Here is a 54,837-nt window from a genome sequence, read left to right on the forward strand (position 1 = left end):
TAAAACGATAAAATGGGATTATTTCAAGTCGGCAATATCACACTTGCCATTGATGTTGCTAACAAAGCGCATTGACGCATCTATGGCAAGTCGATGTAATAATAACAGCAGAAAAGAAGAGCGGTTTGATAATCGTTATGATTCTAAACTGAGGTTAAATATATAAAGCCCAAAGTAATCACTTACTTTGGGCTTTATATTTGCAGCTAAACAACGGTCAAGCTAACGATTTACTTTCCAACCAGCTTCTGCCACCAAGATAATGACTCACCACAATTGGCTAGCGGATGATAGCTAGAGTCTAATGCAGGTAAACCAATAATATTATTACAATTTCCTTGCTTAGCCGCGCCTGTTGTGCGGTCAAAATAACCATGGATCACCCCATTAACCGGCAACATACGTAAACTGAGTGGAGGACGTTCACGTAAAAAAGCTTGATACACTGCCATTGCGCCGCTGCTGCCGTACAAACCGGTTTTACTGTTATCGTCTTGACCGACCCAAATTGCCGCTACGTTACGCTCATCAAACCCAGCAAACCATGAGTCACGACTATCATTACTGGTGCCCGTTTTTCCTGCTAAACGCACGCCAGGAAACGCACGGCCTAAGCGTTTAGCCGTACCACTAAGCACCACTTGATTCATCACATATTGGACTAAGTAATCGGTCGCAGGATCAATCGCCATTGACGATGGCACACGACTGACATCTAATGCTTGGTTTTGACTGTCTAACACCGCGGTAATCGATGATAACTTACGGTAACGACCTTCATCAGCAAGGGTTTGATAAACTTGAGCCACCATTAATGGTGAACCATTTACGGCGCCTAACAACATGGATGGATAAGGTGAAATATCATCAGTCCAACCCGACTTTTGCAATGTGTTAGCAACGTTATCCACTCCAACAGCCAAACCGACATTGACTGTCGGAACGTTCATTGAATCTTTAAACGCACTTAATAAAGGTACTTGACCAGTGAACTTTTTATCTACGTTTTTAGGCGACCAGGTTTTACCTTGCTCATTTGTTAGCGTGATCGGTTTGTCATCAATTGGGGTCGCTAAAGTGAATCGATCACCTTGGCGTAATGCACTTGCATACACGAATGGTTTAATTAACGAACCGATTGGACGTCTAATTTCTACCGCACGATTAAAGCCATCATAACTGGGTTGTCTGTCACCCACCATGGCTGCAATACCGCCGGTATATTTGTCCGTTACCACCATGCCAACTTGAATATTTTTAGCCCGTTTATCCAATGACGCCATCGTCGACAATACCGCTTTTTCTGCGGCTTCTTGAGCCATAGGATCTAACGTGGTGTATACCTTCACCCCTGACTGCTGTAATAACGTATCGCCGTAGCGCTCACGAAGTTCTTGCTTTACGACCGCAAAGAAAGCTGGCAATTTTTGGTGTATTGACTTTTTCTCACTGCGTAGTCCTATAGGCGACTCTGCTGCGGCCTTATATTGTGCAACAGTCAATTGGTCATTTTCCATTAATATACGTAGCACCAGATCTCGACGCTCTTGAGCACGATCAGGATTACGCCAAGGATTGTAATAAGAAGGCCCTTTGATCACTGCCACCAAAAAGGCTTGTTGCGACACCGTCAGCTCACCGATTGGGCGACCAAAATAAAATTGTGACGCTAACCCCATACCGTGTACGCCACGCGCCTTATCTTGGCCCATGTAAACTTCATTCAGATAAGCTTCTAGGATTTCATCTTTGCTATAACGAAAATCAATAATCAATGCCATTATGGCTTCACGCACTTTACGAACAATTGAGCGTTCACTGCTTAAAAAGAAATTTTTGGCTAACTGTTGGGTTAAGGTTGATCCACCTTGCACAGTGCGACCGGCAGAAATGTTAACCATAGCAGCACGAGCAATGGCCAGTGGGTTCACGCCGTAATGATCGTAAAAGCTGCGGTCTTCAACCAAAATAAGCGCATCGATGATCATTGCAGGCATCTCTGACGCCGGCACAAATAAGCGGTCTTCACCATTGCCAGCAATAATCCGATCGAGTAATACCGGTTCTAAATGAAATACAGCTAATTCACGTTTATCAGACATGCGGTTAACCGAGCTAACCCCGTCAGAGTCAAAACTGATCATCACTCGCTGTTCAGCTTGATTACCTTCGGGATGTAAAAACGGTCGACGCCATAATTCAATACGAGTGCTAGAGGCTGAAAACTCACCAACTTGACGTGGGTTTGACACTTTACGATAACCCAGTAACTTAAGTTCGGCCATTAACTGAGGATGGTTGATCGCAGCACCTGGATATAATGCCATTGAGCGACTAAAAACTTGGGCAGGCAAATGCCACTTTTGGCCTTCAAACTTTTGCCCAATAATTTGATCTAAATAAATAGCATAAAAGCTCACAACTGCAATACCAACGATTGATAATTTCCATGTGAGAGACCAGAGTTTTTGCCTCCAAGATGGGCCACTGTTTTTTTTGGTTGCCGAAGACTTTTTGGTTTTTTTAGTCATAAATAATGGTTTCGTTTTCCATATAACACTGAATTAATTACATGTTGTTAATAAGCGACATGGCTTATTTACACGCCTGGAGTTTTCTTTTTAGTAAATTTTGTCGCCACAGTATTGACCGGATCATCTGGCCATAAATGCCTTGGGTATCGGCCGCGCATTTCTTTTTTAACGTCTACGTAAGGGCCTTGCCAAAAACTGGCTAAATCCGCCGTCACGGCTAATGGTCGTTGTGCTGGCGACAACAGCTCCATCGTCACGGTCATTTTGCCGTGTAATATTAATGGGCTTTGCGCTAAGCCCAACGCTTCTTGTAACCGTACACTTAATAATGCTCGGCCTTGTTGCTCATGGTTATGATAAAAATGTCCGTCAGCGTCAAGGGGCATCTGGTAACGGATCGGCGCACGAGTCCCCGTAGCCATAGGCCAATGCGTCGGAACCAATTGTTCTAATAATTGTTGCTGTTGCCAGTTGAGTAAGTTTTTCACCAATCCATAAGCACCAACCTTAGCTAACGCAGTCAATGAACGGACGTTGTCTAAATAGGGCCCAAGCCAATCTTCGAGTGTAGCCAACAAGTACTCATCGCTTAAACAAGGCCACTCATGCTCTGGTGCATAGTGTCGAGCTAATTCAACCCGATATTGTAACTGGATTAATACTTCGTCACGATTAAGGATTGTTAACCCTTTTATGCGGATTTGTGCTAATAATGCGGCGGTAATTTGTGCCCGAGCAGGTATAATACCAGTGTCGGTTTTAATAATAACCTCACCGATTTTGGTGTGTTTTTCAGCAAAGAACCGCCCTTTTGCATCATCCCATCCACCTTGAATGTGAGTGGTGACTAACGATGCAAGCTCTGCAGTAAACAAACGTTCATCCAGCCTTGCGGCGAGATAAACTTGCCCAGCATTACGACCTTGAGTCTCTTGGAAGTCAGCAACCACTAACCAAGGTTCATGAGCCAAACTATCATCTGCACTGATCACCACGCCGGTACCATTACTTAATAAAAAGCCCTCATGACCGCGAGCCTTAGCAATACGATCCGGGTAAGCAAGTGCTAACAAATAGCTAATATCACGTGTGGATGCATTACGTATTACGTCACTCACCTGACCTGATATCGATAAGGATTGTTGCCATTGCCTGACTTGCTGTTTAATCTGCCCCTGCAGGGCCTCTGTCAAATAATGATGAATATCAGCGCCTTTTTTAGGCAAGCCACGGGCTTCAATAATGCCAGCCAATACGCATGCCAGTAAACAAAGTTGAGGCTGATCATTATGCCGCGCTAGTTGTTTGGCTTTTAGGAGCATATGCGCTAAGCGCGGATGGCAACCTAATGCATAGGCATCACGGCCCAAAGAGGTTAATTTACGTTGCGGGTCAATCAATTCAAGTTGCTGAAGTAATCGCCAGGCAACTTGCTCGTGGATCGGTGGTGGTGGCGTTAATAATGATAACTCAGCAAATGATGTCACCCCCCAACTGGCACAATCAAGCGCCATTGAAGTCAACTCGGCTTGAGAGATTTCGGGCTCATCGACTTTGCGCATTCGCCCTTGTTCTTCTTGGCTCCATAAACGCACACAATACCCCACAGCTAAACGCCCTGCACGCCCACTACGCTGAATAGCAGAGGCTTGGCTAATGCGCCTGAGCCCTAAGCGTGTCACGCCGGTTTTAGGGTTAAAACTGGCTTCACGTCGATAGCCACTGTCAATAACAAGGGTGATCCCTTCGATAGTTAAGCTCGACTCAGCCACATTGGTGGCGAGGACGATTTTACGTTTACCGGGTTCTGCTGCACGAATGGCTTGATCTTGCTCGGCAGAAGACAAATCGCCGTACATAGGACAGATAAGCCATGACCCATTTAAGCGTTGGCGCAATAACCCTGCAAGTTTGCGGATTTCACCTTTACCGGGCAAAAAGGCTAATATACTGCCTTGTTGATAGGCCGCTAACTGAGTCGACTCAATAGTATTGATAATGACCCGTGACATATGTGTAAGCCACAATTGTTGGCTCGGGCAAGGTTGATACGCTATCTCAACCGCAAAACTGCGACCATCGCTGTGGATCTGCGCGGCGTTGGGCATTAACGTGTCTAAAGGTAAACCGGACAAGGTGGCTGACATGGCGATAATGTGTAAATCGTCACGTAATGATTGCTGCACTTCTAATGCTAACGCCAAGCCTAAATCAGTAGCAAGATGTCGTTCATGAATTTCGTCGAAAATAATCACATCAATCCCGCTAAGCTCAGGATCGTGTTGGATCATTCGGGTCAGAATACCTTCAGTGACTATTTCTAATCGAGTATGTGAACTGACTTTTGATTCACCGCGGACACGATACCCCACCGCTTGTCCAACGGCTTGCCCCAATTGTTGAGCAATAAATTTGGCAACATTTCGGGCCGCTACTCGGCGTGGTTCTAACATGAGAATTTTGCCGCTAATTTCAGGCCAAGCTAACATAGCTAATGGTAATGCGGTTGACTTGCCTGCTCCCGTAGGTGCCTCGAGAATAATTTGTGAGTGGCTAGCAAACCGGGCGCGCAACGGCTCAAGGACGGCTTGAATAGGCAGTGTTATGGCAGCCGATGGTTTGGGGTGCAGTAATGCTTGTTTTGAGGTCAAGAGGGTTAACTTTTACGGCGATTCTCTGGCAGGCATTTTACCCACATTTGAACTAATCTGTCATTAATTGACGATTTCACCTGCAAATTAATTAACGTCACTCAGCGGATCACGGCAAGCCACAACACTTATATTAACCAGGGAGTCCGTAAACCGTGTTGTAATTGGGCTAGTCGAGTCGGTTTATTAATGGCGTAACCTTGAGCATAATCGACGCCAATATTTTTGAGGTATAGCCCTATTTCTGTGTTTTCAACAAATTCGGCAATAACTTCAAAATCCATATCTTTGCCAAGCTGACAAATAGCTGAAACGATCGCTTTGTCACTGCGGTTTTCGCATAAATTCACCACGAATTGGCCATCAATTTTAACATAATCCACATCAAGACATTTCAAATAAGCAAAGCTCGAAAAACCTGAACCAAAATCATCTAAGGCGATCTTGCAACCAAAAGGTCGTAATAAATCAATTAATCCTGTGGCTTGATCTAACTGGCTTACCGCGGCGGTTTCAGTAATTTCAAAACATAATTTACTGACCAGCTCAGGTTCAACCATTAAGCGCATTTCGAGCCAATTCATGAATTTTTTATCCGCCAGCGACATCGCCGACAAATTCACCGACACCATAGAAAGCTGATCCCATGTGGCTAAATTATTTCCGCCCCAGTTCAATAAATTATCGATAACCCAACGGTCGACTCGAGGCGCTAGGTTATAACGCTCAGCAGCAGGCAAAAACACCCCTGGTGATATATATTGGCCATCGCTGCGAACCATCCGCAGCAAGATTTCCATGTGTATACCCGCCTCTGATTTAACTAACGGTTCAATTAATTGATAAAACAACTCAAACTGATCCAATGCTAGCGCGCCAGTAATATCAACAGATGCAAGCATTTGGTTATACATAATGTGCATTTGCGGATCGTCAGGATTATAAAAATGCCAACGGTTACGGCCTTCTTCTTTGGCTAATCGACAGGCGGCATCAGCCTTACTCATCACACCATATATATCTGGATCAACATAATTGACTTTGGCCATACCAATGCTGGCACTGATATTGTGTTTAACACCTTTCCAAATAAATTCATGATCAAACAATTGCTGACAAATCCGCTTGGCAACTTGTTGTGCTGATGACATATCTGAGTGGAGCATCAATAAGCCAAACTCATCACCGCCTAAACGTGCGACGATATCTCCTTTACGCAATAATTGTTTTAACCGCGTAGCCACTTGTTGCAATAACAAATCGCCCGCTTGATGGCCACTAAGATCATTCACCACCTGAAACTGATCGAGATCGAGAAAGGCAATACATGCCGGTGGATGATCTTCGTCGTTTAATAACTCTTCGAGCATATTTTCAAACTGTAGCCGATTAGGGAGTCCGGTCAGTACATCATGATTTGAATGGAACGATAATTCATCGGCAAGTCGATAGCGCTCGGTAACATCTTCAATCATTAACAATAACTGTTGCTGTTTATTAAGCGCATGGCAAAAGCTAAACTTATACCAGTGGATTTGAACGCCATTTCGCAGCGGCACTTCACACCAGGCTTGGCGTAAAATACCTTCTCGGACAATATGCAATGTATCTAGGAGCAGAGGATGATCATCTTCAAGTAACAAATCAAATAAACTCTGCCCTATGGTAATGGGCAAATTATGTTTACTCACATCATTTTGCAATACCACATTATTGTGTAAATCAATCAGCGCACAGGCCATCGGCAATAATTGAAACAGTTCTTGATACTGTTTATCTTTATTATCAAGAACTACGGCTAAACGACGTAACTCAAGTGAAGAGGCCAATTCATATGCGGTATCATCGAGTAACTTTTGTACAAAGGCACAAGGATTTTCATGCTGACAAACATCATGATTAGCATCTGATACACACAGAGTCCCTAAAACAACTTTGACATTGCCAACGTGTAAAACCGGGCTTAGAGCAAGGTGCTTACAATCAATATCCAGGGCCGTCAGTGTGTCTAGAAACGGAATTAATATTGGGTTTTCGTCGGCAGTAAAACATTGTTCAGGGGAACAGGTATAGACAATGGGTTGATGATTATAAAATAAGGAGCTGCACAGTGATCGATTATCTTGTAAATGTTGGCTAAACAGGGCCTCAGATGCAGGTGAAGCACCGAAATGACTGACACATTGTTGCTCTAACGTATCGATAATATCAGTATCAACCGCAAATAATTTATCGTATTGACTCGTCAGCACAAATGCTGCACTGCATTCTAACCTTTCACAGACTAATTGTAGTGCCTGATTAAGCAGTGATAACACCGAAGTATTATTGCCTTCAATAGGTCCATTTGTAAAAACACTTTTCAATAGTTGCTGGGTACTATTGGCCATACATCAACTCAGTCAAGGTTAGCAATTCAATTTGCTCGGGAATAAAAAACATGCGCTATATTATCGTTAACATTAGCCTAAGTGTAGTTTAGTCACTCACAAATAACGATATATGTTTATATCATGCTGTATTGGTAATCTATTCGGGTTAAAGTTACAACTTATTACTAATTAAGGATAACCGAATGCAAACCACCTCTTCGCGAAGATTGTTTGTCGGTTTTAGCTTAAAAAAATCACAAATAGAACAAATATCTACGCTACAGCATAGGCTTAAGCCATTTTTGAACAATGATGCGAAGACCATAAACAACACCAATTTACACATGACTCTTGGATTTTTAGGTCCGGTAGATCCTACCCGTTACGCCAGTGTCATCGATGCGATTGGGTTGATGCCTAAATCTATTTTTAATCAACAGTTCGATACCCTAGCTTTATGGCAATCAGCACAGTTAATCTGTTTACAAGGACAAGCAAGCGAACCGCTATTAGCCATGGCACAATCGCTTACATCGATTGCCAAACACCACAACTTATTCATCAGCCAGCACCAATACACGCCACACATTAGCTTATTTCGGCATGTTAGCATGACGGATTTACCCATATTGGGATGCATGACAAACTTACAGTTAACGCCGACACATTTACATTTGTACCAATCCATAAATTGCTCGCAGCAAATTAACTATTCAGTCCTCAAAAGTTGGCCGTTACTGCACGAAAAATAAAAAACCGTCGCCACAATACGTGAACGACGGTTTTTATTACGTTTAAAACAAAATAACTAGTCTTTTAATAATTCAGCTATGGTCAATACACCATGGGTGGTCGCGCCTGCTGCCCATAATGCAGAGGCAGATGATTCAAATGCGGCAGCTAAGTCTACGTGTAACCAATTAGCTTGTGGTGACACAAAGCGCCATAAAAAACCGGCCGCATTTGATGCCCCACCCGCGCCACCACCTTTGACTGGTCGGCTATTGGCGGTATCAGCATAAGCTGATGGACACATATCTTTATGCCATTCATCTAACGGCAATGGCCATACATTTTCTGATACTGCTGCCGCGCGCTGCTGTGCTAATTGTAATGTTGCCGTTTGTGGTGAAAAAATCGCATTATAATTTGAACCCACGGCCATCACTGCTGCACCGGTTAAGGTTGCCGCATCGATAATTAAGCCGGCACCCGTTTCTGATGCTGCTTGTAAACCATCAGCCAAGACTAAGCGCCCTTCTGCATCGGTATTGACGATTTCAACCGTGGTGCCATTCTTATAAGTTAAGATATCACCTAATTTAAAGGCACGACCACTGATTAAGTTTTCCGCACAGCATAGAAATAGCTTAACGCGTTTATTCAAACCCGCCTTCATCGCTAATCCCAATGCCGCAGTGACGGTGGCGGCGCCACCCATGTCACATTTCATCGCTAACATACCTTCTGATGACTTAAGGCTATAACCCCCTGAGTCAAAAGTAATACCTTTGCCTACTAGGGCAACAGATACCGGTGCATCAGCTCCCAATGGATTAAAATCGAGTTCTAATAATGCAGGAGGACGTTCACTACCACGACCCACAGCATGAATACCGACCCATTTTTTCGCTAATAATTCTTGGCCTTCAACAATACTGAAGCTGACATGATCGCCACCAATATGTTTTAACCAAGCAGCAGCTTGTGTCGCTAAACCGACTGGCGATAAATCTTCAGGTGTATCATTAATCAACTTACGGGCAAACAGGGCTGCTTCAGCACGTTGTTTCAACGTTGCTTTATCAGCATCACTCCCACACCAGTTCACTTCGTATCCCGCTTTAGCCGTCGCAAAACCTTGCGCAAATGCCCACTGTGAATGTAAATTCCACAAGTCACCGTCTAATTGCACATAATTAATACCTTGATTACGCACTTTCCTTGCAGCCATTTGCACTTGGCGCAGTTCATCGTTGCCAGATAAATGGATCGCCGCTTGAGCGCCTTGGTAGGTCACATCAGCCTTACCCCAATGAGCAGCAGGGGCTTGGGTGGTGAGAGTAACTGTCATAATGTCCATAATAATCCCTTGTTGTAAGTCTAATAACACCAATACTCGCGCTTAACCACGAGTTAATGGCAGTAGTGTAGACAAAACATAATCGATAAACCACGCTAAAGTTTGTTAGCATTGTTGTAAATCAACTCATTAAATGAGTAATCGATGAAATTTACCCCCGAATTAGAATCAGGTGTATTAATTAAACGTTATAAACGTTTTCTCGCCGATATCATGCTACCAAATGGCCAAGCGATCACGATTCATTGCCCTAATACGGGGTCAATGAAAAATTGTTTATTTCCAGGTGAAAAGGTGTGGTTTTCCACCTCAGACAATCCAAAACGTAAATATGCCCACACCTGGGAAATTATGCAGACAGATCAGCAACAGCTGATTGGTATTAATACCAATCGTGCCAATGCGTTAGCAGAAGAAGCAATCCATCAGCAAGTTATCACTGAACTGCAAGGTTATGACAAATTAAAACGTGAAGTAAAATATGGTAATGAAAATAGCCGTATTGATATTTTGCTCACTAGCCAAAACCGACCTGAGTGCTATATTGAAGTGAAGAGTTGTACTTTGCTAGAAGGCCAAGAGGGTTATTTCCCTGATGCCGTGACCACGCGAGGACAAAAGCATCTGCGGGAGCTGAGCCACATGGTGGCATTAGGACATCGTGCGATATTATTGTTTGTGGTACAACACAGTGGCATAACAAGTGTTAGACCCGCACGACATATTGACCCTCAGTACGCAGACTTACTTCAACAAGCAGTATCAAATGGCGTTGAAGTGCTAGCATATAAGACACAATGTTCATCTCAGGGAAGCCTTATCACCACCCCTTGTAAAGTGATGGTGTAGATAAAAAAACTCAAATACTGAGTAAAAAATTTGCCTAGCCATAGAGTTTCTGCTATAGATAGCGGCGATAAATTTTAGACGCCCTTAAAACGCAAATGATTACAGGAGATGCGTTATGCCTGAAGGCACGAAAAAACTTGGCGTACTCGCTATCGCCGGAGTAGATCCTTACCAGGAATCCGCTGGTGAAGAGTATATGAATATCAAGCAACGTGGTCACTTTACATTGATCCTCGATGCATGGCGTAACCAATTGCGTGAAGAAGTCGACCGTACGTTAACTCACATGCAAGATGAAGCTGCAAACTTTCCTGATCCTGTAGACCGTGCAGCACAAGAAGAAGAATTCAGCTTAGAATTACGAGCTCGTGACAGAGAACGTAAACTGATCAAAAAGATTGAGAAAACTTTACGGTTAATCAAAGAAGACGATTTTGGCTTCTGTTACTCATGTGGTGTCGAAATAGGTATCCGCCGTCTCGAAGCTCGCCCAACAGCCGATCAATGTATCGACTGTAAAACACTTGCAGAAATAAGAGAAAAACAAATGGCGGGTTAACCCGTTACCAATAGGGCGAGATTATCTCGCCCTTTTTGTTTTGTAATTTAGTCACATCAGATGTAAGTGACGGTAATGACAGTGCGATATTAATGAATAAAAAATACTCCACAAAATAACATGAGTATCACTTCCTACGTTGGACGTTTTGCACCATCACCTTCAGGTCCACTGCATTTCGGTTCACTCACGGCTGCATTAGGCAGTTATCTTCGCGCCCACAGTCTGCAAGGCCAATGGCTGGTCCGCATAGAAGATATCGATCCCCCACGAGAAGTCCAAGGTGCAAGCGATAATATCCTCCGCACACTTGATGCCTACGGTTTGCATTGGCATGGCACTGCACTATTTCAACATCAACGTCATCAGGCTTATCAAGATAAAATAGACCAACTCATTGCCAGCGATGATGCTTATTATTGCCAATGCACACGTAAGATGATCCAAGCCCATGGTGGTGTATACGATGGCCATTGTGGCCGACTGCAGCCTAAGTTGACACAAGGTGCGATCCGGATTAGAAATTACGCTAAAATCGATCGTTTTATTGACCAGCTTCAAGGCTATGTGGTGGTCGATAACACCTTCGCCGAAGAAGATTTTATGATTAAACGCAGCGATGGTTTATTTGCATACCAGCTCGCCGTTGTACTCGACGATGCTTATCAAGGTATCACTGAAGTCGTCAGAGGTTGTGATTTACTTGAAGCCAGTTGCAGGCAAATAAGTTTATTTACTCAATTAAATGTTACCCCACCTGATTGGCTTCATTTACCGCTAGTCTGTGCACAAAAAGGTGTTAAATTATCAAAGCAGAATCACGCGCCCGCCATCGATATCATTCGCCCACAAGCCAGTATTAATGCTGCTCTTGCCTTTTTAGGCCAGCAAATGGTTGATGTAGATTCGGTACAAGTCATGCTTAAACAGGCAATAGAACAATTTGACCTAAGTACCATTCCAGCACAAAAAGAAATTGTCTTAACGACAACAAACAACTAAGTATCGTCATCGTTCGGCGTACATGATTGCATTAAGCCCATTTTAGCGCCGCGACATGTATACTCATTTGGTCACATTTAATGTATTATACCCGCCAGATTTTTAATCAAATTATTATAGCATTTCGAGGTGTATTATTTTTCGCCGTATTAGCCAATTCTGTAAACAGCTATTTGAAGACAACAAAGTAGCTCCAGTACTTGAAGACCCCATTCAAGAAGATGGCTTACGTCTGGATATCATCTCCAGAGATGGCCATTCGATTTCACGTCGCCAAATTAGTGAGAACGCACTCAAAGTGCTCTATCGTCTTAATAGATCAGGCTATAAAGCTTATTTAGTCGGTGGGGGTGTGCGTGATATTTTATTAGGCCTTCAACCGAAAGATTACGACGTTGTGACTAACGCCACGCCAGACGACATTAAAAAACTATTCCGTAACTGCCGTTTAGTTGGTCGTCGCTTTAGACTGGCACATATCGTTTTTGGGCGTGACGTCATTGAAGTGGCCACTTTTCGCGGCCACCACAGTGAAACAAACGACAACGTATCGAAATCAAATGCCGAAGGGCGTTTACTGCGTGACAATGTCTACGGCGAAATTGATGAAGATGCTGAACGTCGTGACTTCACTATTAACGCGCTGTACTACGACATCAGCGACTATTCTATTCGCAGCTATGGCGGTGGAATAGACGATCTCAAGGCTCGGACGATTAAGCTTATTGGCGACCCCGACACCCGTTATCGCGAAGACCCTGTCCGCATGCTGCGCGCCGTTCGTTTTGCCACTAAACTTGATATGCAAATCGACGCCGTTACCGCGGCCCCAATTAAAGCACTCGCACCATTATTAAAAGATATCCCTGCAGCACGCATGTATGAAGAAGTGTTAAAACTGTTTTTTGCCGGCAAAGCTGAAGCCAATTATAACATGATGCAACGCTTTGGTTTATTCGCACCCTTGTTTGCACAGGTCAGCGCACTCATTGAAGAGTCGCCTAAAGGACATGCCGCCAAAATGCTGCAAGCCGTTATGCGTAATACCGATATCCGTGTTAATGAGGATAAAACGGTTACCCCAGCATTTTTCTTTGCTGCCATATTGTGGTATCCGGTAAAATACCGAGCCGATGATATTGCCATTGAAAGCGGGTTAACCCACTACGATGCACATGTTGCCGCTATGGGTGATGTGCTTGAACAACAATGCCTAACGATTAGCTTACCACGACGCTTTAGTACCCCTGCCCGCGACATTTGGCAGCTGCAACTGCGCTTAGAACGGAGTCAAGGCACGCGGGCATTTAAACTGCTAGAACATCCTAAATTTAGAGCCGCTTACGATTTGCTACTACTGCGTGGTGAAGCTGAAGCGGGCAATACCGCCAAGATAGCTCAGTGGTGGACAACGTTTGTAGAAGCAGATGAAACTGACCGTAGCGACATAGCTAAAAGTGTCAAAAGCAGTAATAGTCGCAACAGAAATGCACCACAGCGTAAGCGTCGTCGTAAACCAGCAGCCAAGCCTGCGGAAGAATAACCACCATGGCGGTTCAAGTTTATGTCGCCTTAGGCGCTAATTTAGCCGAGCCAATACAACAACTCAATGTTGCAGTAACGGCGCTAAAAGCATTGGCGGTAAACGACACGTTTGTGGTCTCAGCTTATTATCGTTCCAAGCCTATGGGTGATGTTGTTCAGCCAGATTATGTCAATGCTGTCGCTGGGTTTCATACCACCCTATTGCCGATTGAATTACTTGATGCCTTGCAAGATATCGAGCAACACCAAGGGCGTGTTCGGCTTAAGCGCTGGGGACCTCGCACCCTAGATTTAGATTTGTTACTGTATGGTAATCAACACATAAGCAAACCTCGACTCTGTGTGCCTCATTACGGCATGAAGCAACGCAGTTTTGTGTTAGTACCATTGGCAGACATCGCGCCATCGCTAACATTGCCTTGCAATACAAGCCTTGAAAGTCTTATTAGTGTGAAAATGCGTGATGAATTGCAAAAACTTATCGATTTAAGTTGATCTTAACGGCCAGAACATTAAGCTCGGCTTTTAGTATTTCAATATTGTTTTAAGAGTCTATTATGTCAAAAGTCACCAGTTCGACCCTAATCAAGTTCAAACAAGAAGGTAAAAAGTTCACCGCATTAACGGCCTATGACGCCAGTTTTGCCGGCGCCTTTGACAGCGAAGGTGTGGATGTACTTTTAGTAGGTGATTCACTTGGTATGGTGCTTCAAGGCCATAATGATACCTTACCGGTAACGATTGCCGATATTGCTTACCATACAGCTTGTGTCAAACGAGGCGTTTCGCGTGCATTGCTCATCGCGGACATGCCGTTTATGAGTTATAGCACCCCAGAACAAACCATGACTAATGCTACAACGCTAATGCAGGCGGGTGCCAGTATGGTTAAATTAGAAGGCGGACATTGGCTACTTGAAAGCGTAAAAATGTTAACCGAACGTGGCATTCCAGTATGTGCTCACCTAGGATTAACCCCGCAGTCGGTGCACGTGTTTGGCGGATTTAAAGTGCAAGGTCGCGATGTTGATAGTGCTCAACGTATTCTAGATGAAGCCAAAGCAATACAAGCTGCAGGCGCGCAATTATTAGTGGTTGAATGTATTCCGGCTTCGCTGGCTAAAGCCATTACTGAAGCGCTAACCATTCCCGTTATCGGTATTGGCGCAGGTGCAGACACTGATGGCCAAATTCTTGTTATGCATGATGTGTTAGGCATTTCCAGTGGCTATATTCCTCGTTTTTCAAAAAACTACCTTAAACAAACAGGTGAAATTCGTACCGCTATTAAAGCGTATATTGATGAAGTAGCAAACGGCACTTTTCCAGCTGAAGAGCACACATTTAATTCATAATGCGCATTAAATAACGGCATTGTTTTTCCATTAAGGTTTGAACAGAAAATGATTACCACCTCCGCTATTTCAACCATTCGTGAACACGTTAATGCTTGGCGCCGCAAGGGCGAAACGGTTGCTTTTGTGCCAACAATGGGCAATTTGCATCGAGGTCACATCGCCTTAGTAGATGAAGCCAAAAAGCGTGCAGACCATGTGGTGGTATCTATTTTTGTTAATCCTATGCAGTTTAGTGCCAACGAAGATTTAGACAATTATCCTCGCACACTCGCACAAGACAGCGAGCAGCTTATGGTTGCCGGAACAGAAATACTCTTCACTCCAACACCTGAGATCATGTATCCCAAAGGGTTAGCACAACAAACATTTGTTGAAGTACCCGACATTGGCGATCAATTATGTGGTGCAAGCCGCCCAGGGCATTTTCGTGGTGTGGCAACCATAGTCACCAAACTGTTCAATATTGTGCAACCTGACATTGCCTTGTTCGGCCGTAAAGATTTTCAACAATTGATGATCATCAAAACCATGGTTGAAGATTTATCGATGCCAATTGACGTAATTGGTGTCGAGACTATCCGAGAAAAATCGGGTCTAGCCATGAGTTCTCGTAACGGCTATTTAACCGCCGATGAAAAATACTTGGCAGCAAGATTAAAACAAGTATTAGATAATATTATTCACGCTATTCAACACGGTGAAGCAGCACAACAAGCTATCACGAAAGCTGAACGAGACTTGATTAGTGCTGGTTTTACGCCCGATTATCTCCAAGTGAGAAATGCAAACACCTTACACCAAGCGACGGCAGCAGACACTAAGCTAATTGTTATTGCGGCCGCGTATCTCGGTAAAACGCGCTTAATCGACAACGTGCTATTTTCTCGTCATTCGAATTAGCCACCACCTATGAAATTATCCAGTTTCAGCTTAAGCCCATTAAATAACAAAACAAATATTATTTTTTATTGAAATTTCTGTTGTCAAAAAACTGGTTTTATCGATAAAATTACATCATATTGAATGATATTGAATCAATATCATTATTTTTTCGACGCTATTGTTGCTATATTGTTATTTAAGCATGATGGCTGTGTATCAACTTTCCGCTAACGAGCAAGGGTTATGTCTTAGTTACGTAGCTAAAAAACATGCTAATCTGCTTAAGTCAATAAGTTCACCAAACCACGAGCTAATTAAGTTAGTTAGTTAGTAAGTTAGTTAGTTAGTTAGTCGGAAGCTAAACACTGTGGTCCGCTGTTAGGCTGAATACATAACCGAAACAGTCTACCGTAAACCACTAATATCAAAATCGTAATAGTGATGACAAAAGGATGTGTGGCCGCATGGCAAAAAAACTGTTATTCATCGTACTCGCCATGAGCGCTTTTACTGCTCAGGCCAATACTATCTACAAGTGCATGAAGGATGAAAAAGTCATTTTCAGCCAAACAGTTTGCCCGCAAGAATATAGCCAGCATAAAATTGAATATCAATTAGGTATTACCACCGAAATCGACTCTGACAAGCGCGAGTTGAAAGACGATCCATTAAAAGCCTTGCTTAATAAACAAACTATTTCTAAAGAAAAATTACTCCAATTACTCGATGGCGAAATTTATCGACTTAAACAAGAAAATAGCTATTTTGAAATATTACGTGCGAGCGAAATCCAAAAACTGGATCGTAAACGTTATTGGCAGACCACACCTAAAGACGATCCAAGTTACGGCCTAGAATTACAAAACATCTCTGAACGTTTCAATGATCTCACTAAAAACAACATCAATGTTATCCGTGTATTAAATCAACATAAGATGAAGGTCTCTGCTGAAACACCCCCTGATGAATATATGAGTAATTAACCTCAACTCAATGCCAATGTTGAGGTTATCCCCCTAAGCAGACTGTTCTAGTCTGGTTTAAACACCCCGATCATACTGCCGCTAGCCTTTTGAGGTGCTTTTACATCAGTTTGTTGCTCACGGTAATCACACTCTGTGCACTCAATGGTTTCAATGCCATTTTCTTTAAACAATAGAATACTGTCTTTCGCGCTGCATTTAGGACATTTAGCCCCTGCAACAAAACGCTTTTTAATTTTAGTCATGATTTACTCGACTTAGTGTTTACACAATGAGGTTTATACCCGCTTTATACGCCTATTTTGCCATGATTAGCCCACATGAGTCCCGTGATTGTGGGAAATAAATCCTATATGCGATATTATCTGCACCATTATTCTATTCTTAAGAATCAAGTTGTAATTAATGATCAAGATAAGCCAAGCACAGTTAATTCGCGGCAGTAAAATCTTACTCGATGAAACCTCACTGACGATTAACCCCGGACACAAGGTTGGCCTTGTCGGCGCCAATGGTACAGGTAAATCAACATTGCTTGCCTTAATTTTGGGTCATTTACAGCTGGATAAAGGTGAGTTCAGTTTCCCCGCAGGCTGGCAGGTTGCCTCTGTTGCTCAGGAAACACCCGCATTAAATGTGTCGGCACTAGAGTATGTACTGGACGGCGACACCGAATACCGTCAACTAGAAGCCCAATTAGAACAAGCTGAACATGATAATAACGGCAATGCAATAGCGCTTATCCATGGCAAAATTGATGCTATTGGCGGTTATGCTATTAAAGCTCGAGCGGGCTCACTATTAGCCGGTTTAGGCTTTAAAGATACAGATCAGAGTCACCCGGTCAAAAGTTTCTCTGGTGGTTGGCGTATGCGCCTCAACTTAGCCCAAGCACTGTTATGCCGTTCTGACTTATTGTTACTCGATGAGCCAACCAACCACTTAGACTTAGATACCATGTATTGGTTAGAAGGTTGGATAAAAACGTATCAAGGAACGTTAATTTTGATCAGTCACGATCGTGACTTCATCGATGGCATTATCGGTGAAATTGTTCATATCGAAAATCAAAAATTAAATTATTACAAAGGCAATTACTCATCTTTTGAACGCGTGCGCGCAGAACGCATGGCACAACAACAAGTGGCCTTCGAGCGTCAACAAAAAGAACGCTCACATATGCAGTCATTTGTTGATCGTTTTCGCTATAAAGCCAGTAAAGCTAAACAAGCACAAAGTCGCTTAAAAGCACTCGAACGTATGGCAGAGTTATTGCCATCCCAAGTAGACAATCCATTTCAAATGGCCTTTAGAACACCAGAAGCATTGCCAAATCCATTAGTGGTGATGGAAAATGTCTCTATTGGTTATGAAGATAAAACCATCCTTAAACAGGTTGAGTTAAACCTTGTTCCAGGCGCTCGTATCGGTTTATTGGGGAGAAACGGTGCAGGTAAATCGACGCTAATTAAACTGTTATCTGGCCAATTAAAAGCTAAAACCGGTAAATATCAACCTAATCCAGGATTGAATATTGGTTATTTTGCTCAGCATCAAGTTGAATTTTTAAGCCTTGATGATACCCCAATGCAACACTTGATCAGGCTGGCGCCATCCAATGCGCGCGAACAAGAATTACGGAGCTTTTTAGGCGGATTTGGCTTTAATGGTGATATGGCTTTATCGCCAGTACGGCCGTTTTCTGGCGGCGAAAAAGCGCGTCTGGTATTAGCATTAGTCGTTTGGCAACGCCCTAATCTATTATTACTCGATGAACCCACCAACCATTTAGATTTAGAGATGCGCCATGCGCTAACCATGGCATTACAAACCTTTGAAGGTGCAATGGTAATTGTGTCACATGACCGTCACCTATTACGATTAAGTTGTAGTGACTATTACTTAGTGGATCAAGGTGTTGTAACACCTTTTGACGGTGACTTGGATGATTACCATCAATGGTTACTCGATGCGGCTAAATTGGCCCAAGCCAGCAACAAAACGGATGCTGCCATTAGCAGTGATTCGGTGGATAAAAAGCAGCAAAAAAGGATGGACGCTGAATTACGTCAACGAGTATCGCCATTGAAAAAGCAACAAATAAAATTAGAAACCCAACAGCAAAAAATCAACAAAAGATTAGCCGAACTAGAAATTGAATTAGCCGATGGCGACTTATACGAAGCTGAGAACAAAGCTAAAATGACCAAGGTTCTCAACGAGCGTACGACGCTGACTCAAACCATGGATGAAAGTGAAATGGATTGGTTAGAGATTCAAGAACAGATTGAGCTTATCGAACAAGATTTTCAATAAGCGATTGGTTTTCATTATTTTATTGGCATTTGTGCTGTTAATTAACCGCACAAATGCAGCAAGGGATTCTGTATGTCGCAACCTTTTCATCGCCAAACATTTAGTCATACAATTTGGCGTCATTGCGAGCAAAGCTATTCAATTAACCCTCAGTTTTACGTACACCTACAAGACAGTTACCACGTAAACGTTAATATTCTATTATTAGCGCAATACCTTGATCAACAGCATTATGTTTTGACGCAGCAACAATGGGAAATATTAACCCTTGTGGTTGATCAATGGGAAACCAATGTCTTACAACCTTATCGACGCTTACGTCGGATCGCTAAGGCGCATTTAGACAACGACGAATATCAAAAAATGCTCGATGTTGAGTTGGTGATGGAACGTAAATCTCAATACATGTTATTGCACAAATTGAATTTACTGCAGGGACAACCACTAAGCACTGATACTACAGACAATACTGAACCAGGAAATATACAACACTATCTAAGTTTATTTGGCTTAGATGAAAGCATTATGGCTGGGTTAACCACGCAAACAGGTCTTATTAACTCGTAATACATCGTCATCTCATTTGAGCCAGTTGTACGCAAACCGATGGGTTAACAATAAGATTCACCCATAACAGCATTGTTTAGACAATAAAGATTGTCTAAACAATGCTAAATAGGCTGGCTGTTGTGACAGTAAGAAGAGTCTTAGTCACACTCAATATCTGGTATGTTCAACACATTGGATAAGGACGCGGCTTCGCGCGGCCTATCTTTATTGACTTCGCGACCACTTAGAATGTTAGCTTTCATTGCATAAAATTAAGATTTAGACATTATTTATTTTTCGAGTCGGTCATTGATTTTAATTCACCTTCAATAAGTATTTAACTTTTCTTTCGACGCGGTAGATTTGATATTAACGCTTACATTCTGACCTACTAGATAATCAGCTCGATTTTTTTGAGAAGTTCTAACCGCTTCTTCGTCTTCTTTATATTTATAACGCTAACGTGATATTCAAACGATGCCCCTTGTCCTGGTCCTGGGCCATCGCCTAATGGCGTATATGTAGATGGAAAGCTAAACCATCCATTTTCAAATTCGTAACATGGATGGTTTCAATAATCATTACCATGGTCTTTGGTTTTTGCAGCAACAATCTTGGTGGCATGATTAATGGTCATGATTAATGGTATTGAGTAATACCATCAGGTAATACTCAATACATACATTTACACATTATTGCACTGGGATCAGAGCTTCGATTAGCTTTGGTCGCCATTGGCCCTTATTAGCATCGTATGCGCCAAATCCTGATGCGTATTCCCAATATGCCCAGCTCATATTACGTTTTTCAGCCTCGCGCGCAATAAAAGCGGTCCAGGCTTTTTGCTGATCGGGATCAACGCTACGCGAATAAACGCCGAATTCACCTATAAATATTTCAAAACCGCGATTAGCGTGCGCATTCCAACGGGTGACTCGATCAAACATAGCGATTAAGGGGGCCTGATCGCTTTGTGTGCCTAACCAGCGAGTGCCAATCCAATCGTCTGCTCCATTAACCCATTTAGCCCCTTGATGAGTAAAATGAAAGGGCTTGTAATAGTGAATGGTAATTATGGTATTACGCGCATTTACCGAGGATGGTAGTCTCAATTTCGCTAAGTCATCGGGCTGACTCCAATTGGCCGAACCAATCATTACGGTCCGCTGCGTGGTACCATCATTTTGCTGTGCTGCCATATCACCCCAAATTACCGTCAATAATCGTGCAATGATATTATTCCAATCACTGTGATCTATGCTGCTATTAGGCTCGTTCAATAATTCAAAGATAAGATTATCATGGCCATATTCAGAGAGAGGAAATTGCTCACTCATTTGTTGCCAAATACCCTGTAAACGAAGAATGTGTCCCGCTTGCTGACTTTCTGGATCATGCATCATCTTTGTATAGTGATGCACATTTAAGATAACTTTTAGATGCGCATTGTTGGCCCAGCCAACCACTTCTTTAACGCGGGCCATAAATGTATCATTAATGGCATAGGGGAAGGTTAAATCGGCGTGAGCGGACCAGCGAACCGGGATGCGCACGGTTTTAAAACCGGCAGCGGCAATCCTTTGTAAATCATCTTCAATCAGCACGCGACCACCAGACCACTCGCCCTCGACAGGAGCCTCTAGGTAATTGCCAAGGTTGATTCCTCGGCCGAGTTGCGTCTGTTCCAGGCCACCTTGATCATTCCATGCGTAAAGGTCGCTGTAATAGCTGTCTAATAGCACCACGGGATTATCTGTTGCGTTAGCAATAGCGTTGGGACTTCCACAGCCGAGTAAGTTATAAATGACTGTGGCGAATAGTAAAGGCGTTACACTCTTGCGTATTAACAAGCGTGCACAAGCATAGATATCAATAGCAAAGATAGTCGCTAGTTTAACGATCCGCGAATCAACCCACTCTCGTCGATGCTCAACGTGTTCATCAGTCACATCATCAAGGCCACACGAGAACGCTTTACGAACAACACATGAGCAGCAATGATAATTAGGTGTCTCTTCTAAGCTCACGATTGTTTGTCTTGGTCTAGCCATCATTCATTACCTGCAAAATAAAGGTAACTAAAGACTAGACCAGTGGTTGAGTATTCGCCAACGATCTTGGCTAGCCATAATAGGGTCACCTTTGGGCAGTATAAAGCGAGCACTATCTTTTCGGGTGATCCACAATAAAAGCACTTAATTATGTTATTCGAAACAATATCAAGCAAAATCGAAGCAGCATAAATATCGGAGTAACGCGGCCGTCGATGACATGGCCAAGTTTACTGGGAAGGACTTGCCAAGTGTCACCGAAGTGCTTGCACTATAGGCTGCTCTTTCACATCCATGTGATCGCGACATTCGCGACATCCTGTAGGTAACCGGCTTATAGCAATTGATAAAATTGAATTGACGATCTAAAAAACCTTAAAATATGAAATTGTTAAGGCGTTACTCGAACTGAAGTCCAAATATTAATAACCGTTGGAATAAAAGTGAGTTATCTCGACTCTAATATCGACTCTAATATCGACAAACTACGACAATATCAAAGTAATATACCGCCCAATAGCGGTATACAACATAAATTGAGCTAGCTAGTTTGAGTCAGTTTTTGGGCCAACGCCGTCGCATTTCGAGCCACAAGCCCATAAATAGACAACTGAGGGTTAGCGCCTAAACTGGTTGGAAATACCGAACCGTCCATCACCGATAAATTTTCAAGATAGTGTGAATAACCAAAACCATCGACCATTGCAAGGGCTTTATCTTCACCCATTGCACAACCGCCCATCACATGGGCCGATGCGACTATGGTTTTTAATAAGCCTAAATCGACATTATTGATAACCTGCTTTGCTTCACTCCACGAATTGAGAAATGACAAACCATCATGCATCGGTAACACCTTTTTGGCACCTGCAGCAAATTGTAACTCAGCCATCGACAAAAATGCCCGACGAGCACCATCCCAAAATCCTTGGTTTAAAGGATAATCTAATGCAAAACTGGTATCCGTTAACCTCACCTGTCCACCAGGACATTGCTGATTGAAACCATCACGAATAAGCGCAATGGTGACCTGCATTTGATTAAAATTAGCCATTAACTGTGCATGGCTAACGCCATAACCAATGGTTTTTGACGCGATCAATACTGGGTGTACAGGCGCAACTTCCAATTTATAACCAACGTCACCCACGGCGCCATCACGCCAAACAAATTCATCGGAATAGATAGATTGCGGTGCACCACTGTGACCATTAATTTGTTCCGCAAAAATCCCTCCCGATAACAATGAAGGATGTAAGAAAGTTTTGCCTAACTGTTTATGGGGATCGGGCGTATTAGAGCGCATTAAAATAGTCGGAGTATGAATAGCCCCCGCACTTAAAATATAATGTTTCGCACTAAAGGTGATTTGCACTGACGTTGGCTTTAGGCCTTCTGTTAACGCTTGTGCCGTTAACCCAACAACTTGATCGCCTTTATGCTCAAGCTTAATCACCCTAGCGCGTGAAATTAGCGTAGCGCCTTTATCCAGCGCCGCGGGGATAGTAGTGACCAACATAGATTGTTTCGCGTTGACAGGGCAACCCATGCCACAGTAGCCCGTATTCCAGCAACCTTTGACATTACGTTTGATAACCGTGTAATCCCAGCCCAGTTTTTCACAACCTTCAAGTAATGCACCATTGTTACGATTGGGCTCATACTGCCATTGCTCAATATTAAGTCGCTGTTCCATCATTTCAAACCAAGGGAGTAAGTCTTGCGAAGATAGTCCTTTAACCGACTTCTCTTGTTCCCAATAAGCTAATGTTTGCTCAGGTGTTCTTATTGATGTGGTCCAATTCACTGTGGTCGACCCGCCCACCGTACGACCTTGAAATATACCAATGCCTTTATCGGCAGTTTTCATCGCGGCCGCTTGTTGGTACAAATTGGGGTAGGCGTGACGTTCTTCCATATCAAAGTGAGTCGATGACTTAAGCGCTCCGCCTTCAATCATGATCACTTTTAAACCCGCTTCCGTTAAGATTTCTGCCGCCGTACCGCCACCAGCACCAGTACCAACAATAACAACATCGGCTTCAAAATGGCGATCGACCTCTAAGCGACTGGCATCGATATGATGCCAACCGTCGTTTAATCCAGTGATAATCGGATCAATAATAGCCAAGGGGATGCTCCTTACACGAGAGAGTTATTGTAGGTTATTAACTAAAAAAGTAGGTTTTTCATAACGTAAGTTGCCCCAATGTTCTGGACAGGCGTAATAACTGGCCATAATCAATTCACGTAAACCGCCGTAAGCGGTTTTTAACATATCCAAATAATTGTAACGCCAAAACTCAAGCATTTCGACCAATTGCTGGGGGTCACGCATTAAAAGCGGTGTCATACTGCCACTGAGTAACAACAAGCCCAAACGTCCTTCAAGCAATTCCAATAACTCCATCAACTCTTGTTGTTGGTCTGGCGCTAAATGGGTAATTGATTGTGAAATTGCATCCAAAGTCCGATTCATCGCGATTTCTCGATGGCTGGGTACCTCGGGTAATGCGCCATCTAAGAAAGCTGGGATCAACACACTGAACAATACTCGGTGATGGATATCATCCGAAGAAGTAGTGATATTTGGCAAATATAAATTAACGCCTAGGGCCAATGCTGCAGTTCCAGCAAACGCTCCAGTGAGAAAGGTACGCCGCTTCATTTACTTCCCCTTGAGTTTATTGTTGTCTCTATTTTTTATGTGGTAGAGTGGCATGAGTAACATTTAAACACATGTTTAAATTTTAACAAACTATTATAGAAATATTCCCTTTATGAAAACGTTATTCACACCGCCTTGGTGGGCTGCTAGCCCGCATGTTCAAACGATTCTACCATTGCTTTTTAAAGTAGCCAGACCTGCAACCTTTAGGCAACGACAAGAATTACCCGATGGCGATTTTATCGATTTAGATTGGCTTGGCCAAGCCCAAAATGGCGAGCCTATATTAGTGATTATTCATGGTCTTGAAGGTAATACAGAATCACATTATGCACGCAGAATGCTCATCGAAGCAAAAAAAGCCAAACTGTCTGCATTGGTTCACCATCATCGGGGCTGTTCAGGTGAGCCTAATCGCTTAGCCCGCAGCTATCATAGTGGCGATGTTAACGACTTAGCCTACACTCTTGAGCAACTAAAACACTATTATCCAGACTCGCCACTGTATGCTGTCGGCTACAGCCTGGGCGGTAATGTATTAGCCAAATACCAAGGTAGCAAACAACAACATAGCTTACTGGAACGTGCCGTGGTTGTGTCGGCCCCTCTCACGTTAAGTGCCTGTGCAAAACGCCTAGAAAGTGGCTTTTCAACCCTTTATCAGCGTTTTTTGATTAAACGCTTACAAGATAAAATGCTCGACAAAATTAACTCTGCAGATTTGACCGAGCAAATGCCGATCACTAAAAAGCAGCTCAAAATGCTGAATACCTTTTATTTGTTTGACGATAAAGTCACCGCACCATTACACGGTTTCACTGACGTCAATGATTACTATCAGCAATCCAGCGGCCTTGCTTATTTACAACATATCACTAAGCCCACATTAGTGATCCACGCTAAAGATGACCCCTTTATGACCGATGAAGTGATCCCAAACCAAGACCAATTGTCGCCGATGGTTGAATACGAGTTGCATGAGTTTGGTGGGCATGTGGGATTTGTTGAAGGGGGATGGCCTTGGAAACCACGTTTTTATCTCGAGCATCGTATCATCGAGTTTATTCTATCTGCAGGTGACACAATAACCGAGCACGATGTCCCCTCTTCCTCGCTAAGTCATTTATAGGAAATACGCCATGCTTGTGCCTTATGAAGCCCTACTGACACTACCTCAAGAAATACTTCAACGTATGATAAAAGAATATCTGTTTTCGCAACTTGAAGATGGCAGCTTTAGTGATGCTAGCGAGCAGCAATTAATAAGTGCGATGGAACAATGTAAACTAGCGCTGAAAAAAGGCGAATTAGTTGTCGAGTTTAGTGAAGACGACGAGTCTATCGCCATCAGACAACGCGAACATATTTCACGGTCATCTACCCATGAATCGTGATAACTAAATGATAGAACTACGACAAATTGATCATATGCCACCGGTGAATAATTGACCCAAAGGTGATAATTACCGTATAACTAGTGACTTGATTTTCATTCGTCCACAACTTTACGTAGGCAAATAACATGTCAGCAAAACACCCTATTATTGCTGTAACCGGTTCATCTGGTGCTGGCACAACCACAACAACTACCGCTTTTATTCATATTTTTAGACAGCTAGGCATCAATGCTGCATTTGTTGAGGGTGACAGTTTTCATAATTTTACCCGTGCAGAAATGGAAGTGTTAATTCGAAAATCCCAGGCTGAAAATCGTAATCTAAGTTATTTTGGCCCCGAAGCAAACAACTTTAAAAAACTCGAAGAATGCTTTACCAGTTACGGTAACACCGGTAATGGCCAAACACGCAGTTACTTGCATACATTTGACGAAGCGGTTCCGTTCAACCAAATGCCTGGCACATTCACCCAATGGCGTGAGTTACCAGAAAATACCGATATGCTGTATTACGAAGGACTGCATGGTGGTGTGGTGACTGAAGATGCCGATGTGGCTAAACATATTGATCTATTGATTGGTATGGTGCCCATTGTCAATTTAGAGTGGATCCAGAAGATTATCCGCGACACAAATGATAGGGGCCATAGCCGTGAAAAAGTGATGGGCTCGATTGTCCGCAGCATGGATGATTACATCAAACATATGACCCCGCAATTTTCGCGAACCCACATTAATTTTCAACGAGTGCCAACGGTTGATACCTCTAACCCTTTTAGCGCCAAAGACATTCCGAGTCTCGACGAAAGCTTTCTGGTGATCCGTTTCCGTGGCATAAATAATGTTGATTTTCCTTATTATCTTAATATGATCCAAGGCTCATTTATGTCCCGCATTAATACTTTAGTCGTCCCCGGTGGAAAAATGTCATTGGCCATGGAGCTTATTTTGACACCATTGGTTAAAGACTTAATGGATAAACGCATAGAGTTACAAAATCTAAATGATATCAAGCCCGATTAAGCTTGATTTAAGTCATGGTGGCTAGAATAGTTACATCGTGATTTCAAGCGAAATAGCGGCAGTTGATGTGCTTAAAGTGCTAATCCCCCTTTTTGTTCTGTTAGTGCATTAAGCACATTAACGAAACCAAACAACGTCGCGGCTCAAGCACCCACATCAACTATTATCCCTTCAGATAAACAAGTGAATACACTGATTGGTTGATAATAGTAAATGACTCACATTGCTCACTCTGAGCATTACATAAGCGGGATAATTTCTCGATAAGCTTGATTATTTTGGTACTGTTTCAAGCGCAAAATAAACTCATCGCTGCGCGCAATCTCCGGGTAATCCTTCAAGGCATCAATGGCTTTTTTCTGCGTATCAATCGCTGCAGTAAAATCACCGAGTTCTGCATATGCAGCCGCAAGGTTATCCAATACAGTCGGATCATTCTGATCATGCTCAAGTAATTTTAACGACATCGACACCGCACGCGAGCCATCTCGATATTCAGCTTCAGGGCACGTTGCTAATATCCAAGCAATATTGCCCATTGATACAGCATCACCCGCAACACTAAACTGCTCCATTGCTTTACCGCAATTACGCACCACGCCATCGCCACCAGCAGAATAAATAAACCCTAAACGAAAATGAGCCCATTTATCACCTTGCTCAACCATTTGCAGATACCATTTTTCAGCAAGCGCTAAATCACGCGGAAATAATTTACCTTCAAAGGCTAAATCCGCTAATGTTTGTTGTGCTTTTATGTGTTGCTGCAGAGCAGCAAGATTAATCCAATTCAAACCTTGTTGAGTATCTTGAGTAGCAAATCGTCCTGAAAGGTTCATTAAGCCCAATAAAAATTGTGCATCAGCATTGCCCTGTTTAGCTTTAATCTGAATATGAACCAGTTTAGTCGCCGCCTGAGACTGAATGGAGGGCGGGATCACAAACGCTTTTACAGACAAACTTAACCCACTTAATAAAACGACACAGATAACAACCCCGATTTGACTCAGTTTTTTCACGCATACCTCGACAACTATTAATGATGCTGATTAAATAACATTAGCTAAGACATAGTTCTAATACAATAGATAAATGCCATTGGCTGTAACCCAATCGTAGTGATGATGAAGACTAATTCACAAAAAAAGTGGACAGTCATCACAAACGAGATAAATTTAATCTAAAATTTAACAAGTTAATATACACTACCCACACTTCTAAATACGATCTCTATCAAAGTTTTCACCGTTTCAATAGCGTAGAATGCTTAATTAGACATTACTTACTTTCATTTTTAATCAATCGAGGAATATCATATGGCTCTGATTGGTAAGCCAAAACCTGACCCAACATTAGAATGGTTTCTTTCACATTGTCACATTCATAAGTACCCAGCAAAGAGTACTTTAATTCACGCAGGTGAAGAGTCTGACACTTTATATTACATCGTCAAAGGTTCGGTCGCAGTATTGATCAAAGATGACGAAGGTAAAGAAATGATCCTGTCTTATCTTAATCAAGGCGACTTTATCGGTGAGCTTGGGTTGTTTGAAGAACAATCTGAACGTACTGCTTGGGTTCGTGCTAAGCAAGCATGTGAAATTGCAGAAATTTCTTATAAGAAGTTTAAGCAACTCATTCAGGTTAATCCTGAAATTCTCATGAAGCTTTCTGCGCAAATGGCATATCGTTTACACAGCACTAGTCAAAAAGTGGGCGACTTAGCCTTCCTTGATGTGGCTGGCCGTATTGCACAAACATTATTACATCTTGCTAAGCAACCTGATGCAATGACACATCCTGACGGCATGCAGATTAAGATCACCCGCCAAGAGATTGGTCAAATTGTCGGTTGTTCACGCGAAACCGTTGGTCGAATTTTAAAAATGCTTGAAGAACAAAATTTGATTCAAGCACACGGTAAAACAATCGTGGTTTATGGCACTCGCTAAAAACGACGACTAAGGCTAAATGTTTAAGCCTTAATCATTTAGGCTTCAGCTTGATTTAAGCCAAGATACTTAAAGTGGTGTTCATACTCTGAACGCCACTTTTTTTTATTTTGGAGCGACCATGAATAGCTTGTTCTCCACAGTAATGAGCAGCTTAATGGCCATCACCATTAACCAACAAGATATTCCCGCAAAAGAACTCCCTCTGGATCACGACAATGTCCAAAAATTGGTTTCTTCTGGTAATATACGTTCATTAGATGATTACTTAGCCTGGGTATCGCAGTATTGTGATGGCCACTTAATCGACGCGCAGCTTTATCAACACCAAGATAAATTGCGCTATAATCTACAATTTAAGCTAAAACAAGGGCATGTTGTTAATCTGCAGTTAGATGCAGCTAATGGCATGCAAGATTCATTGACTCAATTACCGAGCGAATGTACTAAACATGAAACTGTTACTCGTTGAAGATAACCCATTACTCGTTGCCGAGCTTGAAAAACAACTCAAGCAAGCAGGTTATATTACCGATGTCACAGACAAAGCTATTGAAGCCGATTATTTGATGAAAGAAACCAATTATGACTGTGTCATTTTAGACATAGGCTTACCTGATGGAAATGGTTTGTCATTAGTGACTCAATGGCGTGAACGTGGCATCAATACCCCCGTAATTATGTTGACAGCGCGCAGTCAGTGGCACGAAAAGGTTGAAGGTTTTAATGCGGGTGCTGATGATTACTTAGGTAAGCCCTTTCATACCCAAGAACTGCTCGCTCGCATTCAAGCGTTAATTCATCGCGCTCATGGGCGGATAAACTCATCATCCAAACAATTATGTTATGCCGGCGTCAACCTCGACGAAAATGAACAAAAAGTTACTGTCGATGATCAAGAATATGAACTGACATCTATGGAGTTTAGGTTACTCAAAATCTTTTTGATGTCGCCAAAAAAACTTCTTTCTAAGCAGCAGCTTACAGACAAGCTTTATCAGTTTGATGATGAAAAAGAAAGTAACGTCGTTGAAGTTTACGTGACACATTTACGTAAAAAACTGGGTAAAACAGCTATCGAAACCCGCCGTGGCCAGGGTTATATTTTTCATGGCATTATTGAATGATCTCAATTCGTTTTAAATTAAGTCTATGGCTCAGTGGATTAATCATCATTGCCACCCTCATAGGCTTATTTTTGTTTGAGTCGATGCTGCGAGATGCGTTTCATGACTCAATTATTAACCGCCTAGAAGAAGATTTAGAACATATTATTATCGCCACTCAACTCAATGAAGATGAGTTAGTTATCGACCAAAGCCAATTATCCAGCTTCTATCGACCCGCCTATTCAGGACGTTACTTCCAATTAAATTTGCCCGACCGAACTATTCGCTCTCGGTCCTTGTGGGATGCAGAGTTACACATTGAACCCTTACAAGCGCAACAAAAACGCGTTTGGCAGGCTAAAGGGCCCAAAAATAATGATATGCAGCTCTTATCTATCGGCATAGGCGCGCCAAACAGCCCCAACACCGCAACACTGACTGTCGCCCAAGACCTCAGTATCGGCCGTAGTGTCTTCAGTGAAGTGTTTGGCGCTAAATTGGCAATCAATATTGGCATGTTACTCGCGATGATCGCCGGTATTTTTATTATTTTACGCCAGTCTTTTAAGCCGGTGAATCAAATCCAAGGTGCTCTGGCTAAGCTTCGCGAAGGTGAGATTGCCTCGCTATCCATTTCACAAATTCCAGCGGAGATCCGCCCACTCGCCGAAACCTATAATGAATTATTAGACTACACGGCTAAACAGATTGAACGTAGTCGCAATAACTTAGGTAATTTAAGTCACGGCTTAAAAACCCCACTCGCGGTGATGCAGCAACAAGTTGAAGCTCTCGGACTCAGCCATCCCGATGCCGCGATGGCAATGCAGCAGCAATTGGATTTAGTCCATAAAATGATTGAACGTAAATTGGCTGCGGCACGCATAACAGGGGACATGTTACCCGCGGCACAATTAGCCATTCCAAAAGATTTCGATAGCTTAATCCAAACGCTACATAGAGTGCATCACCAACAATATATACAATGCACCATAGTCAATCCGCAGCAGATAAGTCGTATTCCAATTCATCGCGAAGATGGCATGGAATTATTTGGCAACTTGCTCGACAATGCCTTTAAATGGGCAAACACCCAAGTTAACATCAGTATTGGCTACACAGATTCAGAGGCAATATTACTGCAAGTAGAAGATGATGGTATTGGCGTAGAACCAGCCCAAATGGCCTCACTAACCACCAGAGGATCTCGATTAGATGAAGCCACCATGGGTCATGGATTAGGCTTATCTATCGTTAAAGAGATTTGTGACCAATACGGTTTTGTATTGCAATTTAGTCGCAGTGAAACGTTAAAAGGCCTGAGCGTCAGTATTTTGATTAATCAATAACAATACCCATAAAAAAACCTAATTGATGACTCAATTAGGTTCTTTGTCGATAGATGAACATTACATCGCATTGGTACTTTCAAAAATTTTGTCGGCTGATGCCGCTACAAAACCAGTATAAATCTGACCATTATCCATCGGATAACGGCGAGCGAATTCATAGAAACAACTTGGAATTTCAACATCGCCATCGGTAAACTTCACCACCACTTTATCGGCCATGGTCGAAGACTGTTCTAGCAGCACTTCTGGCGACCCTTTAATTTCACCGCCTGAGCTATTTAATAAAAAGCCAGCCTGTTTTAAGGCTTGGTTTACATCTTCAATACGCTCAAACTCAGGTAAATCATTAATTGAAACCGTAAAATGATTGGCACGATAACCTAATGCCGCAACCCACGCCGCATATTCACTTTCAACGAGTAATGCTTGGTATGTCGCTTTATCTAGATCCCAATGACAGCCAGAATAAATAAAATTATCTGCAGTAGTAGCTGCGACATCCACTTGGCCAACTAAGTCATGAATGGTCTTTTGCAACTCAGGGCTAAACTCTTCAACTAACAGCTCAGAAATAAACACCTTTGGCTGTTTAGGATCCGGATGTTCAAAATGCTTGGCAATCAGCTTTTTCTGCACAAACTGATAATCACCACTGTCGACATAACCAAGAGAAGTGAAATGCTTGGCCAGTACGTTTAAATTCACCTTGGCGATATTAAAGGTCCGCAACGCAATATGGTCATTGATGATGGGAGCACCGTGGCCTAATAGCTGATGAATTTTCGCCGCTGACGGCGTCATCTGAATATAGTCTTGCCATAAGGCAGCAAATAAAGCATTAACGTCAGTATGCATGGTTAAATCCTTCTAAATAAGGCTGGCGATTAACATCGCCAGCACTGATCATGCGATGAATTTATCAGTTAAATTGATAAACCAGGGCTTAAAGTTGCAGGTAAGCTCACCGCGTCAGCTTCCATTGAAGCGACTGGGTAAGCACAGTAATCAGCAGCATAAAATGCACTTGCACGATGGTTACCCGATGCGCCAACACCACCAAACGGTGCTGCACCTGATGCGCCAGTGATCTGCTTATTCCAATTAACAATACCTGCACGAATGCGCGCTAAAAAGTAATCATAATCTTCACGGCTATCCGCTAATAGACCTGCAGATAAACCATAGCGAGTCGCATTGGCTAAATGAATCGCTTGGTCAAAATCGCGATAACGAACGAGTTGCAATAATGGACCAAAATATTCTTCATCAGGTAATTCAGCAATCTGAGTCACATCAATTAAACCTGGAGTGACTAAACCGGTTCCGGCTTCAACTTGCACTAACTCAACTAATGAAACGCCACCTAGTGACTGCAAGGTAGCTTGTGCACCAACCATGCCAAGCGCTGCGGTTTCAGAAATCATCGCCCCCATAAACGGCTGTGGTTGTGCGTTCCAAGGACCGACTTTAATTTGCTTAACCGCTTTGACTAGCGCTGCGATTAACGCATCGCCTTGCGCGCCTTCTTCAACGTATAAACGACGGGCACAAGTACAACGCTGGCCAGACGAAATATAAGCAGACTGAATGATGTCATGAACTGCAGCTTTGGTATCCGTTACGCCTTTAACGATAAGCGGATTATTACCGCCCATCTCCAAGGCTAAGATTTTACCTGGGAGGCCAGCATATTGTTCATGTAAAATATGCCCAGTACGAGAACTGCCGGTAAAGAATAATCCGTCAATTTGTGGATGCGACGCTAACGCTTTACCGGTTTCAACTTCACCTTGCACTAGGTTAATCACACCTTGTGGCAAACCGGCTTTATCCCAACATTTCAGCATTAACTCAGCCACTTTAGGCGTCAATTCAGACGGCTTAAATACCACTGTGTTACCCGCCAATAATGCTGGCACTATGTGACCATTTGGCAAATGCCCGGGGAAGTTATACGGACCAAATACGGCCACAACACCATGAGGCTTGTGGCGTAATACGGCGCGTCCTGCAGGTAAATCATTGGTTTCAGTACCGGTACGTTTGTCGTGAGCTTTCGCTGACAAGGCAATTTTACCAATCATGGCACCCACTTCAGTTGCGGTTTCCCACTGTGGCTTACCCGTTTCTTGGGCTATGGTTTCAGCGATTTCGGCTTTATTAGCTTCTAGTTCTGCGCGGTACGCTTCTACAATGGTCAAGCGGGTTTCATAGCCCAACATAAACCAATCAAACTGCGCCGCGCGAGCGGCATCGACAGCTGCATTCACTTGTGTGGCAGTCGCAGTGTTACCTTGCCAAATGACGTCACCGTTGGCAGGGTTTTTTGAGTTAATATCATGACCTTCGCCAGCTAACCACTGACCTTTAATATATTGTGTCATTTCTTGCTCCTACATTGCTAAAACACGAATTTGCTCGCCTTCGCTAACCATAAGACCGGCGGCGATTTCAGGACTAAGCAGTACATTGTCGTGTTCATCAGAGACCAATAATTTTATCGCTGATGCACGATAATCAGCGAGTGAAGTGTTGGATATAATAAAATGGTGATCGGCATGTAACATTTTGCCGATGTTAACCGTGAGTAAGCGACTTTTCTTTACTGAGCGAATATCACTAATTGAACATTCAACCGTTGGGCCGCCATCAAAAATATCGACGTAATTGCGGAACCTAAATCCTTCAGCTTGCAGTAAACGCAGTGCTGGCTTAGTATTTTTATGGACTTCACCGATCACTTTTTGGGCTTTTTTAGGCAACATACACACGTAAACAGGGTTTCGCGGCATCATTTCGGCCATAAACGCTTTTTTGCCTAAGCCAGATAAATAATCGGCTTCAATAAAGTCGATGCCTAAAAAATGATGCTGTAGCCATTCGTAAAAAGGTGAGTCGCCATGGTCATCACTAACACCGCGCATTTCAGCTATCACAGTTTCACCAAAGCGATGCTGATGTTGGGCTAATAATAAAAAACGTGATCGCGACAACATTCGACCATTGTTACCTTTACGATAACCGTCTTTTAAAAACAAGGTACACAGTTCCGCGGCGCCCGTGTAGTCATGGCATAATGTCAGGGTTTCAACTTCATTACGGACCGATATTTGTTGAGAGTGGTATACCTCAGTACCTAAACGGTAATGATAAAAAGCATCTTCCATGCCGACAGCCGCTTCAATACCACAGGTACCAACAACTTCATTGGTTTTCATGTCTTCAAGCACCATCAAATAACCTTCGTCAAAAGGTTTATCAACATGCTTGATAAAAGATGCCTCTGCCCTAGCAATCTTTGAACGCAGTAACTCTTCGTTAACTGGTAAAGATGTAAAACCGTGGCCTGACTCGACTGCGATACTGTAGAGTGCATCGTAATCACTTGCACGGATAGGACGTATGATTAACATCTTAATCTCCTCATTGCGCCACAAGCAAACAGCGCTGAAATACATTTCGGCGCATATTTACGTTGTCAGCGTACCCAAACAAAAAAGTGCACGCTGGGGGTGCACTTTTTGCTAATTAACCTGCAACCACTTTTGCTACAGCGCGTTCAAAACGCAATAAGCCTTCTGCGATATCAGCTTCTGGGATCACTAATGAAGGAGCAAAACGCACAACGTTTGCACCGGCCATCAAACTCATTAAGCCTTCAGCAACTGAGGCTAACAAAAACTCGCGACTACGACCTTCATATTGCTGATTTAATACCGCACCAATTAACAAGCCTTTACCACGCACTTCACTAAATACGTTGTATTTGGCATTAATTGCCGCTAAACCATCACGAAATAGCTGTTCGCGATGTTTAACTCCGTCCAGTACTTCTTTGGTATTAACCACATTCATTACCGCATTTCCTACAGCACAAGCCAGTGGGTTGCCGCCATAAGTAGAACCATGAGTACCGATTTTTAAGTGAGCGGCAATTTTTGCTGTTGTTAGCATTGCGGCGATAGGGAAGCCACCGCCCAGCGCTTTGGCACTGGTTAAAATATCAGGCACGATATCAGTACCCATGTAAGCAAATAGCTCACCGGTTCGGCCTACGCCCGTTTGTACTTCATCAAAAATCACTAATGCGTCGTGCTTATCGGCTAAACGACGTACCGCTTTTAAGAACTCAGGCTCACCGTCGATAATCCCGCCTTCACCTTGAAGAGGTTCAAGCATGATGGCACAAGTCTTATCAGAAATAACCGCTTCAAGTGCAGCGATATCATTAAAAGGCACGTGAGTAATACTTTGTGGCTTAGGGCCAAAACCGTCAGAATAAGCAGCTTGTCCGCCTACGGTTACCGTAAAGAATGTACGGCCATGGAACGCTTTATCAAATGCGATGATTTGATCTTTATCAGCACTATGGTTGTCTAGTGCATAACGACGAGCCAATTTTAAGGCGGCTTCATTCGCTTCAGCACCTGAGTTAGCAAAATATACCCGCTCAGCAAAAGTGGCATTAACTAACTTTGTGGCTAATTCAAGCGCTGGCTCGTTAGTCATTACGTTTGATAAATGCCATAACTTTTCGCTCTGCTCTTTTAATGCAGACACTAAAGCAGGGTGACAATGACCTAAACAATTTACTGCAATACCACCAGCGAAATCGATGAATTCTTTGCCTTCTTGATCCCACACTCGGCTACCTTTACCGCGTACAGGAATAACCGCGGCAGGCGCATAATTAGGCACCATAACTTCATCAAATTGGGCACGGGTTAGATTCATTTCTACACTCATTGCATTTTATCCTTCAGGTTGTAAACGGCTTCAAAGCCGCTGTTTCCGCTGTTTGCTTTATATTCTGTTAGTTCATTAGCGGAAGTTTGTATTATTTATGCGACATTATTAGCGAAAATGTGATCAAAATACCAGTTCAGTACAATTAACTTGTGCAGGCTTGCTTGGCATTGTGCATAAAGATTTAAAAAACATGCCTAAACAATGCGCTTATTCAGGGGTATGGAGCATAACTAGTCATAAAAAAACTTATTTGACTCGATTTTGTGTGGCTATTCATCAAAAGTGAATAATTACACAGATTTAACATTTCCAACTCTGACAGAGATAGTCGGTTTAAAGTAAATCAAGCTTACGAAAATTTTGCCCTTTAAGCCGAATTAATTCTTGATCTGAAAATTGATAATAATCAAACATAATTCGCTTTTCTTGTGGATCGATTTGTTGTTGCTCTTCTAACAAAAGCACTTTGGCATAACAACTGGCCTTAGCCACTATCGCGGCATCAGCTGACAACTCGGTGAAATGGTAATCGTGATCTAACTCTTTTAATACTAAGGTTATCGGAGAGTCTTCAAATTTAAGTAATGTCAGCAATTGCCAATTTAAACGATGGCTATGTTGTATCACTTGATCTAACACCGCTTGCGCAGGAAAATCAGTTGCCATAATGGCATCGTAAACTTGTTTTTCGCCACTGTGACTGGCCTCTCTGAGCCATGTCCCCCAAGTGTTATCAAACATATGCCCACTTTGGCTGAGTATGATGGAGGTAGAAAATTGATACATTAAGGCACAGCTATAGGCCAAACTCGGCGCTTCATTATGTAACTCAGCTAACGTTTGCGCCGCAATGGCACTTACCATGCTATATCGCCTTAGCTTTCTGGTTATCCACAATAAGTTAGCATTACCTGAAGGTAACCAATGACGTAAGCAAAAATAAGGGATCAGTAAGCGTAAATTCTCAATCCCGATATAGTTAAGCACCAGCTTAATGTCAGTCACTTGCACATCGGTATGTTTGGGCCGTCGGTGACCTGATGCCGGACTGTTAATTAAATTGATTAAATCACGAGATAACCAGCTAATACTTTCAATAATGGGTCGAAGTCGATTAATGTTAAGGTCTGAATGTAATAATAAATCGAGCAGTAAAATTTGGCTTTCGCTAATTCCCGATGCCTCTAATACCATTTGTGGATGCGCTAATTGATGCTCTATCGCATGATTAACCGTATGGGTTAACTGTGCAGACACCTCAAGAAATACATTTTTTTCTTTAGCTTGTTTTTCGAGGCGCACTTTTAATGCTTGACGCTCAATATCAAGCTTATTGGCACTCTGTTCTAACTCAACGCTCAACTCATCAGGCATAGCATTGGCTTTGTGCTTACCCACAATAAGTTGTTTATAGAGCCGGCGCTCAATCTCGATGACTTTTCCGGGCCGAACTCCACCTGCTATTGATATTGCCACTTACATTGCCTTTTACTGTTTTTATCGCTTAATCATAAAAATTATGGCTTCTCAAAGGAAGCCATAATCGATATTTATTTGTTTTTTTGAATCCAGAGCCAATTAGTTAAGTTCTTGATCAAACAATTTATAAATACGACGATACTGGTCTAACCAACTTGAAGCTTGCTTAAATCCATGCGGCTCAACCGGATAGATTGCCATTTCAAACATCGGTTTTTCTAATTCAATCAGACGTTGAACCATGCGCACACTATCTTGAAAAAATACGTTGTCATCTACTACACCACTCATGATCAGTAATGGTTTCTGTAAACCTTGAGCATATTCTATCGGTGAGCTACGCTCATAGGCGATAGGATCAACGTCAGGCGTATTTAAAATATTTGACGTGTATGGCGCATTATAATGGGCCCAGTCTGTTACAGGGCGTAATGCGGCCCCTGCTTGGAATAACTCAGGTTCATTAAACAGCGCCATAAAGGTGAGAAATCCACCGTATGAACCACCATAAGTACCAACACGTTTGCTATCAACGTTAGCATTTTTCGCCAGCCAAGCCACACCGTCTATCAAATCTTCAACTTCAGGATGACCCATATTACGATAAATTGACGTACGCCAGTCACGTCCATAACCTTTTGAACCGCGATAATCCATGTCCATCACCACATAGCCTTGTTGGGTAAGTAAGTTATTGAACATAAATTCACGGAAGTAGCCTGAAAAACCATAATGGGCATTTTGTAAATAACCGGCTCCATGGTTAAACACCACGGCTGGATATTTATCAGCTTGCTGAGGATCATAATCTTGTGGCAAATAAACCCGAGCGTAAATTTGCCCCGCGCCATGGCTTGAAGGTACTGTGACTATTTGCGGTGCTTGCCAAGGATATTGTGTAAACGCTGTGCTGGTATAATGGGTTAATTGGCTAATTTCGCCACCAATAGATTGAATGTATAGCTCATCAGGGTGCACAGCAGAAGAAGCCGTTAATAACAGTGATTGCCCATCAGGGCTTAAGCTGTAATCCAATGTGCCTAACCACTGAGTCAGTTGTTCTGTTTTGCCGCTGGCAATCTCTACACGGTAAACATTATAGCTGCCTGGGTGGTCTTTATTGGCACGATAATAAAGATGTTTTGCATCGGGTGATAAAGTCACATTATCAACCACAAATTGGCCATTAGTTAAGGCTGTTACTTCATTAGAGGCTGTTTTGATATATAGCTGAGAAAAACCAGACTCTTCAGATAAGTAGTACATGCTATCGGTACCGGTTATCCAACCAAATTGATTAAAATTATAATTTACCCAAGCATCATCATGTAATCGGTGTTCGGTTATCAGCTTGCCTTTTTGAAGATCAACACTGGCGATCCAGCGATCTTTGTTGTCAACGGCTTCCAGCATCACTAATAATTTATCGTCAGACTCATGCCACTGAATTGCACTCTGACTCCATTCCCAATCTTGCATTAACTGGACTAAACGTGGTGCTTTTTCGCTTTTATAGCTTTTGCCTTGGGCCTTAGCATTTTCAGTTTTGACACTTGCCAGTACGTCTTGATCAAAACCTGTTAGACCTTCGATGCTAATGTCTTTTTTATTGTGTTCAACAAGATCAAGTAGCACTAAACGTTGTCCAGGAAAGACATCTTCAGCCACTCGAGCACGAGAAGGCACGGGAACGACATAACCCTCTTGGCCCAAATAATTGGGCATAATGTCGTGTTCTGCACGCCAATCATAATTTTTATCAGTCAATGCCAATATCACGTAACGTCCATCAGGTGACAAGCTCATTTCTGAAACCACTTCGGCATCACCTAAATACCAAGGTTTAGCTGAAAAAGTAGGATCGGCTTTAGCCAATGAGTCACGGTATTCATCACGTGTGACACTGTTATCATGTTCCCTGGCAACATAGTTAATTAATCTGTGCTGTTGCTTAGCGATAAAGCTACTGGGTGCTTGCGTCGCTTTAGGTTCGTTTTCCATTTGGATGGCGGCAATTTGTTCCACTAGCCCGCTAGACTGGTGCACCCGAAAAATATTATTACCTTGCCAGAATGCAAGGTCGCCACCCGTTAAAAAACGCACCCCATTAATGGCATCATTTTGACGGGTAATTTGCTTTATTTCACCATTTGATAAGTCTTTTACAAATACGTTACCTTGATAAATATAGGCTTTTTGAGTCTTTGCCTGATCGAATACGCCATTACGTTGATCGGCAAGATGTAGCTGATTGAGTGCAAGTTTGTTTGCCTCAGACTGTCCAATAGCTTGTTGATAAAAATCACGGACCGGAGATTGATGTGCTTGGCGACTGAAATATACCGATTGACTGTCATCGCTCCAATAAGCTCCTTGAGCAAAGATTCCCATCCAATCTGGATTGGCCATAATTTGATTAAGTGTCAACGGCTGCTGGGCTTTTGGAGGCGGTGCTAATGGTACGGTCAATGCGCTTGCGCTGGGGGTTACGATAGCAGAGGTATTGTTAATATCGGTGGCGGCACAGCCACTCATTATGGCCAAAGAAAGTGCACTCAGCGCAATGTTTCGCATAAAGCTTGTCATGATCATCCCTTTTATTATTTTTAAGCGCTATTTATAGCATAATTGCCGCGTGACTTTAGCCAGATTGGTTGCAGAAGTTGTAACAGAATAAGTGATTATCAACCTAAAAATAGACTGTGAATAACACTTTATAGATGTAAAAAGTTATCCAATAGTTCATGACCTTGCTGAGTCAATATAGACTCAGGATGAAACTGAACACTGTAAATACCTAAATCAGCATGGCTCATTGCCATAATTTCACGACCATAAATTGGGTCATCAAACCACGCATCCAGCCTAAAGCCATTGGGAACATGATTAATCAACAATGAATGATAGCGAGTCACCTGCAGCGGAAGTGCTAACTGAAAAAATAATCCCTGTTGATTATGTTCAATCAAGCTGGTTTTACCGTGCATAACACGTTTTGCACGTATAACGTCAACGCCAAACGCTTGGGCGATAGCTTGATGTCCTAAACAGACACCCAGAATGGGAATTTTACCCGCAAAGTGTTTAATCGCCGCAAGTGAAATACCCGCTTCATTTGGAGTACACGGACCGGGAGAAATGATTAAATGAGTCGGTGCTAATGCTTCAATTTGTTCAATGGTGATGTCATCATTTCGCTTAACCAGTATCTGTTGCCCAAGCGCTTGGAAGTACTGTACTAAGTTAAACGTAAAAGAATCATAATTATCAATCATCAACAACATTATGGGTTCCACTTCGTTATAAATTTTTTGTGGCACAACAATTTTAGCTTAAAAAAAACCAGCCTTGCGACTGGTTTTATGTGCTGATAACTAATCGTTACTTCACCACAGTTAAATGGTTTTTACGCTTAGCTTTATCATCTGGATCCGTCGATTTAGGCGATGGTGGCAATGTCGAAGTATCATCAACAGATTTCATTGATGGTGGCACAGATGATAAATCATCATCTTCACCTTCGATCATGTACGCATCTTCCATATCAAACACCGTGCCAGCGCCGTTTTCACGAGCATAAATGGCGACGATAGATGCCATAGGTAAATAGACATTTTGTGGTACACCACCAAAACGTGCATGAAACTCAACAGCATCATTGGACATGTGAAGATTAGACACCGCTCCGGTGGCAATATTCAGGACGATTTGACCGTCTTTGACAAATTGCTGCGGAACTTGCGTACCGTTAACAAATGCATCCACAACTACGTGTGGCGTCAAATGGTTATCCATCAACCACTCATAGTAAGCACGCAACAAATATGGACGATTAGCTGTTATTGGTTTCATTACATGCCCATGCGCATTTCGCGCTCAGCCTCAGTTAACGATGCCTTAAATGATTCACGTTCAAAAATACGGGTCATATAAGCACTGATATCTTTCGATGTACGAGGATCTAAGTGAATACCTAATACTGGTAGACGCCATAATAATGGGCCTAAGTAACAATCAGATAAACCAAACTCTTCGCTCATGAAGTATGGCATTTCAGCAAATACTGGCGCTAGAGCAATCAAGCTTTCAGTTAACTCTTTACGCGCAGCATCAGCTTTTTCACCTTTACGGATACGCTCTACAAGCGCATACCAGTCAGTGTCGATTCTGTGCATCATTAAACGGCTTTGGCCGCGAGATACTGGGTATACAGGCATTAATGGAGGATGTGGAAAACGCTCATCCAAATATTCCATAATAATGCGTGATTCGTACAACACTAGCTCACGATCAACTAAGGTCGGTACTGAGTTGTATGGATTTACTTCAAGTAAATCTTCAGGCATCTCACTTGGGTCTACCTGTAAAACATCAACGGTAACCCCTTTTTCAGCCAATACGATACGTACTTGGTGACTATATAAATCATCGGCACCAGAAAAAAGTGTCATGATAGAGCGCTTGTTGGCAGCAACAGCCATTGATACCCTCCAGAAACTAAAAAAAACAAAACAAACGAGGGGGCTAAGCCCCCCGTTTACAATATGCGGATGGTGTATATTAACCGTTATTGATGGCTAGTGTACATCTTTCCAGTATTCTTTCTTCAACAAATAAGCAATGATGAAGAAAATAAACAGGAATCCAAGTACCCACCAGCCTAAAGCTTCACGCTCTAACTGAACAGGTTCAGCAGAATAGACTAAGAAACCGGTGATATCACGCACCGCTTGGTCGTATTCTTCTGCACTCATTTTGCCACCAGTAGCAGGGTTTAGACCTACTAATTCAACCGTTTCAACACCGTCAATTACTTTCTTTTCATAATGAGGAGTTGCAAGACCTTGCAGGTCTTGTAAAACATGTGGCATACCCACTAATGGGAACACGGTATTGTTGGCACCAAATGGACGAGTCTCATCTGCATAGAAACCTTTTAGGTAAGAATATACCCAATCAGCTCCACGTACACGAGCAACTAACGTTAAATCTGGAGGCGCAGCACCAAACCATTTAGCCGCATCTGCAGTAGGAATTGCGTTTTCCATTAGATCACCGATTTTAGCATTGGTGAACATGTACTTATTACGCATATCATCGTTAGAGATACCTAAGTCAGTGGCAACACGCTCATAGCGTTGGTATTGCGTGCTGTGACATCCAGAGCAGTAATGTTGGAATAAATCCACACCACGCTCTAATGACGCTTTATCATGTAAATCAACGTTAGCGCTTTCTAAATGAACACCATGTCCACTTGCTGCCATTGCGAGAGATGGCAGTAATGTAACTAATGCAATTAATAACTTTTTCATTAGTGTGTCACCCTCGTTGGCACTTCTTTTGTTTTCTCATTTTTACTGTAGAACCATAAGGCTACAAAGAAACCAAAATAAGTGAAAGTGAATACACGTGCCGCTATAGTTAACTCAGGCGTTGCAGGAACGACACCTAAATAACCAAGAATGATGAACGACACAGTAAATTGTGCAATGTTGATTTTGTGAGCCAAACTACGGTAGCGGATAGACTTCACTTTACAACGATCAAGCCAAGGCAGAATAAACAGCACAGCAATCGACAGACCCATAGCAACAACACCGATTAACTTATCAGGAATTGCACGCAAAATGGCATAGAAGGGTGTGAAGTACCAAACAGGCGCTATGTGATCAGGGGTCTTCATTGGATTAGCCGCTTCAAAGTTTGGCTTTTCAAGGAAATAACCACCGCCTTCAGGCATAAAGAACAGCACATAACAGAACACGATCAAGAAACCAGCTACACCCATAATATCTTTTACAGTGTAATAAGGGTGGAATGGAATACCATCAATGGGCCATCCGTTCTCATCTTTGTTCTTTTTAATCTCGACGCCGTCTGGGTTATTCGAACCCACTTCATGTAATGCAATTAGGTGTAAGAACACCAACACAACCAATACAAGTGGTAACGCAATAACATGCAGTGCGAAGAAGCGGTTTAATGTTGCGCCAGAAATAACGTAGTCACCACGGATCCACAATGTTAGGTCATCACCAATAATAGGAATGGCACCAAACAAAGAGATAATGACCTGCGCGCCCCAGTAAGACATTTGTCCCCAAGGCAGTAAGTAACCCATGAATGCTTCAGCCATCAGCACAAGGAAAATCAACATACCAAATAGCCATAAGAGCTCTCTTGGTTTTTGATAAGAACCGTAAATTACCCCACGGAACATGTGCATATAGATCACAAAGAAAAACGCCGATGCACCGGTAGAGTGCATATAACGAAGTAACCAGCCGTAATCAACATCACGCATTATGTATTCAACAGAAGCAAACGCACCTTCTGCTGTAGGTACGTAATTCATGGTTAACCAAATACCTGTCAGTAACTGGTTAACTAATACTAATAATGCTAATGAACCAAAGAAATACCAAAAGTTAAAGTTCTTTGGTGTCGCATACTGACCCACATGACGGTTATAAGTTGCCGTCATTGGGATGCGTGCATCAATCCAATCAATTAAATTCTTAACCATTACGCCGCTCCTGTGTCTACACCGATGATAACGTTAGCATCACCGATATATTTGTGCGGTGGGACCACTAGGTTTAATGGTGCAGGAACACCCTGGAATACCCGACCAGCCATGTCAAATTTAGAACCATGACAAGGACAGAAGAAACCAGATGTCACGCCTTCAACCTGCTCACCGAATGAATCAGGCAGATAAGTTGGCGAACAACCTAAGTGAGTACAAATACCGACTGCAATAAAGAATTCAGGCTTAATAGAACGAGCAGGGTTAGTTGCATATTCTGGTTGCTGTAATTCTAAAGAAGCAGGATCGCGTAATTGACTGTCTAATGTTTTAAGATTATTTAGCACAGCTTCTGTACGACGAACGACCCAAACCGGTTTTCCACGCCATTCGACACGAATTAACTGACCTGGTTCTACTTTACTAATATTTACTTCGACCGGCGCACCTGCAGCTTTCGCCTTGGCACTCGGATTCCATGACTTGATGAAAGGAACCGCTACAGCGACAGCACCAGCACCACCTACTACGGCGGTTGCGGCTGTCAGGAATCTGCGACGTCCGGTATCGACTGGCGCATTGCTCATCCACTTATCTCCCAGAGGGTGTTGGAATTTTTATATTTCAATACTTTAGCGACCAAAAAGGTAAAACGCTAAAATCATAGTTTGAGGCGGTGCTCATTATAGCGAAAAATTAGAACCAGATCATAGTGAAAACATACATCTATGTTGAGGATATTAACATTTTTTTCAAAAGCGCATATAAATCAACCGTCCCGCAACAATTAGCAGCAACTTAATTAGTAAAAAAAACCGCGTTAACACTTAGTTAAATCAGCAATTTATCGACATTAGACAGTAAAAAACGTCTCAAAGCTTCACTATTGTCATTTACCAAAGTTTTTTGCAAAACTAAATTCAAATTACAGACATAAAAAAGCTCGGTAAAAACCGAGCTTTTTTTTAGGCTAAAAAAATATCAACGCTATTTTCCGCTAGATGATTTCATGTATTTGAAGAAATCGCCTTCAGGTTCTAACACCATAATGTCATTTTTGCCGGAAAAACTTTCTTTGTAGGCTTCTAAGCTACGTAAAAAGCTATAAAACTCAGGATCTTTACCGTAAGTATCAGCATAGATTTTTGCCGATAATGCATCACCTTCACCACGAACGGTCAAGGCGTTACGCTCAGCTTCAGCAATCTTAACCGTGACATTCGCATCAACAGTCGCGCGAATAATCTCAGCTTGCTCTTTACCTTCTGCACGGTGCTCTTTCGCCACAGCTTGGCGTTCGGCGCGCATACGTTGATAAATACTGATACTGACATTAGCAGGTAAATTAATTTGCTTAACACGTACATCAACCACTTCAATGCCAAGACTCTGAGCACTTTCAGAAGCATTTTCTAATGCATCGTTTTGCAATTCATCGCGTTTACCTGACACAATTTCCTTGATCGTCCGGCGACCAAATTCAGTGCGCAAATCGTTACTGATTTTGGCTTGTAATAAGCTTTCTGCATTGGCTTTAACACCACCATTGGTAGAAAGATAATACGTTTTAAAATCACGAATACGCCACTTAACATAGGAGTCGACCATTAAGTCTTTCTTTTCAGAAGTAACAAAACGATCCGCTGCACCGTCCAATGTCTGGATACGAGCATCCATATAGCGCACTTTATCCACTACGGGTAATTTAAAGTGAAGGCCTGGAGCAAATACCTTTGTGACGTCTTCATCTTTAAGGACTTTACCAAAGCGGGCTACAATTGCGCGTTCGCCTTCGTTTACCACCATCATAGATGAAAAACCAACCCCTAAAATGACCACAAGAATGATCAGAGCTAATCTACCCATTGTTAGTTCCTCCCTTGGCGAAGACGATCTTCGCGGCTGAGACGACCATCAGACGACATGCTCGTAATAGGCGTATTGACACCATCACCTGATCCCGAATTAATGTGACGCTCCGTCTCAGGTTGTACTTGATTGCGCGGATTCTTAGAAGAATCCATCAGTTTATCCAAAGGTAAATACATTAAATTACCGCTATTCTTCGTGTCAATGAGTACTTTATTAGTATCAGCCAGCACGGATTGCATCGCATTAATGTATAAACGATTACGGGTCACATCAGGCGCAGCTTTATACTCAGGTAATAACTTCTCAAATCGAGCGACTTTACCTTGAGCTTCAAGAACTTCACGCTGTTTATAAGCACTAGCTTGCTGTGTCATTCGTTCTACTTGGCCACGCGCTTTAGGTTCAATTTCACGCGCATAGGCTTCAGCTTCGCGAATAAAGCGTTGTTGATCTTCCTGAGCTGAAATAGCATCATCAAATGCATCTTTCACTTCTTCTGGAGGACGAGCGGGTAAAAAGTTAACGTCACGAACTTTTAAGCCTAGTTTATACGGCTCAATAATACGCTCTAACTCTGTCCAAGTATCACGACGAATACCATCACGTCCAGTGGTTAAAATGTCATCCATACGATTATGGCCAATGACATAACGCAACGCACTATCGGTCGCTTCACTTAAACTCGAATTGGCATCAACAGCACTGAATAAATATGAATAAGCATCTGATACGCTATATTGAATCACGAGTTCAACATTCACGACGTTTTCATCAGATGTCAGCATTCTGCCAGATGCTGGAATCGAACGGACCGTTTCCACGTCGACGGTAATCACTTCATCAATAAAAGTGGCTTTCCAATGTAAACCGGAACTCACTTCACCGATGTGATCACCAAAACGAAGTAACACACCACGCTCAGCTTCTTTAACCGTGTATAAACCCGACAATGCCCAAATAATTAAGGCAATAACGACAAATACAATCAATAAAGATGAATTAAATGGTAGACCTGAGGCGCTATTGCCCCCCTTGCCACCAAAACGTTTTGATAGGTTACGAAAGACTTCGTCAAGATCCGGTGGCCCTTTATCGTTACCACCTTTATTTCCCCAAGGGTCTTTGTTCCCCTTGTTACCGGGCTCATTCCAAGCCATTTAGCACTCCATAATTGGATGAAATAAATGAGATTAACAAGAGGTGTCTACTTCTGAAGATTCAAAAATAAATGCCTCTAATTCCCCCTGACTCTGTTTAGCTAATCGGCGCCAATCGGCCTCCGATAAACGAACAGACAAAATACAGTTCCCCAGATCGTCATACTCTTTCTGCTGTATTGCATCTAGCCGATAAAACTGGCCAAGATAATGTCCTGCTGATGCAGGTATTTTCAATGTAAGCTCGCAAATAACTTGACCGATTAATTCGGTTATAGCTTTAAGCAGCAAATCAAATCCAATGCGTTTTTGCGCAGAGACCCAAACCCTCTCAGGTTTACCGTCTTCACCGTAATCGATACGGGGCGCGAAATTTTCAAGTAAATCAATCTTGTTACATACTACTAATTGAGGAATCTCATCTGCATCAATTTCTTCCAATACATTTTGTACTTGGTCAAAATTTTCAGCCATATTTTCATCTGCACAATCAACGACATGTAAAAGAATTTCTGCTTGTCGAGTTTCTTGTAATGTGGCCTTAAATGCCGCAACAAGGTCATGAGGTAAATGACGAATAAACCCAACAGTATCCGCTAAAATTACCGCACCATCAGGTAATGATAACTTACGTAGCGTCGGATCCAATGTTGCAAATAACTGATCGGCAGCATAAACGTCCGATGACGTTAACGCATTAAATAATGTCGATTTACCCGCGTTGGTATAGCCCACTAAAGAAACGGTCGCTAAGTCACTGCGCTTACGAGCTCGGCGGCTTTGCTCACGTTGTTTATCCACTTTATCAAGGCGACGATTGATATTCTTGATCCGGCCTCGTAATAAACGTCGGTCTGTTTCAAGCTGAGTTTCACCCGGCCCTCGCATCCCGATACCACCTTTTTGTCGCTCTAAATGAGTCCAACCTCGAATTAAGCGTGTCGACATGTGGCGCAATTGCGCTAGCTCCACTTGCAACTTACCTTCATGAGTTCTTGCTCGTTGAGCAAAAATATCAAGAATAAGTGTCGTTCGGTCTAATACTCGACACTGACATACCAATTCAAGATTACGTTCTTGAGCAGGGCTCAATGCATGATTAAAAATAACTACATTGGCCTCAGTAGCAGCGACCATAGCAGCCAGTTCTTCAGCTTTACCGGTACCAATAAAAAACTTACGATCCGGCGAACGTCTGCTGCCAGTAATCACCCCAATAGAGCGAGCACCAGCAGATTCAACTAACAACTGTAACTCAATAAGATCTTCTCGACGCTCTTCATCAGAAAAGTCTATATGAACCAATACAGCTGTTTCACCCGCTTCATAACGATCAAACAAAAATTATATTCCTTTTCAATTATTCAACATCACTTTCTTCACCATTGGCAGTACCTTGGTGAGCAGAAACGTTAAATGGGCGTGCTGGTACGACTGTTGAAATAGCGTGTTTGTAAACCATTTGGCTTACCGTATTTTTCAACAAGATAACAAATTGATCAAACGACTCAACTTGGCCTTGTAATTTGATACCATTCACTAAATAGATAGAGACGGGTACACGCTCTCGACGCAATGCGTTCAAAAATGGGTCTTGTAAAGATTGCCCCTTAGCCATTTCAATTTCCTTTTTTTATTTTATAAATATGTTGAATTAAGTTTTATTGTTTAGTTTTAGTATTATACAGCAACGCCAAATTAGCTAGTTGCTTTGTTGCATAAGCGTAACTAAATTTCCTTCTGCACCACTTTCAAGCCACTGTAAATCGGGCCAACTCCTCAACCATGTTAATTGACGTTTGGCCAATTGCCTAGTGGCTGCAGTAGCTTTTTCGACCATTGTCGTATGATCAAATTCATTATCTAGGTACTGCCAGCACTGTCTGTAACCAACACAACGCATAGACGGTAGCTCTAAATGCAAATCGTTACGCGCTTTTAAACGCGCAACTTCTTCGATAAAACCTTGTTCTAACATCATATTAAAGCGTTTAGCGATTAATTGATGTAAAATTTTTCTGTCGGTTGGTGCAATAGCAAATTGCACTACATTATACGGCAAAGCGGCTGACTTCGTTTGAGTCAATTCAGTCATTGTTTTACCACTGATCCGATATACCTCTAGTGCTCGCGACAATCGTTGTGGATCGTTAGGATGAATTCTTTCTCCCGCGACGGGATCAATGTCACACAACTCTTGATGCAGCGCGTCCCAACCTTGGGTTTGAGCTTGAGCTAATATTTGCTGCCTAATGCCGTTATCAGCAGCGGGTAAAGGTGACAAACCTTCTAACAATGCCTTAAAGTACATCATGGTACCACCCACGAGTAAAGGCGTCTTACCTCGGCTAACAATGTCTTCTATAGCCAATAAAGCATCACGGCGAAAATCTGCCGCTGAATAACTTTCGCTTGGATCAAGAATATCAATTAATTTATGCGGCGCTAATTGCAGTTCTTGCAAACTCGGTTTAGCAGACCCTATATCCATGTCACGATAAATCAATGCTGAATCGACTGAGATAATCTCACAATTATGTTGCGTCGCCATTTCAATGGCTAGTGCCGTTTTGCCTGAGGCGGTAGGCCCCATTAAAAAAATCACTTTTGGCTTATCGACACTGTTCACGTTAATAATCTTTCATCCAATTGTGCCAAGGCAATATGTGTTCTTGGTCATAACAAATTTGTTTAGTTTCTTCGTCAAGTGAACAAAATCGCTGCCATAAGGCTGGCGCGGGCTCAAATTGCGATAAACTTTGTTGTGCAAGCCAACTCACAATAGCACTGTCTTTCGGTTGTTCTAATTGTATCCATTGTAGTAACTCAGGGATCACAATAGCAAGTTGGCTTTCCCTCAAATATGGGGGCACTTTTTTAATTATCAACTGCTGGAAGCGAATTGTTAATTCAATACCCATTTGGCGCAGTAACAGATCACGTATCACTAATGTTTCTGTCCAATCCAAATCTGCTGCAATAGACACTGGCATTAATAATGGCTGAGACACTAAACCATTAACAAACTTGGCTGCAACCTCTTCCTTTCTCACTGTCAACAACACCTGTTTTATTGGCAGTAATGACAGCTTATCATCTTTACAAATAACCCAATGCTCACCCGCTAATATGGGCGGCATTGCAACTTGAGTCGTCACTTCATTAACATATGATACTGGGGTATTCATCGGGGTATGCAGCAAATGTCCATAATTGGCAATGGCCGTCTTATTGACCCCTGAGGAAGATGCAATGGTGGGCTTTTTATCATAACTAGGCTTAATTGCAGCTGAATAGCCACCAGATAAGTCATTATTCTTTCCCGGAACATGCATCGAACCGAATGGGCTAACACTGTTAATCGCCTTGTCAGGCTCATGATTAAGTGTAAAGGCGTCTTCAGTGGTGTCGACGATATTGGCATTATGCAACAAGGTTGACTCTGTGTGCATCGGTGCGACATTATCATGGTGATGTAATTCAACATCAGGCAAAGACAATACAGGCATTTGCACTAACGCTGACTGTACCGTTTGTAGAATAAAGTCATGTACATAACGAGATTGATGAAAACGCACTTCGTGCTTGGCTGGGTGTACATTCACATCAACTTGGTGTGGATCAAGCGATAACATCAGCACATATCCCGGCTGATGCTCAATGCCATATTCAGCAAAAGCTTGTTTTACGGCATGATTAACCAGACGATCTCTGATTAATCGTCCATTGACATAAAAAAAGCTGGTATCTGTGATGACACTGTCATGTGGTGATTGTAAATAACCACTTAATAATAAACCATCATGTTCACACTCAATGCTCAACGCCTGTTCTGCAAAGGCTTTCCCACAAATTTGAGCTAATCGTTGCTGGGTCTGGATCTCGGTATTGGCAGGTCGATACTGGCGAACTAATTTACCATTATGTGTCAAGGTAAAGTGAATATCGTTGCGAACAATCGCAATCCGTTTTAACCACTCATCAATATGGGTAAATTCCGTTTTGTCGCTTTTTAAAAAACGACGTCTTGCGGGAGTATTAAAAAATAAATCCACCACTTCAATCGTTGAGCCTTGCGGATGTGCGGCAGGCGTGACCTTAACGTCCATTTGCGAGCCTTCAGCAAAGGCCTGCCAAGCTTCAGATTGTTGAGCGGTTTTTGAGGTTAAAGTTAACCGAGACACTGAGCTAATGCTGGCCAAAGCTTCACCACGAAAACCAAAGCTTAAAATAGCTTCTAGGTCATCTAGTGTATGTACTTTTGAGGTAGCATGACGCGATAGAGCCAAGGCTAACTCATCTTTAGGGATGCCCGCACCGTTGTCGCGAATACGAATAAGCTTGCTTCCCCCTTTGTCGATATCTATATCAACTCTAGTGGCACCAGCATCAAGACTATTTTCAACCAGTTCTTTGACCACCGAAGCCGGACGTTCAACTACTTCACCGGCTGCGATTTGGTTTGCAAGTTGAGGAGGTAGCAGTTGAATGACCATATTATGTCCTAGGGATCACAAGTGTTTGTCCAATACGAACAACGTCTGATTTAAGATTATTCACACTTTTTAGACTACTGATCGACACACTGTAACGCTGGGCGATAATGGATAGAGACTCACCACGTTTAACACTGTGTTTCATATTTAATGTTTTAGCCAATAAAGTATCGGCTGGCGGATTACTCTGAAAATAACGTAACACGCCTTTGTAAATAGCATTTGCAAGCTTTTGTTGATGATTTCCATTAGACAATAACCGCTCTTCACCTGGGTTAGAGATAAAGCCGGTTTCAACTAAAAGAGATGGAATATCAGGAGACTTAAGCACTGCAAAGCTTGCTGATTCAGGCTTTCTTTTGTGTAAGTGGGTAATAGAACCTAAATCGCTAAGAATATCACCCGCGATAGAATGACTTATCGCCATCGAACTGTTCATCGACATATCAAGTAAAGTCATGGCTAAATATTGTTCACTATCGGTGTTTTGAATGATTTCACCAGCACCGCCTAACAACTCTGAGTGTTTCTCTTTTTGCTCTAACCATCGACCAATTTCACTATTGGCTCGGCGCATTGACAAGATCCAAACGGAAGCACCGTTAGGTTGTGGTGAAGTAAAGGCATCGGCGTGGATAGATATCAGTAAATCCGCTTTATTATTGCGCGCTATTTCAGAGCGTTTATTCAAATTAACAAAATAATCGCCACTGCGTGTCATTACAGCGCGCATACCTGACGTTGAATCCACTTTACGCGCTAGGCGCTTAGCAATTTCAAGTACCACACGCTTTTCATGCATACCAGAAGGCCCAATTGAGCCAGGGTCTTCCCCTCCGTGACCAGCATCAATGGCAACAATAATGTCTCGAGCTGACTGATTAGAAGATCGACTAACCGTTTGCACTGCTGACGACCCACCATCGGAGTCCTCTAAGTCTACCACTAGACGGTTTCCGTAAGGTGCTGTTGGCGGCAAAGTAAATAAACTTGATTTTACCGGTTTCGATAAGTCCATAACAAGACGCAATATGCCTTTTTTAGGCGGAGAACTAAAACGGATTTTTTTAATAATTTTACTGTTGTTGGCTATTTTATCTAAATTAATTTTAGCGCCAGTATCTTGAATATCGACCACCAAACGATGAGGGCCGGTTAAGGTAAAACTGTCATATTTGGGCGCTTGAGTTAAATCAAACACCACTCGCGTCGATTCTGGAGCAGCCCAAATACGCACGCTATCAAGTTGATTGGCCGCCCAAACCACGTTAGGCACCAAAAACAACAGCATGTAAAGTACAATGGTAAAAAACGTATTTTTTAAAGTCATTATTATTTGATTTTATTTGATTTTATTTAAAATTGCCTGTCCTGCTGGGGATAAGGCTTGTAATTCAATTTGTCTTTGAGATTCTTTATAACGCAAATGCACTTGGATGTCAGCCCCAGGGAGTAATCCATGACCATTATCAGGCCATTCAACTAGACAGACGCTTCGATCGGTAAAATAATCACGGATACCCATATATTCAAGTTCCTCTGGGTCGGCTAATCGATATAGGTCAAAATGAAACACATCCATATCGTTAAATTCATAGGGTTCTACCAGAGTATAAGTCGGACTTTTTACCGCGCCTTGATGACCCAAACTTTGGATAATGCCTCGACTAAACGTCGTTTTACCAGCGCCTAAGTCCCCAGTGAGATAAATCGTTAAAGGAGGTACAATCCACTGAGCAATTTGTTGCCCAAGCATAACTGTAGCTTGTTCATTTTCAAGGATTTTAACCAGAGATGCCATGTTTTAGGTCTATATCTATTAAAAAGAGTTATAAGAATGCTAAATATACCAGAAGTTACCGGGGAACTCCCATTGTTATGCGGTTATTTTTTGTTAATAAAAAAAGCCAGCTACTGGGAATAGCTGGCAAATTAACACTTCAGGAAGTTATATCAAAGTTTCAATGCGTCGTTTAAATGTCATCCATACGAATTGTGCTGTGAACTAAACGTTTTTGTTGAGTTTGTGCCACTCGCACTAAGTCCATTAATGTATTTCTAATTTCATCGGTTGGGCTACTAATAGCTGTTTTTTCAAGTAACGCGATTAAGCGATTTTCCAAATCCAGATGTAACTCAAGCACTTGACTCTCATCCATATTGGCGGGGAATGATGTTTCAATGCAACGTTTACTAAAGTCCTCAAAGGTAATGTCTTTATACCAAGTATTTAATATTCTTGAGGGTGCATCGTCAATATAACGCTCTAAAGTCTCGTATATGTGCCTCTGGTGTTGCTGGAAATACGTCAGCATCATTTTAACGCGAGTAGAATCCGCATTACGATCTAAACGCTTATACAGTTTCTCCATGTCGAGATGGCAATTAGCAACATAATCAAGTAGCTCACTTAGCTGTTGGATCCGCATAACACTCACCTCGTTTAACGCCCTAGCATCTTAGGAAATTTATCTTAAGTTGATTATCAAAGATAATCACTGTAAATGATTTGAACAATGTCATGTTTTACTTCACAAGTAGACCATTACTTTAGAGATCCATAAAGAAGTGAGTGCTAGATCACTTGTTTGGTTGATTAGAAATCAATTTGCCTTAACAACGCTTGAAAATGAACCGAGTTAAGCAGGTATTGTTAAAAATGAATTGACTGTCAATGCATAACGAGTGAAGTGGTGAAGACGATAAGGTTGTTTTATGAAGGAGTGATAAACGACCTTCCCGTCATAAACAATGGTTCGAACTGATGACGCTGTTATGACTTCTCGCTTGGCAAACCAAGAGGTATTGCATTTTCTAAACGCACAACTGAGCTAATTTAGATAAAATTTAGGGAATGTTTACAAGGATTTTTAACAGAGGAAGTGATTTGGAGCGACGTTTCTTTATAAATAAAAAGTGGTTCGAACTGATGACCGCTTTATGACGTCTAGCTTGGCAAACAAAAAGGTATCGCATTTTCTAAAAGCGCAACTGAGATAATGTTGCATTTCAAACTAGGGATTTCAAACTAGGGAAGTGATTTGGAGCGACGTTTCTTTATAAATAAAGAGTGGTTCGAACTGATGACGCTGTTATGACCTATACCTTGGCAAAAAAAAAGGTATCGCATTTTCTAAAAGCGCAACTGAGATAATGTTGCATTTCAAACTAGAGAAGTGATTTGGAGCGACATATCAGGTTCGAACTGATGACCTATACCTTGGCATTACAAAATCATGTTGAAATTTGGAGCGACATATCAGGTTCGAACTGATGACCTATACCTTGGCAAGGTATCGCTCTACCAACTGAGCTAAT

48 protein-coding genes are annotated in these 54,837 nt (G+C 42.4%); 18 read left to right on the forward strand and 30 right to left on the reverse strand.

All coding sequences use genetic code 11. The features are described 5' to 3' along the window. Nucleotides 1-230: 230 nt before the first annotated feature. The 3 genes from mrcB to AAEZ00_RS08520 form a co-directional block, all read right to left on the reverse strand. Nucleotides 231-2,531 carry a penicillin-binding protein 1B gene (gene mrcB, locus AAEZ00_RS08510; protein WP_101034199.1) on the reverse strand — a complete coding sequence of 767 codons (2,301 nt, stop codon included), beginning with the start codon at nt 2,529-2,531 and terminating at the stop codon, nt 231-233. 68 nt (nt 2,532-2,599) lie between these two features. Further along, the gene (hrpB, locus tag AAEZ00_RS08515) at nt 2,600-5,185 is read right to left on the reverse strand and encodes an ATP-dependent helicase HrpB (protein WP_351076335.1); all 2,586 of its coding nucleotides are present in this window, start codon (nt 5,183-5,185) and stop codon (nt 2,600-2,602) included. Nucleotides 5,186-5,313: 128 nt separating this feature from the next. Then, a complete protein-coding gene (locus AAEZ00_RS08520) occupies nt 5,314-7,575 on the reverse strand; it encodes a putative bifunctional diguanylate cyclase/phosphodiesterase (RefSeq protein ID WP_351076332.1) in 2,262 nt (753 codons plus the stop codon). A gap of 185 nt (nt 7,576-7,760) precedes the next feature. Between AAEZ00_RS08520 and thpR the strand changes: the two genes are divergently transcribed. Then, a complete protein-coding gene (thpR, locus tag AAEZ00_RS08525) occupies nt 7,761-8,309 on the forward strand; it encodes an RNA 2',3'-cyclic phosphodiesterase (RefSeq protein WP_351076329.1) in 549 nt (182 codons plus the stop codon). A gap of 56 nt (nt 8,310-8,365) precedes the next feature. Here the strand turns inward: thpR and pepB are convergent, their stop codons facing one another. Next, nucleotides 8,366-9,640: an aminopeptidase PepB gene (gene pepB, locus AAEZ00_RS08530; RefSeq protein ID WP_351076326.1), complete on the reverse strand. Its 1,275-nt coding sequence runs from the start codon at nt 9,638-9,640 to the stop codon at nt 8,366-8,368. Nucleotides 9,641-9,784: 144 nt separating this feature from the next. Between pepB and sfsA the strand changes: the two genes are divergently transcribed. The 8 genes from sfsA to AAEZ00_RS08570 all read left to right on the forward strand — a co-directional run bounded on the left by sfsA (nt 9,785) and on the right by AAEZ00_RS08570 (nt 16,818). After that, nucleotides 9,785-10,489 carry a DNA/RNA nuclease SfsA gene (sfsA, locus tag AAEZ00_RS08535; RefSeq protein ID WP_335686814.1) on the forward strand — a complete coding sequence of 235 codons (705 nt, stop codon included), beginning with the start codon at nt 9,785-9,787 and terminating at the stop codon, nt 10,487-10,489. 115 nt (nt 10,490-10,604) lie between these two features. Further along, nucleotides 10,605-11,048, forward strand: coding sequence for an RNA polymerase-binding protein DksA (dksA, locus tag AAEZ00_RS08540; protein ID WP_101034195.1), 444 nt, complete (start codon nt 10,605-10,607; stop codon nt 11,046-11,048). Between the two features lie 120 nt (nt 11,049-11,168). Continuing rightward, nucleotides 11,169-12,050 carry a tRNA glutamyl-Q(34) synthetase GluQRS gene (gene gluQRS / locus AAEZ00_RS08545; protein ID WP_351076322.1) on the forward strand — a complete coding sequence of 294 codons (882 nt, stop codon included), beginning with the start codon at nt 11,169-11,171 and terminating at the stop codon, nt 12,048-12,050. Between the two features lie 241 nt (nt 12,051-12,291). Continuing rightward, nucleotides 12,292-13,593 (forward strand): polynucleotide adenylyltransferase PcnB, encoded by a 1,302-nt coding sequence (gene pcnB, locus AAEZ00_RS08550; RefSeq protein WP_164839545.1) that lies wholly within the window; start codon nt 12,292-12,294, stop codon nt 13,591-13,593. A 5-nt stretch (nt 13,594-13,598) separates the two neighbouring features. Continuing rightward, nucleotides 13,599-14,090: a 2-amino-4-hydroxy-6-hydroxymethyldihydropteridine diphosphokinase gene (folK, locus tag AAEZ00_RS08555; RefSeq protein ID WP_124012438.1), complete on the forward strand. Its 492-nt coding sequence runs from the start codon at nt 13,599-13,601 to the stop codon at nt 14,088-14,090. A gap of 62 nt (nt 14,091-14,152) precedes the next feature. After that, complete coding sequence (gene panB / locus AAEZ00_RS08560) at nt 14,153-14,950, forward strand: 3-methyl-2-oxobutanoate hydroxymethyltransferase (RefSeq protein ID WP_101034191.1); 798 nt, start codon at nt 14,153-14,155, stop codon at nt 14,948-14,950. 48 nt (nt 14,951-14,998) lie between these two features. Then, a complete protein-coding gene (gene panC / locus AAEZ00_RS08565) occupies nt 14,999-15,853 on the forward strand; it encodes a pantoate--beta-alanine ligase (RefSeq protein ID WP_351088559.1) in 855 nt (284 codons plus the stop codon). Nucleotides 15,854-16,299: 446 nt separating this feature from the next. Beyond that, nucleotides 16,300-16,818, forward strand: coding sequence for a DUF4124 domain-containing protein (locus tag AAEZ00_RS08570; RefSeq protein ID WP_124012440.1), 519 nt, complete (start codon nt 16,300-16,302; stop codon nt 16,816-16,818). 47 nt (nt 16,819-16,865) lie between these two features. On the opposite strand, the gene AAEZ00_RS08575 is transcribed toward AAEZ00_RS08570, so the two are convergent. After that, nucleotides 16,866-17,063 (reverse strand): YheV family putative zinc ribbon protein, encoded by a 198-nt coding sequence (locus tag AAEZ00_RS08575; protein ID WP_164839440.1) that lies wholly within the window; start codon nt 17,061-17,063, stop codon nt 16,866-16,868. A 160-nt stretch (nt 17,064-17,223) separates the two neighbouring features. On the opposite strand from AAEZ00_RS08575, the gene AAEZ00_RS08580 reads away from it, so the two are divergent. Together AAEZ00_RS08580 and AAEZ00_RS08585 are read left to right on the forward strand one after the other, a co-directional pair. After that, on the forward strand, nt 17,224-19,134 hold the full coding sequence (locus tag AAEZ00_RS08580; protein ID WP_124012441.1) for an ABC transporter ATP-binding protein: 1,911 nt from the start codon (nt 17,224-17,226) through the stop codon (nt 19,132-19,134). Nucleotides 19,135-19,206: 72 nt separating this feature from the next. Beyond that, nucleotides 19,207-19,701, forward strand: a complete 495-nt coding sequence (locus AAEZ00_RS08585; RefSeq protein ID WP_351076311.1) for a TIGR02444 family protein — start codon at nt 19,207-19,209, stop codon at nt 19,699-19,701. 674 nt (nt 19,702-20,375) lie between these two features. Here AAEZ00_RS08585 and AAEZ00_RS08590 read toward each other — a convergent pair. The 3 genes from AAEZ00_RS08590 to AAEZ00_RS08600 all read right to left on the reverse strand — a co-directional run bounded on the left by AAEZ00_RS08590 (nt 20,376) and on the right by AAEZ00_RS08600 (nt 24,402). Further along, on the reverse strand, nt 20,376-21,737 hold the full coding sequence (locus AAEZ00_RS08590; protein WP_124012443.1) for a glycoside hydrolase family 5 protein: 1,362 nt from the start codon (nt 21,735-21,737) through the stop codon (nt 20,376-20,378). A 538-nt stretch (nt 21,738-22,275) separates the two neighbouring features. Beyond that, nucleotides 22,276-23,865: a GMC family oxidoreductase gene (locus tag AAEZ00_RS08595; RefSeq protein ID WP_101034184.1), complete on the reverse strand. Its 1,590-nt coding sequence runs from the start codon at nt 23,863-23,865 to the stop codon at nt 22,276-22,278. 24 nt (nt 23,866-23,889) lie between these two features. Then, nucleotides 23,890-24,402, reverse strand: coding sequence for a TAT leader-containing periplasmic protein (locus AAEZ00_RS08600; protein WP_124012444.1), 513 nt, complete (start codon nt 24,400-24,402; stop codon nt 23,890-23,892). Between the two features lie 112 nt (nt 24,403-24,514). On the opposite strand from AAEZ00_RS08600, the gene AAEZ00_RS08605 reads away from it, so the two are divergent. From AAEZ00_RS08605 to AAEZ00_RS08615, 3 genes are all read left to right on the forward strand, one after another. Further along, a complete protein-coding gene (locus AAEZ00_RS08605) occupies nt 24,515-25,531 on the forward strand; it encodes a hydrolase (RefSeq protein WP_124012445.1) in 1,017 nt (338 codons plus the stop codon). Between the two features lie 10 nt (nt 25,532-25,541). Continuing rightward, entirely contained in the window at nt 25,542-25,796 is a 255-nt protein-coding gene (locus tag AAEZ00_RS08610; RefSeq protein WP_101034181.1) for a YheU family protein, read from the forward strand. Nucleotides 25,797-25,924: 128 nt separating this feature from the next. After that, nucleotides 25,925-26,821 (forward strand): phosphoribulokinase, encoded by an 897-nt coding sequence (locus tag AAEZ00_RS08615; protein WP_101034180.1) that lies wholly within the window; start codon nt 25,925-25,927, stop codon nt 26,819-26,821. A 239-nt stretch (nt 26,822-27,060) separates the two neighbouring features. Here the strand turns inward: AAEZ00_RS08615 and AAEZ00_RS08620 are convergent, their stop codons facing one another. Then, nucleotides 27,061-27,840 carry a tetratricopeptide repeat protein gene (locus AAEZ00_RS08620; protein ID WP_101034179.1) on the reverse strand — a complete coding sequence of 260 codons (780 nt, stop codon included), beginning with the start codon at nt 27,838-27,840 and terminating at the stop codon, nt 27,061-27,063. A gap of 297 nt (nt 27,841-28,137) precedes the next feature. Between AAEZ00_RS08620 and crp the strand changes: the two genes are divergently transcribed. The 4 genes from crp (at nt 28,138) to AAEZ00_RS08640 (ending at nt 31,231) form a co-directional block, all read left to right on the forward strand. Continuing rightward, nucleotides 28,138-28,773, forward strand: coding sequence for a cAMP-activated global transcriptional regulator CRP (gene crp, locus AAEZ00_RS08625; RefSeq protein ID WP_101034178.1), 636 nt, complete (start codon nt 28,138-28,140; stop codon nt 28,771-28,773). Between the two features lie 121 nt (nt 28,774-28,894). Then, on the forward strand, nt 28,895-29,245 hold the full coding sequence (locus tag AAEZ00_RS08630) for a PepSY domain-containing protein (protein WP_232772146.1): 351 nt from the start codon (nt 28,895-28,897) through the stop codon (nt 29,243-29,245). After that, nucleotides 29,226-29,900, forward strand: coding sequence for a response regulator transcription factor (locus AAEZ00_RS08635; protein ID WP_101034176.1), 675 nt, complete (start codon nt 29,226-29,228; stop codon nt 29,898-29,900). The genes AAEZ00_RS08630 and AAEZ00_RS08635 overlap by 20 nt, the downstream gene beginning before the upstream one ends. Beyond that, a complete protein-coding gene (locus AAEZ00_RS08640) occupies nt 29,897-31,231 on the forward strand; it encodes a sensor histidine kinase (protein ID WP_124012446.1) in 1,335 nt (444 codons plus the stop codon). Before AAEZ00_RS08635 ends, AAEZ00_RS08640 begins: the two co-directional genes overlap by 4 nt. Before the next feature lie 60 nt (nt 31,232-31,291). Here AAEZ00_RS08640 and AAEZ00_RS08645 read toward each other — a convergent pair whose 3' ends face one another. From AAEZ00_RS08645 to AAEZ00_RS08745, 21 genes are all read right to left on the reverse strand, one after another. Beyond that, nucleotides 31,292-32,089 carry a DUF1338 domain-containing protein gene (locus tag AAEZ00_RS08645; RefSeq protein ID WP_351076301.1) on the reverse strand — a complete coding sequence of 266 codons (798 nt, stop codon included), beginning with the start codon at nt 32,087-32,089 and terminating at the stop codon, nt 31,292-31,294. Between the two features lie 68 nt (nt 32,090-32,157). Beyond that, nucleotides 32,158-33,618: a succinylglutamate-semialdehyde dehydrogenase gene (astD, locus tag AAEZ00_RS08650; RefSeq protein ID WP_101034173.1), complete on the reverse strand. Its 1,461-nt coding sequence runs from the start codon at nt 33,616-33,618 to the stop codon at nt 32,158-32,160. Between the two features lie 9 nt (nt 33,619-33,627). After that, complete coding sequence (gene astA / locus AAEZ00_RS08655; RefSeq protein WP_101034172.1) at nt 33,628-34,647, reverse strand: arginine N-succinyltransferase; 1,020 nt, start codon at nt 34,645-34,647, stop codon at nt 33,628-33,630. A 115-nt stretch (nt 34,648-34,762) separates the two neighbouring features. Further along, nucleotides 34,763-35,980 carry an aspartate aminotransferase family protein gene (locus AAEZ00_RS08660; protein WP_351076297.1) on the reverse strand — a complete coding sequence of 406 codons (1,218 nt, stop codon included), beginning with the start codon at nt 35,978-35,980 and terminating at the stop codon, nt 34,763-34,765. 336 nt (nt 35,981-36,316) lie between these two features. Further along, nucleotides 36,317-37,459, reverse strand: coding sequence for an HDOD domain-containing protein (locus AAEZ00_RS08665; protein WP_124012448.1), 1,143 nt, complete (start codon nt 37,457-37,459; stop codon nt 36,317-36,319). Nucleotides 37,460-37,561: 102 nt separating this feature from the next. Beyond that, the gene (locus AAEZ00_RS08670) at nt 37,562-40,048 is read right to left on the reverse strand and encodes a S9 family peptidase (RefSeq protein ID WP_351088560.1); all 2,487 of its coding nucleotides are present in this window, start codon (nt 40,046-40,048) and stop codon (nt 37,562-37,564) included. A gap of 128 nt (nt 40,049-40,176) precedes the next feature. Next, nucleotides 40,177-40,746 (reverse strand): aminodeoxychorismate/anthranilate synthase component II, encoded by a 570-nt coding sequence (locus AAEZ00_RS08675; protein ID WP_351076291.1) that lies wholly within the window; start codon nt 40,744-40,746, stop codon nt 40,177-40,179. A 97-nt stretch (nt 40,747-40,843) separates the two neighbouring features. After that, nucleotides 40,844-41,314, reverse strand: a complete 471-nt coding sequence (locus AAEZ00_RS08680; protein WP_351076288.1) for a ClpXP protease specificity-enhancing factor — start codon at nt 41,312-41,314, stop codon at nt 40,844-40,846. Continuing rightward, on the reverse strand, nt 41,314-41,943 hold the full coding sequence (sspA, locus tag AAEZ00_RS08685; protein ID WP_101034166.1) for a stringent starvation protein SspA: 630 nt from the start codon (nt 41,941-41,943) through the stop codon (nt 41,314-41,316). Before sspA ends, AAEZ00_RS08680 begins: the two co-directional genes overlap by 1 nt. A gap of 96 nt (nt 41,944-42,039) precedes the next feature. Next, entirely contained in the window at nt 42,040-42,777 is a 738-nt protein-coding gene (locus AAEZ00_RS08690) for a cytochrome c1 (RefSeq protein ID WP_351076285.1), read from the reverse strand. After that, nucleotides 42,777-43,991 carry a cytochrome b gene (locus tag AAEZ00_RS08695; protein ID WP_351076282.1) on the reverse strand — a complete coding sequence of 405 codons (1,215 nt, stop codon included), beginning with the start codon at nt 43,989-43,991 and terminating at the stop codon, nt 42,777-42,779. Before AAEZ00_RS08695 ends, AAEZ00_RS08690 begins: the two co-directional genes overlap by 1 nt. Then, a complete protein-coding gene (gene petA / locus AAEZ00_RS08700; RefSeq protein WP_101034163.1) occupies nt 43,991-44,581 on the reverse strand; it encodes a ubiquinol-cytochrome c reductase iron-sulfur subunit in 591 nt (196 codons plus the stop codon). Before petA ends, AAEZ00_RS08695 begins: the two co-directional genes overlap by 1 nt. A gap of 400 nt (nt 44,582-44,981) precedes the next feature. Further along, on the reverse strand, nt 44,982-45,860 hold the full coding sequence (hflC, locus tag AAEZ00_RS08705) for a protease modulator HflC (protein ID WP_101034162.1): 879 nt from the start codon (nt 45,858-45,860) through the stop codon (nt 44,982-44,984). A gap of 2 nt (nt 45,861-45,862) precedes the next feature. After that, nucleotides 45,863-47,023, reverse strand: coding sequence for an FtsH protease activity modulator HflK (gene hflK / locus AAEZ00_RS08710; RefSeq protein ID WP_101034161.1), 1,161 nt, complete (start codon nt 47,021-47,023; stop codon nt 45,863-45,865). Nucleotides 47,024-47,056: 33 nt separating this feature from the next. Continuing rightward, the gene (gene hflX / locus AAEZ00_RS08715; RefSeq protein ID WP_124012450.1) at nt 47,057-48,364 is read right to left on the reverse strand and encodes a ribosome rescue GTPase HflX; all 1,308 of its coding nucleotides are present in this window, start codon (nt 48,362-48,364) and stop codon (nt 47,057-47,059) included. Between the two features lie 19 nt (nt 48,365-48,383). Continuing rightward, nucleotides 48,384-48,641, reverse strand: a complete 258-nt coding sequence (gene hfq, locus AAEZ00_RS08720) for an RNA chaperone Hfq (protein WP_101034159.1) — start codon at nt 48,639-48,641, stop codon at nt 48,384-48,386. Nucleotides 48,642-48,725: 84 nt separating this feature from the next. Further along, a complete protein-coding gene (gene miaA, locus AAEZ00_RS08725) occupies nt 48,726-49,652 on the reverse strand; it encodes a tRNA (adenosine(37)-N6)-dimethylallyltransferase MiaA (protein WP_351076275.1) in 927 nt (308 codons plus the stop codon). A gap of 1 nt (nt 49,653) precedes the next feature. Beyond that, on the reverse strand, nt 49,654-51,519 hold the full coding sequence (gene mutL, locus AAEZ00_RS08730; protein ID WP_351076272.1) for a DNA mismatch repair endonuclease MutL: 1,866 nt from the start codon (nt 51,517-51,519) through the stop codon (nt 49,654-49,656). A 1-nt stretch (nt 51,520) separates the two neighbouring features. Continuing rightward, nucleotides 51,521-52,849, reverse strand: a complete 1,329-nt coding sequence (locus tag AAEZ00_RS08735; protein ID WP_351076269.1) for an N-acetylmuramoyl-L-alanine amidase — start codon at nt 52,847-52,849, stop codon at nt 51,521-51,523. A gap of 12 nt (nt 52,850-52,861) precedes the next feature. Beyond that, complete coding sequence (gene tsaE / locus AAEZ00_RS08740; protein ID WP_101034155.1) at nt 52,862-53,320, reverse strand: tRNA (adenosine(37)-N6)-threonylcarbamoyltransferase complex ATPase subunit type 1 TsaE; 459 nt, start codon at nt 53,318-53,320, stop codon at nt 52,862-52,864. A 172-nt stretch (nt 53,321-53,492) separates the two neighbouring features. Then, complete coding sequence (locus tag AAEZ00_RS08745; protein WP_101034153.1) at nt 53,493-53,948, reverse strand: hypothetical protein; 456 nt, start codon at nt 53,946-53,948, stop codon at nt 53,493-53,495. Nucleotides 53,949-54,837: the final 889 nt, after the last annotated feature.

It is taken from the genome of Shewanella sp. S1-49-MNA-CIBAN-0167 (genome assembly GCF_040310145.1).
In the GTDB taxonomy this organism is placed as follows: domain Bacteria; phylum Pseudomonadota; class Gammaproteobacteria; order Enterobacterales; family Shewanellaceae; genus Shewanella; species Shewanella psychromarinicola.

Excerpts from the sequence above, each read along its gene's own strand:
- mrcB (WP_101034199.1), bottom strand. The coding sequence starts at position 2,531 with ATGACTAAAAAAACCAAAAAGTCTTCGGCAACCAAAAAAAACAGTGGC.
- AAEZ00_RS08520 (WP_351076332.1), bottom strand. The coding sequence starts at position 7,575 with ATGGCCAATAGTACCCAGCAACTATTGAAAAGTGTTTTTACAAATGGA.
- thpR (WP_351076329.1), top strand. The coding sequence starts at position 7,761 with ATGCAAACCACCTCTTCGCGAAGATTGTTTGTCGGTTTTAGCTTAAAA.
- pepB (WP_351076326.1), bottom strand. The coding sequence starts at position 9,640 with ATGGACATTATGACAGTTACTCTCACCACCCAAGCCCCTGCTGCTCAT.
- sfsA (WP_335686814.1), top strand. The coding sequence starts at position 9,785 with ATGAAATTTACCCCCGAATTAGAATCAGGTGTATTAATTAAACGTTAT.
- dksA (WP_101034195.1), top strand. The coding sequence starts at position 10,605 with ATGCCTGAAGGCACGAAAAAACTTGGCGTACTCGCTATCGCCGGAGTA.
- gluQRS (WP_351076322.1), top strand. The coding sequence starts at position 11,169 with ATGAGTATCACTTCCTACGTTGGACGTTTTGCACCATCACCTTCAGGT.
- folK (WP_124012438.1), top strand. The coding sequence starts at position 13,599 with ATGGCGGTTCAAGTTTATGTCGCCTTAGGCGCTAATTTAGCCGAGCCA.
- panB (WP_101034191.1), top strand. The coding sequence starts at position 14,153 with ATGTCAAAAGTCACCAGTTCGACCCTAATCAAGTTCAAACAAGAAGGT.
- panC (WP_351088559.1), top strand. The coding sequence starts at position 14,999 with ATGATTACCACCTCCGCTATTTCAACCATTCGTGAACACGTTAATGCT.
- AAEZ00_RS08570 (WP_124012440.1), top strand. The coding sequence starts at position 16,300 with ATGGCAAAAAAACTGTTATTCATCGTACTCGCCATGAGCGCTTTTACT.
- AAEZ00_RS08575 (WP_164839440.1), bottom strand. The coding sequence starts at position 17,063 with ATGACTAAAATTAAAAAGCGTTTTGTTGCAGGGGCTAAATGTCCTAAA.
- AAEZ00_RS08580 (WP_124012441.1), top strand. The coding sequence starts at position 17,224 with ATGATCAAGATAAGCCAAGCACAGTTAATTCGCGGCAGTAAAATCTTA.
- AAEZ00_RS08585 (WP_351076311.1), top strand. The coding sequence starts at position 19,207 with ATGTCGCAACCTTTTCATCGCCAAACATTTAGTCATACAATTTGGCGT.
- AAEZ00_RS08590 (WP_124012443.1), bottom strand. The coding sequence starts at position 21,737 with ATGATGGCTAGACCAAGACAAACAATCGTGAGCTTAGAAGAGACACCT.
- AAEZ00_RS08600 (WP_124012444.1), bottom strand. The coding sequence starts at position 24,402 with ATGAAGCGGCGTACCTTTCTCACTGGAGCGTTTGCTGGAACTGCAGCA.
- AAEZ00_RS08605 (WP_124012445.1), top strand. The coding sequence starts at position 24,515 with ATGAAAACGTTATTCACACCGCCTTGGTGGGCTGCTAGCCCGCATGTT.
- AAEZ00_RS08610 (WP_101034181.1), top strand. The coding sequence starts at position 25,542 with ATGCTTGTGCCTTATGAAGCCCTACTGACACTACCTCAAGAAATACTT.
- AAEZ00_RS08615 (WP_101034180.1), top strand. The coding sequence starts at position 25,925 with ATGTCAGCAAAACACCCTATTATTGCTGTAACCGGTTCATCTGGTGCT.
- crp (WP_101034178.1), top strand. The coding sequence starts at position 28,138 with ATGGCTCTGATTGGTAAGCCAAAACCTGACCCAACATTAGAATGGTTT.
- AAEZ00_RS08630 (WP_232772146.1), top strand. The coding sequence starts at position 28,895 with ATGAATAGCTTGTTCTCCACAGTAATGAGCAGCTTAATGGCCATCACC.
- AAEZ00_RS08635 (WP_101034176.1), top strand. The coding sequence starts at position 29,226 with ATGAAACTGTTACTCGTTGAAGATAACCCATTACTCGTTGCCGAGCTT.
- AAEZ00_RS08640 (WP_124012446.1), top strand. The coding sequence starts at position 29,897 with ATGATCTCAATTCGTTTTAAATTAAGTCTATGGCTCAGTGGATTAATC.
- AAEZ00_RS08645 (WP_351076301.1), bottom strand. The coding sequence starts at position 32,089 with ATGCATACTGACGTTAATGCTTTATTTGCTGCCTTATGGCAAGACTAT.
- astD (WP_101034173.1), bottom strand. The coding sequence starts at position 33,618 with ATGACACAATATATTAAAGGTCAGTGGTTAGCTGGCGAAGGTCATGAT.
- astA (WP_101034172.1), bottom strand. The coding sequence starts at position 34,647 with ATGTTAATCATACGTCCTATCCGTGCAAGTGATTACGATGCACTCTAC.
- AAEZ00_RS08660 (WP_351076297.1), bottom strand. The coding sequence starts at position 35,980 with ATGAGTGTAGAAATGAATCTAACCCGTGCCCAATTTGATGAAGTTATG.
- AAEZ00_RS08670 (WP_351088560.1), bottom strand. The coding sequence starts at position 40,048 with ATGACAAGCTTTATGCGAAACATTGCGCTGAGTGCACTTTCTTTGGCC.
- AAEZ00_RS08675 (WP_351076291.1), bottom strand. The coding sequence starts at position 40,746 with ATGTTGTTGATGATTGATAATTATGATTCTTTTACGTTTAACTTAGTA.
- AAEZ00_RS08680 (WP_351076288.1), bottom strand. The coding sequence starts at position 41,314 with ATGAAACCAATAACAGCTAATCGTCCATATTTGTTGCGTGCTTACTAT.
- sspA (WP_101034166.1), bottom strand. The coding sequence starts at position 41,943 with ATGGCTGTTGCTGCCAACAAGCGCTCTATCATGACACTTTTTTCTGGT.
- AAEZ00_RS08690 (WP_351076285.1), bottom strand. The coding sequence starts at position 42,777 with ATGAAAAAGTTATTAATTGCATTAGTTACATTACTGCCATCTCTCGCA.
- AAEZ00_RS08695 (WP_351076282.1), bottom strand. The coding sequence starts at position 43,991 with ATGGTTAAGAATTTAATTGATTGGATTGATGCACGCATCCCAATGACG.
- petA (WP_101034163.1), bottom strand. The coding sequence starts at position 44,581 with ATGAGCAATGCGCCAGTCGATACCGGACGTCGCAGATTCCTGACAGCC.
- hflC (WP_101034162.1), bottom strand. The coding sequence starts at position 45,860 with ATGGGTAGATTAGCTCTGATCATTCTTGTGGTCATTTTAGGGGTTGGT.
- hflK (WP_101034161.1), bottom strand. The coding sequence starts at position 47,023 with ATGGCTTGGAATGAGCCCGGTAACAAGGGGAACAAAGACCCTTGGGGA.
- hfq (WP_101034159.1), bottom strand. The coding sequence starts at position 48,641 with ATGGCTAAGGGGCAATCTTTACAAGACCCATTTTTGAACGCATTGCGT.
- mutL (WP_351076272.1), bottom strand. The coding sequence starts at position 51,519 with ATGGTCATTCAACTGCTACCTCCTCAACTTGCAAACCAAATCGCAGCC.
- AAEZ00_RS08735 (WP_351076269.1), bottom strand. The coding sequence starts at position 52,849 with ATGACTTTAAAAAATACGTTTTTTACCATTGTACTTTACATGCTGTTG.
- tsaE (WP_101034155.1), bottom strand. The coding sequence starts at position 53,320 with ATGGCATCTCTGGTTAAAATCCTTGAAAATGAACAAGCTACAGTTATG.
- AAEZ00_RS08745 (WP_101034153.1), bottom strand. The coding sequence starts at position 53,948 with ATGCGGATCCAACAGCTAAGTGAGCTACTTGATTATGTTGCTAATTGC.